This window comes from Bacteroides gallinaceum, from assembly GCF_030373775.1.
GTDB classification, from domain to species: domain Bacteria; phylum Bacteroidota; class Bacteroidia; order Bacteroidales; family Bacteroidaceae; genus Phocaeicola; species Phocaeicola excrementipullorum.
Genome location: NZ_JAUDEN010000002.1, coordinates 1 through 57,671, shown reverse-complemented (window position 1 = coordinate 57,671; position 57,671 = coordinate 1). Strand labels below are relative to the sequence as shown.

The 57,671-nt window shown below is 49.5% G+C and carries 37 protein-coding genes and 2 pseudogenes (1 of these 39 running past the window's edge); 18 read left to right on the top strand and 21 right to left on the bottom strand.

Translation table 11 applies throughout. The features are described 5' to 3' along the window. From QUW60_RS01540 to QUW60_RS01520, 5 genes and pseudogenes are all read left to right on the top strand, one after another. Positions 1–512: the final stretch of a BT_3987 domain-containing protein gene (locus QUW60_RS01540; RefSeq protein ID WP_289558201.1), read on the top strand. 928 nt of this gene lie to the left of the window's left edge; 512 of the gene's 1,440 nt are visible here — the last part of the coding sequence; its start codon lies off the left edge, out of view; the stop codon is at positions 510–512. A 147-nt stretch (positions 513–659) separates the two neighbouring features. Next, a complete protein-coding gene (locus QUW60_RS01535; protein ID WP_289558200.1) occupies positions 660–1,085 on the top strand; it encodes a hypothetical protein in 426 nt (141 codons plus the stop codon). 35 nt (positions 1,086–1,120) lie between these two features. Continuing rightward, entirely contained in the window at positions 1,121–1,954 is an 834-nt protein-coding gene (locus QUW60_RS01530) for a glycoside hydrolase family 16 protein (RefSeq protein WP_434736830.1), read from the top strand. Between the two features lie 192 nt (positions 1,955–2,146). Then, positions 2,147–3,256 (top strand): annotated as a pseudogene (locus QUW60_RS01525) (glycoside hydrolase family 43 protein); the annotation flags it as partial. Between the two features lie 33 nt (positions 3,257–3,289). Next, positions 3,290–4,195: pseudogene (locus QUW60_RS01520) on the top strand (glycoside hydrolase family 43 protein); the annotation flags it as partial. Positions 4,196–5,075: 880 nt separating this feature from the next. Here the strand turns inward: QUW60_RS01520 and QUW60_RS01515 are convergent. Next, positions 5,076–7,730: a valine--tRNA ligase gene (locus QUW60_RS01515; RefSeq protein ID WP_289558199.1), complete on the bottom strand. Its 2,655-nt coding sequence runs from the start codon at positions 7,728–7,730 to the stop codon at positions 5,076–5,078. Positions 7,731–8,115: 385 nt separating this feature from the next. Here QUW60_RS01515 and QUW60_RS01510 point away from each other — a divergent pair, with 385 nt between their 5' ends. From QUW60_RS01510 to QUW60_RS01470, 9 genes are all read left to right on the top strand, one after another. Next, entirely contained in the window at positions 8,116–8,631 is a 516-nt protein-coding gene (locus QUW60_RS01510; protein WP_289558198.1) for a sigma-70 family RNA polymerase sigma factor, read from the top strand. A 35-nt stretch (positions 8,632–8,666) separates the two neighbouring features. Beyond that, entirely contained in the window at positions 8,667–11,915 is a 3,249-nt protein-coding gene (locus QUW60_RS01505; RefSeq protein WP_289558197.1) for a SusC/RagA family TonB-linked outer membrane protein, read from the top strand. Positions 11,916–11,935: 20 nt separating this feature from the next. Then, positions 11,936–13,723, top strand: a complete 1,788-nt coding sequence (locus QUW60_RS01500; protein ID WP_258337569.1) for a RagB/SusD family nutrient uptake outer membrane protein — start codon at positions 11,936–11,938, stop codon at positions 13,721–13,723. Positions 13,724–13,757: 34 nt separating this feature from the next. Further along, positions 13,758–14,966 (top strand): IPT/TIG domain-containing protein, encoded by a 1,209-nt coding sequence (locus QUW60_RS01495; RefSeq protein ID WP_289558196.1) that lies wholly within the window; start codon positions 13,758–13,760, stop codon positions 14,964–14,966. A gap of 35 nt (positions 14,967–15,001) precedes the next feature. Beyond that, on the top strand, positions 15,002–17,047 hold the full coding sequence (locus QUW60_RS01490) for an IPT/TIG domain-containing protein (protein ID WP_289558195.1): 2,046 nt from the start codon (positions 15,002–15,004) through the stop codon (positions 17,045–17,047). Between the two features lie 11 nt (positions 17,048–17,058). Then, positions 17,059–18,357 carry an alginate lyase family protein gene (locus tag QUW60_RS01485; RefSeq protein ID WP_289558194.1) on the top strand — a complete coding sequence of 433 codons (1,299 nt, stop codon included), beginning with the start codon at positions 17,059–17,061 and terminating at the stop codon, positions 18,355–18,357. Between the two features lie 294 nt (positions 18,358–18,651). Further along, positions 18,652–20,685 carry a tetratricopeptide repeat-containing sensor histidine kinase gene (locus QUW60_RS01480; protein ID WP_289558193.1) on the top strand — a complete coding sequence of 678 codons (2,034 nt, stop codon included), beginning with the start codon at positions 18,652–18,654 and terminating at the stop codon, positions 20,683–20,685. Between the two features lies 1 nt (position 20,686). After that, complete coding sequence (locus tag QUW60_RS01475) at positions 20,687–21,463, top strand: LytR/AlgR family response regulator transcription factor (protein WP_258337574.1); 777 nt, start codon at positions 20,687–20,689, stop codon at positions 21,461–21,463. A gap of 148 nt (positions 21,464–21,611) precedes the next feature. After that, positions 21,612–23,054 carry a DUF5723 family protein gene (locus tag QUW60_RS01470; RefSeq protein WP_289558192.1) on the top strand — a complete coding sequence of 481 codons (1,443 nt, stop codon included), beginning with the start codon at positions 21,612–21,614 and terminating at the stop codon, positions 23,052–23,054. An 80-nt stretch (positions 23,055–23,134) separates the two neighbouring features. On the opposite strand, the gene yfcE is transcribed toward QUW60_RS01470, so the two are convergent. From yfcE to QUW60_RS01420, 11 genes are all read right to left on the bottom strand, one after another. Continuing rightward, positions 23,135–23,689 (bottom strand): phosphodiesterase, encoded by a 555-nt coding sequence (gene yfcE, locus QUW60_RS01465; protein WP_289558191.1) that lies wholly within the window; start codon positions 23,687–23,689, stop codon positions 23,135–23,137. A gap of 273 nt (positions 23,690–23,962) precedes the next feature. Then, positions 23,963–24,973 carry an acyltransferase family protein gene (locus tag QUW60_RS01460; RefSeq protein WP_353479587.1) on the bottom strand — a complete coding sequence of 337 codons (1,011 nt, stop codon included), beginning with the start codon at positions 24,971–24,973 and terminating at the stop codon, positions 23,963–23,965. 66 nt (positions 24,974–25,039) lie between these two features. Further along, positions 25,040–25,678, bottom strand: coding sequence for a hypothetical protein (locus QUW60_RS01455; protein ID WP_434736829.1), 639 nt, complete (start codon positions 25,676–25,678; stop codon positions 25,040–25,042). An 11-nt stretch (positions 25,679–25,689) separates the two neighbouring features. Beyond that, positions 25,690–25,845: a hypothetical protein gene (locus tag QUW60_RS15140; protein ID WP_434736828.1), complete on the bottom strand. Its 156-nt coding sequence runs from the start codon at positions 25,843–25,845 to the stop codon at positions 25,690–25,692. Between the two features lie 109 nt (positions 25,846–25,954). Then, a complete protein-coding gene (gene nifJ / locus QUW60_RS01450) occupies positions 25,955–29,512 on the bottom strand; it encodes a pyruvate:ferredoxin (flavodoxin) oxidoreductase (protein WP_258337577.1) in 3,558 nt (1,185 codons plus the stop codon). Between the two features lie 43 nt (positions 29,513–29,555). Beyond that, on the bottom strand, positions 29,556–30,734 hold the full coding sequence (locus QUW60_RS01445) for an ATP-binding protein (RefSeq protein ID WP_258337578.1): 1,179 nt from the start codon (positions 30,732–30,734) through the stop codon (positions 29,556–29,558). A gap of 661 nt (positions 30,735–31,395) precedes the next feature. Next, positions 31,396–32,235, bottom strand: a complete 840-nt coding sequence (gene nudC / locus QUW60_RS01440) for an NAD(+) diphosphatase (protein ID WP_289558310.1) — start codon at positions 32,233–32,235, stop codon at positions 31,396–31,398. A 12-nt stretch (positions 32,236–32,247) separates the two neighbouring features. Then, the gene (locus QUW60_RS01435) at positions 32,248–34,377 is read right to left on the bottom strand and encodes a Tex family protein (protein ID WP_289558190.1); all 2,130 of its coding nucleotides are present in this window, start codon (positions 34,375–34,377) and stop codon (positions 32,248–32,250) included. 238 nt (positions 34,378–34,615) lie between these two features. Further along, positions 34,616–34,807, bottom strand: a complete 192-nt coding sequence (locus QUW60_RS01430) for a DUF6722 family protein (protein WP_258337580.1) — start codon at positions 34,805–34,807, stop codon at positions 34,616–34,618. A 328-nt stretch (positions 34,808–35,135) separates the two neighbouring features. Further along, on the bottom strand, positions 35,136–35,423 hold the full coding sequence (locus QUW60_RS01425; RefSeq protein ID WP_258337581.1) for a chaperone modulator CbpM: 288 nt from the start codon (positions 35,421–35,423) through the stop codon (positions 35,136–35,138). A 19-nt stretch (positions 35,424–35,442) separates the two neighbouring features. After that, positions 35,443–36,396, bottom strand: a complete 954-nt coding sequence (locus QUW60_RS01420) for a DnaJ C-terminal domain-containing protein (RefSeq protein WP_289558189.1) — start codon at positions 36,394–36,396, stop codon at positions 35,443–35,445. A gap of 182 nt (positions 36,397–36,578) precedes the next feature. Here QUW60_RS01420 and QUW60_RS01415 point away from each other — a divergent pair, with 182 nt between their 5' ends. Beyond that, a complete protein-coding gene (locus QUW60_RS01415) occupies positions 36,579–38,306 on the top strand; it encodes a bifunctional metallophosphatase/5'-nucleotidase (RefSeq protein WP_289558188.1) in 1,728 nt (575 codons plus the stop codon). Between the two features lie 19 nt (positions 38,307–38,325). Further along, a complete protein-coding gene (gene mscL, locus QUW60_RS01410; protein WP_258337584.1) occupies positions 38,326–38,766 on the top strand; it encodes a large-conductance mechanosensitive channel protein MscL in 441 nt (146 codons plus the stop codon). A 99-nt stretch (positions 38,767–38,865) separates the two neighbouring features. Here mscL and QUW60_RS01405 read toward each other — a convergent pair whose 3' ends face one another. The 4 genes from QUW60_RS01405 to QUW60_RS01390 form a co-directional block, all read right to left on the bottom strand. After that, the gene (locus QUW60_RS01405) at positions 38,866–40,251 is read right to left on the bottom strand and encodes an efflux transporter outer membrane subunit (protein ID WP_289558187.1); all 1,386 of its coding nucleotides are present in this window, start codon (positions 40,249–40,251) and stop codon (positions 38,866–38,868) included. Between the two features lie 9 nt (positions 40,252–40,260). Beyond that, positions 40,261–43,371 (bottom strand): efflux RND transporter permease subunit, encoded by a 3,111-nt coding sequence (locus QUW60_RS01400; protein WP_258337586.1) that lies wholly within the window; start codon positions 43,369–43,371, stop codon positions 40,261–40,263. Between the two features lie 27 nt (positions 43,372–43,398). Beyond that, the gene (locus QUW60_RS01395) at positions 43,399–44,586 is read right to left on the bottom strand and encodes an efflux RND transporter periplasmic adaptor subunit (RefSeq protein WP_258337587.1); all 1,188 of its coding nucleotides are present in this window, start codon (positions 44,584–44,586) and stop codon (positions 43,399–43,401) included. Positions 44,587–44,731: 145 nt separating this feature from the next. After that, positions 44,732–45,043 (bottom strand): nitrous oxide-stimulated promoter family protein, encoded by a 312-nt coding sequence (locus QUW60_RS01390; RefSeq protein ID WP_258337588.1) that lies wholly within the window; start codon positions 45,041–45,043, stop codon positions 44,732–44,734. A gap of 299 nt (positions 45,044–45,342) precedes the next feature. Between QUW60_RS01390 and QUW60_RS01385 the strand changes: the two genes are divergently transcribed. Continuing rightward, complete coding sequence (locus QUW60_RS01385; protein ID WP_289558186.1) at positions 45,343–46,728, top strand: threonine/serine exporter family protein; 1,386 nt, start codon at positions 45,343–45,345, stop codon at positions 46,726–46,728. 24 nt (positions 46,729–46,752) lie between these two features. After that, complete coding sequence (locus QUW60_RS01380) at positions 46,753–47,028, top strand: putative quinol monooxygenase (RefSeq protein ID WP_258337590.1); 276 nt, start codon at positions 46,753–46,755, stop codon at positions 47,026–47,028. 200 nt (positions 47,029–47,228) lie between these two features. Here QUW60_RS01380 and QUW60_RS01375 read toward each other — a convergent pair whose 3' ends face one another. From QUW60_RS01375 to QUW60_RS01355, 5 genes are read right to left on the bottom strand one after another with little or no spacing between them, the layout of a single operon-like run. Next, positions 47,229–49,367: a glycoside hydrolase family 97 protein gene (locus QUW60_RS01375; RefSeq protein ID WP_258337591.1), complete on the bottom strand. Its 2,139-nt coding sequence runs from the start codon at positions 49,365–49,367 to the stop codon at positions 47,229–47,231. Positions 49,368–49,388: 21 nt separating this feature from the next. Then, entirely contained in the window at positions 49,389–51,191 is a 1,803-nt protein-coding gene (locus tag QUW60_RS01370) for an endo-dextranase (RefSeq protein WP_289558185.1), read from the bottom strand. A 14-nt stretch (positions 51,192–51,205) separates the two neighbouring features. Next, complete coding sequence (locus QUW60_RS01365; RefSeq protein WP_289558184.1) at positions 51,206–52,726, bottom strand: SusE domain-containing protein; 1,521 nt, start codon at positions 52,724–52,726, stop codon at positions 51,206–51,208. 60 nt (positions 52,727–52,786) lie between these two features. After that, positions 52,787–54,337 (bottom strand): RagB/SusD family nutrient uptake outer membrane protein, encoded by a 1,551-nt coding sequence (locus QUW60_RS01360; RefSeq protein WP_258337594.1) that lies wholly within the window; start codon positions 54,335–54,337, stop codon positions 52,787–52,789. Positions 54,338–54,358: 21 nt separating this feature from the next. Then, complete coding sequence (locus tag QUW60_RS01355; RefSeq protein ID WP_289558183.1) at positions 54,359–57,385, bottom strand: SusC/RagA family TonB-linked outer membrane protein; 3,027 nt, start codon at positions 57,383–57,385, stop codon at positions 54,359–54,361. Positions 57,386–57,671 lie beyond the last annotated feature (286 nt).

Sequence of the window (57,671 nt, the reverse complement as noted above, 5' to 3'; positions counted from 1 at the left end):
TCCGTGCCAAAATCCCGACCGATTTGGGTGCATGGCCGGCTATCTGGACTTGCGGTAACTGGTGGGAATGGCCGTTGAACGGTGAAATCGATCTTCTGGAATATTATCTTGTGGATGGAAAACCAAGTCTTCATGCCAATTTCTGCTGGGGATCTGACACACGTTGGAGCGGGAAGTGGCAGTCTTACAACCGTCCGTTGGAAGAATTTACAGCTAAAGATCCTCAATGGGCTGAAAAGTATCATATCTGGCGGATGGACTGGGACGAAGAGTATCTGCGCCTGTATATCGATGATGAGCTGATGAATGAGATTGCACTCAGTCAGACTATGAATGGAAGTGGAGGTGACGGCAGGCTGGAAGGAGCTTATCAGAATCCGTTCTCAAACGATTTCGAAGGTTTCGGTGCCTATGTTTGGCTGAATCTTGCTGTAGGTTCTAACGGCGGCGATCCTTCAGATTCAGAGTTCCCGATGAAGTATTATGTGGATTATGTCCGCGTTTATCAATAATAGGGGATAGATTTGCAGAAGCCCGTTCAGGTTTGTTCTGTGACATCCATTGTTTCTTCAATTGTTTGTTGTTGAAAAAGGGGCAGATGAATCTGGACGGGCTTTTTGTTTTCAGTCGGTTTTCTACTATAAAATAGCATTTTGAATATGAGTTATTGGAAAGTTTTTTTATTCTTGTTACTTTTTCCATTAGCGGCGTGTAACGATGACGACAGAATAGCTCTGCCGATAGCAGAAGAATACAACTGTTCTTTGAACAGCAGTCTGAATGTCGGCGATTTTCATACTATCCGTTCCCAGGAAGAACTGCTGGAGTTTGTGTCTGAGTCTGATGCATCGGTAAACGGGCTTCTTGACATCGATTTCTCTGCCTACACGCTTTTGTTGGGAAAAGAGAGTTCTCGTAATGTTCCGGAATGCAGCTATGCATTCTATCAGGAAGGAGGGACGTATCATCTGGATGTGGAGATTCGTCCAACCTTGGCTCCGGCCGCTACGGTCTTCGAGTACGGAGTACTGGTTGAAAAACTTCCGCAAAATGCGCAGGTGATTTGTTCCGTTACGAAGAAATGATTTACTTTGTCAGATATAGAAAAAAGAATATTTGCATGAAAAAATTAATGGGGCTGTTATTGTCTTTCTGTGCCGTTGCATCTTTTGCGCAGAAAGACTACAAACTGGTTTGGAGTGACGAGTTCAATGCCGACGGCAGGCTCGACACTTGTGTGTGGAACTATGAAAACGGCTTTGCCCGGAATCACGAACTGCAGTGGTACCAGCCGGACAACGCTTATTGCAGGGACGGGCTGCTGGTGATTGAAGCACGGAAGGAGAAGCGTCCCAATCCGTGGTACAGGAAGGGGAGTACGGACTGGCGCACGTCGCGCGACTCGATTGAATGCACTTCTTCTTCGGTCAACACCTCGGGGAAGAAAGAGTTTATGTACGGACGTTTTGTTGTGCGTGCCCGTATTCCTGTCGGAAAAGGCGCATGGCCGGCCATCTGGACATTGGGCAATGCGATGGAATGGCCGTCAAACGGTGAGATTGACATCATGGAGTTTTACCGCAAGCAGGGTGTCCCGCACATTCTGGCAAACGCTGCATGGGGAACGGATCGGCGTTATGTTGCTAAATGGAACAGCAAGGCGGTTCCTTTCGCCCATTTTCTGGAGAAGGATCCCGATTGGGCTTCAGAGTTCCATATCTGGAGAATGGACTGGGATGAGGAGGCCATCCGCCTTTATCTTGACGACGAGCTGCTCAATGAAATCTTGCTGAAGGATACGTTCAACGGGAAACTGGGCGAAGGTAAGAATCCGTTTATGCAGCCTCATTATGTGCTGCTGAATCTGGCGGTAGGCGGCGACAACGGCGGAGAAGTTTCGGATGAGGCTTATCCGATGCGTTATGAAATTGATTATGTGAGGGTGTATCAATAGACATTATTAAGTAAGCGTGCAAAATCAAATGATATTATCAGAAACACGGATTTTCGCAGATTAACGCAGATAATCAGTGCAATCATCTGCGAAAATCCGCGTTGATCTGCGTTTCAGAACAGACAGATCTTGTATAAACAAATTCTCAACATCTACTTAACCATGAAAAAGACAACTTTATTGGCGTGGGCAATGTGTCTTGTTGCCCTGGCGTTTTCTTCGTGTTCGGGACAGAAGGAAGCGGGAGAGATTCGTCCCGGAGAGATATGGCCGGATGATAAGGGCGTGCATGTAAACGCGCATGGAGGAGGAATCCTTTATCATGACGGCACTTTTTATTGGTATGGCGAAAACAAGTCGGACACGACAAGCGCGGCGATGGTAGGCATCATGTGTTATTCGTCGAAGAACCTGACCGACTGGAAAAATGAGGGAGCCGTGCTGCCTGTGGTCACCGGCGATGAAACCAGCGATATCGCCCAAGGGTGCGTGATGGAACGCCCGAAGGTGATTTATAACGAAAAGACCGGGAAATTTGTCATGTGGTTCCATCTGGAGCTGAAAGGGAAGGGGTATGCGGCCGCCCGTTCGGCTGTAGCTGTTGCCGACAGCCCGACAGGACCTTTCAAGTATCTCCGTTCGGGACGTATCAATCCGGGAAAACTTCCCTTCGACATGACGGAAGAGCAGCGCGCGGTATTCGATACGCTGGATGTGGAGAAATATAAGGCATGGTGGACTCCCACGTGGTACGATGCCATAGCCAAGGGACTTTTCGTGAAGCGTGACCTGGAGGGAGGACAGATGGCGCGCGACATGCAGCTGTTTGTGGATGATGACGGGAAAGGCTATCACATTTATTCTTCGGAAGACAACCTGACGCTGCAGATTGCCGAGCTGAGCGACGACTATTTGAGCCATACGGGAAAATATATACGCATCGCTCCCGCGGGGCATAATGAAGCTCCGGCAATATTTAAAAAAGACGGGACATATTGGATGATTACTTCCGGCTGTACGGGATGGGCGCCTAATGAAGCGCGCATGTTTTCCGCTCCGAGCATCTGGGGGCCTTGGACGCAGCATCCTAATCCATGTATGGGCGATGATGCGGACCTCACATTCCACGGACAGAGCACATACGTGCTTCCGATTCCCGGAAAGAAAGATGCTTTCATGTTTATGGCCGACAACTGGCGTCCGGAACATCCGAGCGATGCACGGTATATCTGGCTTCCGATTCTTTTCCGCGACGGAACGCCGGTAATCAAGTGGTTTGACAGCTGGACCTTGGATGATTTTTCTAATGGAAAGCTGGAGGAAAAGAATCTGATTCCGACGGATTCCATCCTGCTGAGCGACCCGTGCATTCTGCCCGACCGCAAGACGGCCACCTATTACATGACCGGTACGGGAGGCAAAATGTGGAAGAGCAAGGAACTGAAGCTGTGGGAAGGGCCGTTTGATGTGGTTCGGATTGATACTGCTTCGTGGATGGGGGCGGATCCGATGATCTGGGCTGCCGAACTTCACGCGTATAAAGGCAAGTATTATTATTTCGCCACTTTCACCAATCCTGCCATAAAGATTGATACGGTTGGAGGAACGCCGGTTGAACGCCGTGCAAGCCATGTGCTTGTGAGCGACCGTCCTTACGGGCCTTACGGGCCGATGGAGGATCCGGTTTATCTGCCTGCCGGAAAGTCTACGCTCGACGGAACATTCTGGGTGGACAAGGACGGAAAGCCTTATATGGTTTACTGCCACGAATGGTTGCAGAACAACAACGGAACCATTGAGAAAATCGAACTGAAGCCGGATCTGAGCGGATCGGTTGGCGAAGGCAAGCTTCTGTTCCGGGCAAGCGATTCGCCCTGGAGCCGTGAGGCGACCGCCGACGGCAGTGTCAGACCGAACCGGGTGACAGACGGGCCTTATCTGTTCCGCACCGATACCGGACGTCTGGGAATGATCTGGACAAGCTGGATACGTGACGTGTACACACAGGGAGTGGCCTATTCAAAGAGCGGTACGCTCGACGGGCCGTGGGTACAGGAAAAGGATCCGATAACTCCGCCGGATTTCGGTCATGGAATGCTGTTCAAGACATTTGGAGGCAAATGGCTGATGGCTGTGCATAGCCATTACAACGACAACGGAAACTACATCCGTGTGCCTCATCTGTTTGAAGTCGATCTCACCGGCGACAAACTGCTTGTGGGCAAGGAGTATAAGCCTTGATCCGCGACTTCCTTAAACGGAACGGAAAAAAGGTCCGGAAAGCCGATTCTTTATCGAATCATTGCTTTCCGGACCTTTTATATGTCAAGACCTTGACGGTCGCCGGATTCTTTTTTCAACGATGCTTTATCGGAAAGTTCCGCCTCGGCATCGGGTTACTTCGTGCGAGTGTTTTCACTCAGCATTACGTAACCCCAGATCATAGGATCTGCTTTTGAAATCTGCTTGAAAATACTTTTTACCTTTTTCATAATTGTTACCCTTTCATTTGCTTTAGTTAGTTACTTTGTGTATTCTATCTAATACCTAGTTTAGTATTTCTGGCGCTCCTCGCGGAGGACCTTTCTTTTTTGTTATCCTGTTTCTTGAACTTCTGTTCGTTTAATACGATGCAAAGATAATGCCTTTTTTGTACGTAAATATGTTTTATAGCATAAAAATGAGTTGAAACAGCAAATTATTGATGTAAATCAACTTTTCGGTCTGTAGGTATGGAAGGGGGAGGGCGGGATAATGTCTGTTTGTCAGTTTTCGTGAAAATGTGTCAGATTGCATGACAGACTGTCAAAAAAGAAGCGTGGGTCCGGTTGCTTGTCTGGACACACGCTTCTACCCGAGAGGGAGCTTATTAAGAAACTGTTTTGAATTTCTCCAAAAAGTTTTTCTTGGCTTGATGTGTTCGTTTTCGTGTGTGCTTTGGGCTATTTTTTGGTCTTTTCCGCTTCTGTTCTTCGTCAGATAGCCCGCTATCTTCCTCATCACACAAACGGAAATGCCTCAAAAACTCATCCCAAATCAGCACACGATAAATTCAAAACAGTTTCTAAGTCTGCTTCCCTGAAGCCTCCCTTTCGGGGGAGGTTTGGAGGGGCTTTTCTTTCTATTTTTTCAATGCAGCGATGCTTTCCTTCAGTGCGGCGATCTTTGTTTCTGCGTCAGCCTGCTTCTTGCGTTCCATTTCGATGACGTTTGCGGGAGCCTTGCTCACGAACTTCTCGTTGGCGAGCTTTTTCAGCACGCTCTGCAAGAATCCTTCCTGGTATTTCAGGTCGGCTTCCAGCTTCTTCAGCTCTTCTTCCACGTTGATCAGGTTGCCCAGCGGAACGGCATATTCGGTTGTTCCTACCATGAATGCTGCGGCTCCTTCTGATTTTGTTTCGACGGCCTTTATGCCAGACAGGTTGCAGAGTTTGGCGAGAGCCTCGCCCCATCCTTCTCCGTCAAGTCCTTTTGAAGATACGATCTGCAGTTCCAGCTGTTCTTTCTGTGCGAGGTTTTTCTGCTGGCGGATGGTGCGGATTCCGCTGACAATCTCCTTGAACTCTTCAAACCGTTTCAGCAATGCATCCTGAGCGTCTGAAGCTTCGGCCTGTAATGCGTTGAGAGGGCTGCACATGATGCTTTCGCCCGGCTTGCGGTCGTAGATGTGCTGCCACAGCTCTTCGGTGATGAACGGCATGAACGGGTGGAGCAGCTTCAGCAGCGTTTCGAAAAAGGCCAGTGTCTTTCCGTAAGTGATGCTGTCGATGGGCTGTCCGTAAGCCGGCTTCACCAGCTCCAGGTACCAGCTTGAGAATTCGTCCCAGAAGAGTTTGTAAACCAGCATCAGCGCTTCGCTCAGACGGTATTTGCCGAACAGGTCGTTCAGCTCTTCTGCTGTTCGGGCAAGCATCGCCTCAAACCAGTCGGTTGCCAGGCGTGCATATTCCGGCTGTTCCGTTTCAGCCACCTGCCATCCCTTGACGAGGCGGAAGGCGTTCCATATCTTGTTGTTGAAGTTGCGTCCCTGTTCGCAGAGGGCTTCATCGAAGAGAATGTCGTTTCCGGCAGGAGCGGCAAGCATCATTCCCATGCGCACGCCGTCGGCTCCGTACTTGTCGATCAGTTCCAGCGGGTCGGGCGAGTTTCCGAGCGATTTCGACATCTTGCGTCCGATCTTGTCACGCACGATGCCGGTGAAGTACACGTTCTTGAACGGCATGTCGCCCATGTATTCGTATCCCGCCATAATCATGCGCGCCACCCAGAAGAAGATGATGTCCGGTCCCGTCACCAGGTCGCTGGTAGGATAGTAGTAGTCTATTTCCTTGTTGTGCGGGTCAAGTATTCCGTTGAACAGCGAAATCGGCCACAGCCATGAAGAGAACCATGTGTCGAGGCAGTCTTCATCCTGGCGCAGATCTTCCGCTTTCAGATTCTGATTGCCCGACTTTGCTTTCGCCAGTTCAAGAGCCTGTTCCGGTGTTTCGGCAACGACGAATCCTCCTTGCGGCAAATACCAGGCCGGGATGCGGTGTCCCCACCAAAGCTGGCGGCTGATGCACCAGTCCTTGATGTTCTCCAGCCAGTTGCGGTAAGTGTTCTTGTATTTCGGCGGGTAGAATTTCAGTTCGTCGTTCATCACCGGAGGCAGAGCCATGTCGGCAAAATGCTTCATGCTCAGGAACCACTGCATGGAGAGTTTCGGCTCGATGGGCACGTTGGTACGTTCGGAGAAGCCCACCTTGTTTGTATAGGCTTCCACTTTTTCGAGCAGTCCGGCTGCTTCGAGGTCTTTTTCAATCTGTTCGCGCACGGCAAAGCGGTCCATGCCTACGTACAGTCCCGCGGCTTCGCTGATGGTTCCGTTGTCGTTGAAGATGTCGATGCTCTGCAGGTTGTGCTTTTCGCCCAGCATGTAGTCGTTCACATCGTGGGCCGGAGTCACCTTCAGACATCCTGTTCCGAACTCTGTATCCACGTATTCGTCTTCAATCACCGGGATTACGCGGTTTACCAGCGGAACGATCACTTTCTTGCCTTTCAGCCACTGGTTCTTCGGGTCGTTCGGATTGATGCACATGGCCGTATCTCCCATGATTGTTTCGGGACGGGTGGTGGCGACTACGGCGTAGGAAGCCCCCTCGGAGGGAGTTGAGGAGGCCACATAATATTTAAGGTAATACAGCTTGCTGTGCTCTTCCTTATATATAACCTCCTCGTCGCTCAGGGCGGTCAGTGCCTTCGGATCCCAGTTCACCATGCGTACGCCGCGGTAAATCAGTCCCTTGTTATACAGGTCTACGAAGACTTTGATTACGCTCTTGCTTCGGGTTTCGTCCATGGTGAATGCCGTGCGGTCCCAGTCGCACGAAGCTCCGAGCTTGCGGAGCTGTTTCAGGATGATGCCCCCGTGTTCTTCTGTCCACGCCCATGCGTGTTTCAGAAATTCCTCGCGTGTAAGGTCAGTCTTCTTGATGCCCTGCTGCGCCAGCTTGTTCACCACCTTGGCCTCGGTAGCGATCGAAGCATGGTCGGTTCCCGGCACCCAGCATGCGTTTTTCCCCATCATGCGGGCGCGGCGTACCAGAATGTCTTGAATGGTATTATTCAGCATGTGTCCCATATGGAGGACTCCCGTCACGTTAGGAGGCGGAATGACAATGGTGTAAGGTTCACGTCCGTCAGGTTTCGAACTGAAAAGTTTGTTGTCCAGCCAATACTGGTACCACTTTCCCTCCACATCGGCGGGATTGTACTTGCTTGCTAATTCCATTTGTATATGTTCTAATGATTATTTTCCGTTTGGGTTTCATGTAATCAGCCGCAAAATTAATAATTTAAATGGAAAGGAAGAACAGTAGGGGCGGAATTTTCCGGCTCCCGGATTTCCTTTGGAGAGAGGCTTCAAAAGATGAGCCGTTATTTTTATAAAATAAGCCGTCATCTTGACCAATCTTTCCCATCACGTTGAGCAACTTGTCCCGTCATGTTTTTGGGGGGCTCCGGTGGGCGGCGGAAACCTTTCCTGATGGCTTATACTCCCTTTTTGAGCGCGGATGTATTCATTTGTTACAAATGTTGCATCAATTGTTACTATAATACGGGGCGTTTTTGCTTGTTTGGCATACTTTTGCGTCAATAACAAGAACAAAGATATTATGAAAAGCTCATCTGACGCATCCTATTTGCTGGTTGACCGCACTTATCGCGAGTGTCGGGACAGCGTTTACCGGTACATCCTGAGAAAGGTGGAATGTGAGGACGATTCGAGAGATCTGACACACGATGCTTTCCTCCGCCTGCTGGAATATCGCAGAATGCTGAATGAAGAAACGGTGCGTCATTTCCTTTTTACCATAGCAAGAAACTTGGCGACCGACTGGCTGCGCCGTCATTGCAGACATCAGGAAATCTCAGCTTATTTGATGGAAGGACTTTCCGCTTCCGTACAGGATGCGGAAAGCGAAGTGATTGCCGGCGATCTGTTGCAGGTGGAGCTGAGAAAAGTGGAGTGTCTTCCCCGCAAGTGCCGTACCATTTACCGGATGTCCCGTTTCGGCGAAATGACGGCGGATGAGATTGCTGAAAGCCTGAACTTGTCGAAACGTACAGTCGAGGGCCATCTGCTGGCCGGCCGGCGGCAGGTGCGCGAGTTTCTCAGAAAATGTATATGATATGATGTATATAATGTGTTATTAAATTTAATTGTATGAAAAATGATTTGTTAGTCTTTTCGTCTAAGAAACTGCTTTTTTCTGCATTCATGGCTTCTGCCATTCTGGCGGGAGGAGTTTTGCCGGCTGATGCCGAAACTTTCCATGCACAGACGGCCATGCAGAAAATAACGGTGAAAGGCCAGGTGTTTGACCCTTCGGGGCAAACTGTGATTGGAGCCAATGTGGTTGAGAAGGGAACCACGAATGCCGTGATAACAGATATTGACGGCAATTTTGTGCTGAACGTTTCATCGCGGAATGCGGTTATTGAAATTTCGTATATCGGTTATCAGACGGCCTCTTTTCCGGCTTCCAGCAAAGAGTTGAACCGGATTGTCCTGAAAGAAGACAATAAGGTGCTTGATGAAGTGGTTGTGGTTGGTTATGGCGTGCAGAAGAAGACCACGCTGACCGGCGCTATTGACCAGGTGGATGAAAAAGTGTTTGAGAGCCGTGCCGTTACCAATGTCGGTCTGGCCTTGCAGGGACAGACTCCGGGTTTGACCGTTACGCGCGCCTCGTCCCGTCCGGGTAACGAAGGCATTGCTTTCCAGATCCGTGGCGCAACGTCCGTAAATGGAGGTTCTCCGCTGATCGTGATTGACGGTGTTCCGGCCTTGAACGGCGTTTCTTTCCAGAACATGAACCCCGATGATATAGAAACGATAAGCGTGCTGAAAGACGGTTCGGCTTCTATCTATGGAGCGAAGGCTGCAAACGGTGTCATACTTGTCACCACCAAAAAAGGTAAAGGAAAAGTCAATGTCAACTATGACTTCAACATGCGTTTCACCACAGACGGCATCACTGCGTTCTCTCCGACGATGCAGGAATATGCCACCGTATGGCTGGAGGCGAACAAGGAAGAAACCATCAAGAACTGGTGGGGATGGCTGAACGAAGAGAATCTGCTTCTGATGCAGTCGGGGTATGAAGGAATCTATACCATAAACCATACCGATTGGGGGGAAAAGATCTTTCTTGCCAACTCGCGCCGCCAGGACGAAATGTTCCGCACGCGTTATTCTTACCAGCATAACTTGAGCATCTCGGGATCAACCGACAAGAGCGACTATCGTATTTCGGCCTTGTATGCCGACAACCAGGGTAATCTTGCCACGGCATACGACGGACAGAAACAGATCAACCTCCGTTTGAACTATGGCATCAAGCTGACCGACTGGTTCAAGCTGGAAACGGCGGCCAGTATGGTCCGGACGAACACTTCTTCTCCGTCTGCGGGTCTTGACAATACGCTTTACGGTTACGAACCGCCGCTTTTCCCGGCCAAGAATCCTTACGGCCAGTGGTATGCCAATTACGGAAAAGTGGGCGACCGTCAGCCTGCTGCGGCAACATCTGACGGCGGACGAGATGAAAACACCAACCTGACCACCCGTGTTGACTTGAAAGCGATAGTGGATATATGGAAGGGCATCAGTTTTGAGGGTATGATGTCGTTTCAGAACGAAGAATACCGGCGGGAGCGTTACGTGATTCCTGTGCAGACTTATGACTGGTGGGGAAATCCGGCAACGGAAATCGTGAACAACACGCAGCAGTCGCTCACTTATCCTACGGATGTGCTGAACATCAAGGATTCTCATAACCCCGGATATCTGACGCAGGCCAACAATATGCTGTACCAGTATTATTCTGCTTTGCTGAAGTATAAGAATACGTTTGCCGGTTCACACAACATATCGGCCATGATTGGCATCAACGCCGAAAAGTATGTGACAAAGAAGCTGGTGGCTGCCCGTGAGAACTTTGAAGACTCGGGCGTCTATGATTTGAATCTGGCATCCGGCACACAGGGAAACGGCGGGGGAAAAACGCAGAACGGCACTTATTCGTATATCGCGCGCGTGAATTATGACTATCAGGAGAAATACCTGCTCGAGCTTCTGGGACGTAGGGACGGTAACTCGAAGTTCGCTCCGGGGCATAAGTTCCAGAACTTCGGCTCTGTATCTGTGGGATGGGCTTTTACCAAAGAAAAATTCATGGAATTTGTCACTCCCGTGGTAAGCTTCGGCAAGATCCGCTTCAATTACGGCAGTTCGGGCAACGATGCCGGATTGGGTGATTTCGACTATGTGGGCACCATCGGACTGGGGCAGACTTATCTGGGCAGTCCCGTCATTTCACACGTGTCAAGCGGATATAGCGGCCTGGTCAGCTACGACCGTACATGGGAACGGGTTATTCAGAAGAACTTCGGTATTGACATCAATTTCTTTGATAACCGCCTTACCGCTACGTTCGACTACTTCATCAAGGACAATAAGGGAATGCTGTCGCAAGTCACTTATCCTTCTTTGCTGGGAGGAACTCCTCCGAAAACAAACAGCGGCCATCTGAACGTGAAAGGATGGGAACTGAGCGTAGGATGGCGTGACAACTGGAAGGATCTGTCTTACTTTGTGAATTTCAACGTGGGTGATACGAAAAGCATGCTGAAAGAGCTGGAAGGGGCTGACATCTATGGAGCCGGAAAGAACAATGTGAACGGTTATCCGCTCAATGCGTTCTTCCTCTATCGTACAGACGGTTATTTCAAGGACCAGGCTGAGGTGGACCGTTATTATGCACTTTACGGCAATGGCGGTGCGGCTTTGTCGAATGTGATGCAAGGTTCGTCCGACGCGCTCCGTCCGGGTGATACCAAACGTCTGGACTTGAACGGTGACGGGAAGATTACGGCAGACGGAAGCAAGGACAGCGACCTTCAGTATGTGGGCGATGCCAATCCGCATTATGTGTTCGGCATCAATGCCGGGCTGAACTGGAAGGGGTTTGATGTAAGCGCAATGTTCCAGGGTGTGGGCAAGCAGTATATTATGCGTACCGGCTGGATGGCTTATCCGTTCTATGCGCAATATACCAACCAGAATCCTACCTTCCTCGGACAGACGTGGACGGAAGACAATCCTGATGCCAAATATCCTCGTCTGACATCCCATCAGAATCGTGCCCACTGGAACTATGAAAACAACGACTTCATGTTGCAGAACAGCCGTTACATTCGCCTGAAGACACTGATTGTGGGCTATACGCTGCCGCAGGTGTGGACCCGGAAGGCCAAACTGGAAAAGGTGCGCATCTATTTCTCTGGAAATGACCTTTGGGAGGCTACCAGCATTGCCGACGGGTTTGACCCGGAAATGGGAGAAACATCCAACAACAACGGTTATCCGTTCAGCCGCACCTGGTCGTTCGGCGTGAATATCACTTTGTAACTAATAAACTTTAATTGAGTATGAAAAAATTGATATATATAGCAGCTTGTGCCGGTGCTGTCGCATTTTCTTCCTGCGCAGACAATTTCCTTGATCTGGAGCCGCTGGACGCAAAGACGGATCTGGTTTATTTCCAGACGGCAGAGCAGTTCAACGAGTATGCTCTCGGCCTTTATAACCAGCTTATCGGATGGCAGTGCCGTTATGACGGGATTTTTGACCACATGGACTGTGCGTCAGACCTTTCCACTTATTTCAGCAACAACAATGATGTGGGGACGGGAACCATCCAGGTTGCGGCCAACAGCGGATGGTGGGACAACTGTTACGGAAATATCCGTGCCACGAACATGCTGTTTCAGAAGGCCGCCGCTTATCCGGGCAGCCAGCAAGACATTGAACAGCCGCTGGGCGAAGGGTATTTCTTCCGCGCTTACACTTATTTTTATCTGCTGCAGCATTTCGGCGGGGTGCCTATCGTAACCGCGGTGCTGGATGTAGATTCTCCGGAGCTGTACGGATCGCGCAGCAGCCGTTATGACGTTGTCGAATTCATCCTTTCCGATCTGGACAAGGCGATCGAATATCTTCCAAACGAAGCGAGCATTCCTTCTTCCGATAAAGGGCGTATCAGCAAAGGAGGTGCAAAAGCCTTTAAGGCGCGTGTGCTGCTTTATGAAGCTACGTGGCGGAAATACAACGGCACGTCAACCGATTTTCAGGGGTCGGGCGGACCTGCTTCCGACCAGGTGAACGATTTCCTTGATGAGGCCGTTTCCTTGTGCGAGGATGTGATGGGCGACTCGTCATACAGCCTTTGGAACTTCAATGCCAGCGGCGAGCCGGCTGATGAGGCTGATGCCGCTGAGATGGAAAACTACATGAGCAGCCGCTACCTGTTCAACATCGAAGACGAAAGCAGCAATCCGTTCGGAAAAGGAAAAGACACGAACCATGAGTTTGTCATCTATTCAACTTATGATACGCAGCGTATCGCCGGACAGGAAATCACGCAGACTATCTGGAAGCTGACGGCAAGCCGCAAGCTGGTTGACATGTTCTTGTGCCGTGACGGTCTGCCCGTCGAAAAAAGTCCGCTTTTCAAAGGGTATGAACACCGCGGGGAGGAGTTTGACAACCGTGACTATCGTCTGGCGTCGTATATCGGGCGCACAGACAACGTTGCGCTGACCGGAGGAAATTCCGGATACACTTCTTATAAGTTTGCCATTACAAGCCGCACCGTAGCCAACAAGGATGAGCATCATAATTATCCGGTGCTTCGTCTGGCGGAAGTGTATCTGATCTATGCAGAGGCTCTGTTCGAACGTAACGGACGCATCGAAGACGGGCAGCTCGACCGTTCGATCAATCTGCTGCGTGACCGTGGAGGGGTGGCTCATCTGAGCAATGCTTTCGTTCAAAGCAACGGCCTGGACATGCTGACCGAAATCCGTCGTGAACGCACGATCGAACTTTATATGGAGGGCTTCCGGTATGATGACTTGAAGCGCTGGGGACAGATGGAAGCGGAACTGAATGAATCGCGTTGCGGAATGGTAGTGGGTGATGCAGACTTTAAGACTGATTTCGTGGATTATGACGGGAATGCCATTGCCAATCTCTATTCGCCCAACAACTATGTGTGGGGAACTGAAAAAGTGCAGGCAGGTGAGGATGTTCCGGTAACTTGTGTCGTATGTTTGGGAAGCTCGGAAATTTCGGTTGACAAGACTGACTATCTGTGGCCGTTGCCGTCACGTCAGATCGAAATGAATCCGAATCTGGTGCAGAATCCGGGCTATTGAAAAAACTGATTAATCCGTTTATAGAATTACAGATATGAAAAATATATTTAACCTTTTGTCAAGTTTGTCTTTGTGGGCAGTCTTTGCCGCGCTGATGGCAGGTTGCGAGAAAGATGCCAACTTCAAGATGTACGAGTATCCTATGCCGAAACCGACCGGAATCTCGCCGAGCGAGGGATATATCCAGTCGCGTGTCCTCATAACGGGAACCGATTTCGGCGATCAGGTGGAGGCTGTGAAAGTTTTCTTCGGCGGAGTGGAGGCCGACAGTGTGCTGATGTGCAAGAATAACCGCATCGTGGTGAAGGTGCCGGATGCAGCCGTCACCGGAGCTGTGTCGCTCGAAGTATGGGGCAAGTCGGTTGATAGTGTCGCTACTTTTACTGTTCTGCCGACACCGACAATCGTTTCTGTCCGTTCCGACAACGGACTGGGAGAAGGAGTGGCTGCTGCCGGTGATCTGGTGACCATCACGGGAACGAACTTCGGTACGGATGCAAGCGTAATTTCCGTAAGCTTCAACGGCACTTCTGCTGACTTTGAACTGGTTGACGAGGAGCACATCGTTGCCACTGCACCTGCGGGTTACGCTTCGGGAAGCGTATACGTCACTATTAACGGGATGAGGCTGACGGGAGATGCGATGATGAATCCTGAGTCGAAAGGAGATGTTACCATCTTCTATCTGGAGAACTATGCAAGACCGTTCCAGCAGATTCCTTACATAAGCGGACAGGAAGGGGACCGGAATATGGCGGTTCCGCAAGGGTGGACTGTCAATGATGCGGCCAAGTCGTTCGTAAACAAGAATGCTGACCAGAGTGCAGGGAAAGTGGGCGGCATGTTTACGGGCAACGGAACTTCGCTCGGCATGCAGGCCGGATGGGGCGGAAGCGGTTCGGCTTCTTCCATAACAAACGGAAAGATGTATCAGAGCACGGTCATTCCTGCCGGAACCTATTCGATGGAAATCAGTTATGTGGAATGTAATGTGGCGAACAAGGCCTGCATTGTGCTGATGAAAGGTAATGCTGAACTGCCCGACCTGGAAGGCATCGCTTCTGCGTCCGGCATAATCGCTTCGGCATATTTCACGAGCAACAGCGTGTCCAACGATAATCCGGGAGTTGAAACGCTTCATTTTACGCTGGATGAAGATACGGAGGTGACTTTTGGCTTCGTTGCGACATTCGGCAACAACAGCTATTTCAAGGTGAGCGACATCAAGCTGATTCTGGAATAGGCTAAGAATAAATTCATAAACTTAAACAAAACATCATGAAAAGAATATACTATTATTTATTGCCGCTGTTGTTTGCTGCTCCGGTGATGGTTGCTTGTGATGACGAAGGGCAGACGGTGGTGATGTTGCAGAATCAGGATCCCGTGGTGACTGTAACGGGCATTTCGCCTGCTTCCGGATATACGGGATCGGAGTTCACCATCAATGGCACGGAGTTCGGAATCATGGCGGATGCCGTTAAGGTGACGATGGGCGGAACAGAACTTGAAGTGGTTTCTGTAAGTGAGAATGCGATTGTGGTGAAGGTTCCGGAAGGGGCAACTGCAGGAAAAATTACGGTGGATGTGTATGGACAGACTGTGGCTACGGAATACATGTTTGATGTGTTGGGAGAGCCGGGCGTGACGAATGTGAATCCGGTTTACGGATTTGTGGGTGATGAGATTGTGTTCTCCGGACATGATTTGGGCGTATCCGAAGCGTTCTATACGGTGCTGTTTAGCGGTACATCAGAAGCTGCTGCGCTGACAAGCGCTCCTTCGGCCGAATCGTTCGCGGTGAAGGTTCCTGAAGGAGCCGTGAGCGGTCCGATAGCCCTGACCATTTCTGACCGTAATGTGAATGTGCCTCTGACGAACGGATTTACGGTATTGCAACATGCAGCCGTCACCGGACTGTCTGTAACATCAGGTTATGCCGGAAGTGAAGTCACTGTCAACGGAACGGATCTGAAGCCGGATTTGCTGGAAGAGAATGTGGAACTTCAGCCGATCAGAGTGACACTGGCTCAAGGGACAAATGTTGCGGAGGCAGTTGTAGATATTGAAAGAACTACTAACGAGGCCATCGTGGCTGTCTTGCCTGCTGACCTTGCTGTAGGCGAATATACGGTGTCTGTAGCTACCTCGTTTGAAACGGTTGCAACGGGAAATCCGCTTGTTTATACGGTGATGGCTACTCCAGTCGTTGACAAGGTTTCTGTTTCTCAGGCTCATGCCGGAAGTGATGTGACGTTTGTCTGTTCGAATCTGGCGGGGGTTACGACCGATGATGTGAAGGTCATGTTCGGAGAAACTGAGGCGGAGGTGACTTCGGTGGATGCCGAATCCGGAAATATCACAGTCAAAGTCCCGGTAACGCTGGATGCCGGATCTGTGGCATTGTCTTTGACAGTCAAAGGGAAATCGATTGATTTGGGCGAGAATGCTTTGTTTACGGTATTGGCCACTCCGAAGATTACGGCGATTAATGCGGACAGCTTCCTGCATGATGAAACCACGGCTTTGGTCAAGGAAGGTGACGAAATCGTAATTTCCGGCGAAGGTTTCGGAACAGATTCAGACAATGTAGTGCTGAGGTTCGGTGAAACTGAGGTTCGCATCGTTGCTATTTCTGATACGGAAATCAGGGCATTTGTTCCTTCCGGATCTGTTGATGGCGCCATTTCTCTGACATTTGCAGGAATAGAAACTCCGGTTATGGGGATGAACTTGAAACCGCTGGTTGATGGCATGGATGTAACGGCGTATGTATTGAAGAATTACAGCCATCCGTTTGTCTCGTTGGCGCAGGGCAACGGAGATTTTGAAAGACAAGGCGAATGGTCAAGGCCCGCAGATTGGATTGTAGTGAACAATTCAGGATCAAATATGGAAGGCTTTGGACTGCAGCATAATCCTAAATATGATTTGAATGCAGGAAATTCTCTTGGATTGCAGACAGACTGGGGATTCCCGAATTCTTTGACAAATGGACGGATTTACCAGTGCACTGCTGTTCCGGCTGGAAATTACAGACTGACGGGTACTGTTGCAGAATATGCTCCAAAAGGTCAGGGAAACAGAGGAACGGGGTCGGCCTGTCTGGTTGTTGATGACGCATCGTTTGAGGTAACTGCGGAGGGTAGCAATGATTGTATAGCTAAAACGGCAGTGGATGGTGTAAAGGACATTGTCGTGGACTTCGCTTTGCCCGGCAGACAGGAAATAGCTATCGGTTTTGTCGGATCATTTACCAACCGGCAGTCTTATGTGAAGTTTAATTCGTTTAGAGTTGAATATATGGGAAATAGTCAAAATTAAAAACTGAAAAAATGAGAAGGATGTATTATATAGCAGCAATGTTCGCTCTCAGCCTGGCAATGCCGGGCTGCGGCGACGGAGTAAATTTGCCGGATCTTCCGGCAGGCGTGGAAACGGATCTGTACAAGATTCCGCTGGCAAGCGACTCGCTGGTCATTCCGCTGAAGGCGGAAACCGAGCCTATGATCCATAACGGGGGCTTGCACACGCCGGAAGATTTCCAGCGCATCAAGGACAATCTCACACGTTCGCCATGGGCGGAAGGTTATGAAAAGCTGGTCAACAATTCGCATGCGCAGACAAGCTATGTGCCGAATCCGCAGACAAGCATCACACGTGGCAGCGGGACTGCCGAAAACTACAGGTATGCATACAACGATGTGGCGGCAGCCTATCAGCTGGCTCTCCGCTGGAAAATTTCGGGCGATAATGCCTTTGCCGACAAGGCCGTGGAAATCCTGAACGGCTGGGCTTCTACCTGTACGGTTATCAATGGAACGACCGATATGTCGTTGGCGGCAGGAATCTATGGCTATCAGTTTGCTGTGGCAGGAGAATTGATGCGTGGCTATGAAGGATGGGCGGATGCAGACTTCAAGGCTTATCAGGACTGGATGGTCAATGTGTTCTATCCGATGAATAAGGATTTTCTCGACAGGCATCATGATACTCCGGCCGGACATTATTGGGCTAACTGGGGATTGTGCAACATCGCTTCAATGGTGGGGATCGGCATTCTGGCCGACCGCCGCGACATCTATAATGAAGCCGTCGAGCATTTCCAAGTGGGAGAAACCAACGGTTGCATCACAAAGGCCATTTATCATGTGTTTGACGGCGAAAACTCTAACCTTGCGCAGTGGCAGGAAAGCAACCGTGATGCCGGACATACTTACATGTGCCAGGGGCTGATGGGAGTAATCTGCCAGTTGTGCTGGAATCAAGGGGATGACTTCTTCAGTTATGGAGGGCAGAATCTGTTTTTGAAAGGATGCGAATATACGGCAAAGTATGACTATGCCGGGCTTGATGTGCCCAATGTTCCTTACACGCGCGAATATAAGGGCCCGTGGGGAACGGCTACGGAGGAATATCCTTCGATTCATGCGCGTGCGATAATCAGCCGTCCGATCTGGGCTTTGCCGTATTATCACTATGCCAAGATAAAGAATGTCGACGAAAGTGCCATCCAATACACGAAATTTGCGATGGAGTATGAAGCTCCGGAAGGCGGTGGAGGTGATTACGGCGCGAACAGCGGTGAATTCGACAATTTGGGGTTCGGTACGTTGATGTATGCTCGTGACTAAACTGGACTGACTGTTGCTTTTTTTCGTCGGGAATGTGTCATGGTGCAGAAACGGGTTTTCTGTCTTGGCACATTCCCTTTTTGCCATTTGCAGGAGAGGCTCTCCGGCGGACCGTCGGGAAAATTCATCGCCTTTTCTTGTGTCTTTCCGTTTGCTTTTCGTCGCTTTGAGCTTCCGGATTTTGCGGTTGTCTATTTGTAAAAATCGTTTGACGGTTGTAAAAAAGGGATGTTAATTTTTGTTCTTCATTTTCTTTTGCCTATTTTTGCCGACGAAGAAATATGTCAGAGTTTAATGGAGAAATTGAATGTTTTCCTTTTTTTATGTATTTCTTTCTTCATGCTTTCTTTGCTGCCGGGATGTTTGGTCCGCGGCACGGAAGGCAGGCATGAACCGTATGCGAATTTAATGGCGGGGTTGGAAAGTAATACGTCTGAAAGGCCGGGCGAGGTATGTGCTGCTGTCGACAGTCTGCTTCCTTCGGTTAAAGACAGTGTGTCGTATTATAGTCTGTTGGTTCTGAAGGCAAAGTCAAAGCTTTTTCTCGCCGAGTTCGATTCGTCGGAGGTTTTGCTTCGGATGGCCGGATCATTTTGCTCCCGCGATTCGTCGGATGCGCGTGTAAGGGATCTGTATGCGAATGTCTATAATATGCAGGGAAATCTTTACGGGCGTTTTGCCGTTTACGATTCGGCTGTGTGGGCTTTTGAAAAAGCTTATCGGTGCGCTTCCCACGCAGGCGCGTCGGAGCCGTTGCTGAATATCTCCTTGAATCTTGCAGACGCTTATATCCGTACGGGGCGTTTGGATCTCGGCTCTTACTGGTATAATTACGCGCTCTCGATGGCGGATTCCATACGGATGGAAGAAAAAAAGCGTTTCCCTATCTATTATGGTCTGGCTCAGGTGAATATGGAGCTGCGCGATTTCGGGACATGCGACTACTATTATGATCTGGCGGCCGCTTATTTTGATGAAATGCAGCCTTACGAGAAGCACGTGTACCTGAACAACAGGGGAAACTCGTATTATTACCGTCAGGACTATCCGAAGGCGCTCGAGTATTTCCGGCGTTCGCTGGCTCTGACCAATTCGCATCCTGAGATGGAGTTTGAGCGGAATCTTACAATGGTCAATCTGGGCGAGGTGTTCATGCTGATGAACCAGACGGATTCGGCTTCCTGCTACCTCGACAGATGCCGGCGTTTTTTCATGGAGAACAAAAACCTCAGCGCTCTTTACTATATTGATACGCAGATGATTGAACTGGCCCTCAAGCAGGGAAACACATCGCGGGCGAGGCATCTGTTGAGCTTGACAAAGGATACGGAGGGGGTGGAGCTGAACATGATCCGCATCCGCAACCGTTATTTGCAGCATTATTTTGAGGCTGTGGGAAACTGGCGCAACGCATACGAGTATCAGAAACTCAATTGGGAAATAGATGATTCTGTCAGAAACGAGCGGATCAAGATGCGTTCGGCTGAGATTGCGTTGAAATACAAGCGCGACAGCACGCTGATGAAACAGGAGCTCTTTATCGAGCAGAAAGAGAATCAGGTGCTGAGCCTCTACCAGTGGCTTTGGGGAATTATTGTAGGGGTGCTTCTGTTGGGATGCGGGGCCTTGGCTCTCGTTTTCCATCGCAAAAGGCAGCGGGAAATGGAGCAGACGAGGCTTCATACGGCCATAACCTCGTTGAGGCTTGAGAACATACGCAACCGCATATCTCCGCACTTTATCTTTAACCTGCTTAACAGGGAGATGAACCTTCGCGGCGATGAGTCGAAAAACAGGAACCTGATGAACCTGACCAAGCTGCTCCGCAGGAATCTGGAACTGACCGATAAACTGGCTGTAACGTTGGCCGACGAACTGGATTTCGTGAATACGTACGTGGCTTTGGAACGTTCTGCCTTGGGAAGCGATTTTGAGTTCGTTCAGGAGGTTGACAGTAAAATCTTGCCGGATAAAGTGCTTTTGCCGGCAATGATGCTCCAGATTCCTGTTGAAAATGCCATCAAACACGGGTTGCGGATGAAAGAGGGGAAGAAATGGCTGAAGATTTCGCTGAAACGGCGGGATGACGTCATTGTCATGAAAGTGTGCGATAACGGAGGGGGATACCGGAACAGAAGCGCAAACCGCGGAACGGGTACAGGCATGAAGGTAATAACACAGACTATCCAACTGCTGAATTTTTATAACCGCCGTCCGATTGTGATGGGAATTACTAATTTGCAGGTGGATGACGACGGCACAATGGGGTGTGAAGTAAAATATGAAGTGCCGTTGGATTATTCATATACGTTGAAAAAAATGGAATGACATGAACGACAACATTTTGAAAATCGTGATTGTGGATGACGAAGAGGCGGCTATCGACAATCTGTGTTTTGAATTGAGACGTTTCAGCAGGCTGAATGTCGTGGGGATAGCTCATAATGGGAGCGCAGGCATCCGTCTGGTGGAAAAGGAGCGTCCGGATCTGCTGTTTCTGGATGTGGAGCTTCCGGATATGCTGGGGATGGATGCGGCGGTCAGGCTGCGCCGTGTGACGGACTGGAATATGCACATCGTGTTTTATACGGCTTATGACAAGTATTTGATTGATGCGTTGAGGAATTTCGCTTTCGATTTTCTGCTGAAGCCGGTGGATTCGGCCGAGCTGGATATCGTTGTCGACCGCATACTTTCCGCTTCTCAAAGCGAGGATGCCGAACGCCAGTTGCCGGTCAAGGGGAATGAATGCAGATTGCCGGCAAGCGAAAAGTCGTTTATGGTGGTGACGCCCACCGGAGATCTCCGTATTCTCCGTGTTTCCGACATCGGCTATTTCCGTTATCTGTCCGGACGCAAGATCTGGGAGGCTGCTCTTGCCAGCGGTGTGTTTATTCCGCTGAAAAGAAACACAACGGCCGAAAGTCTGTGCGGGTATGACGACTCGTTTGTGCAGGTGCACCAGTCGTATATCATTAACATGAATTATCTGCTTATGGTGCAGGGAAACCGCTGCATCATGTATCCTCCCTTCAACTCGGTTGAGGAATTGCAGGTTTCTAAAAAATACCGGAAAATAATGATGGAGCGCTTCTACCAGCTTTAAAACTGGTCGCTGATTTGATACGGATAGTCGCTTTTTTCGACCGCTTATTCTCAAATGGTGGCTTTTGGCTTTTGTTTTGGCTTTGTTCTATTTGGCATTTGGAAACTAATGTTTAATTTTGCAAAAAAGTTAATCAATACAAAGCGGTATGAAAAAATGTAAGAGAGTTTTATTGGCGGCAGGGCTTGTGTGCGCTGCGTCTGCTGCACAGGCACAGTATCTTCGTACTTCTTATTTCATGGAGGGTACAAGTACCCGTATTCAGATGAATCCGGGATTGCAGCCGACACGAGGCTATTTCAATTTTCCGATTATCGGTTCGTTGAATGTTAGTGCATCTTCTAATGTATTGGGGACAGGTGATATCATTGACGTGCTTGACGGAGGGGAAGATCTGTTTTCGAACAACAAACTGTTTGACAGGCTGAAAGGGGAAAACAACTTGAACGTGAACTTCAATACGGATATTCTTTCGTTCGGCTGGTATCGCGGCAAAGGTTTCTGGAGCGTAAACGTAGGCCTGCGCATGGATGTCGGCGCATCATTGTCGGGTGATATGTTTAGCATGATGCGTAACATGAACGGTTTTGCCATTGAAGATCTCGCCGGTACGCGCCAGCAGTATAATATTGCGAACCAGAAGCTGAACGTCAGCGCTTATGCTGAAGTAGGCTTGGGATATTCTCGTCAGGTAACGGATAAGCTGACTGTCGGCGGACGTGTGAAGGTACTTTTGGGATTGGCCAGAGCGGAGATGAATATCAAGCAGTTCGATGTAGACTTGGAGATTCCGAACCTTCCGGCAGGAGTTGATCCGGGAGAGATTTCCGGAAACTACAGTGACTATGTTTCAAGAGCCGGAGAATTCAGTCCTGAAGACTGGTATGGAAGCCATTACAGTTATGAGGCTGACGGAAGCATCACGACTACCCTGAAAGGTGGCGGCATGACATTCGATCAGAATGGAATGATTGATGACTTCGACATTGAGGCCGGCGATTTGGGCATTTCTGGAACCGGTTTCGGTATCGACCTGGGTGCAAGCTATAAGGTGTGGGATAACCTGACGGTTTCTGCTGCTGTGCTTGATTTGGGATTCTTGAAGTGGAAAGAAAGCGCGACTACAATTGCCACTGTCAGCGGATATGGAGATGAAACCATTGACAGCGACAACTATGACAAGTATATCGGAGGTGATTTCCTTTCTTTGGAACGTTTTGACTTTGCGGAAGGAGATCCTAAGGAAGCCGATTTGAAGACTCGTCTTGCTTCTACCATCCTGCTTGCCGGTGAATACGGTCTGCTCAACAACAAACTGAGTGTAGGCGCCATGTACACTTGCCGTTTTGTTCAGCCGAAAGCGCTGAACGAGCTGACTTTCTCGGCTACGTTCCGTCCGAAGAACTGGTTTAATGCGGCTGTGAGCTATTCACCGATTCAGGCTGCCGGCAAGTCGATAGGTCTTGCTCTGAAGTTCGGTCCTCTGTTTGTCGGTACAGACTATATGTATTTCGGAAACAACTCGAAGAGTGTGAACGGATTCTTTGGATTCTCTTTCCCGTTGGGAGCTTCAAGAGCCAGTAATAACTGATAGTAGAACGACAAATCACGGTAGGTGTTGCCGTTGCAGATAGTTATTAAGGTGTGCGCATTGAACCGGCACACCTTTTTTTATTTGCTTTTTGCCGGCAGTGCCAGCTCTTTCAGCTTTTCGCCGTCCAGCCGGTAAACGGTTGTGACATTGTTTTCGTATGTAGCGAAGGTAGGCGGGTTTCCTCCTTTTGGGAAAGTTACCGATCCCGTATTGCAGATTATCCTTCCGTCTGTTTCTTCCAGTTTCCACAGATGTGTATGTCCGTAGAAGAATGCTTCATGCTTTCCTCTCGGCATTTTTTCTTCGTTGTAGACGTGCCCGTGAGTGAGGAAGAGCCGTTGCCCGTTGTCCGCTATCAGCGTATAGTCGGACAGAATGGGAAAATCGAGCAGCATTTGGTCCACTTCCGAATCGCAGTTGCCGCGGACGGCGACGATTTCATTGTTCATGGCGTTGAGCCTTTCTGCAATGCCTTTCGGGTCCAGTCCCTCCGGAAGTCCGTTCCGTGGACCATAGTTCAGGATATCGCCTAAAATGCAGAGCATGTCGCACTTCCTTTGCCGGTAAAACTCCAGCACCTTTTCCAGTGCCGGGAGCGATCCGTGTATGTCAGATACAATCAGGTATTTCATAATGCTTGTCTTTTTGTTTGGATTTCCGCAAAGTTACGCAATCTCGCTGGAATAACCGAACGGGATCGGCAGATTAATGCGGCGGAAATGGATCGTCTGATAATTGTTCAGGTTGTTTCTTTTCTTGCGGAATCAAGGTGCCGATACCATTTCGTACGGCTCTTCCTATCGGTTGGCTTATGAGAAAGGGGACAATGGTATTGCACAGCCTCTTCCTTTTTGTGCAGATCAAGCCTGCCGGCACGGTTGCCGGCTCATGGTCCGGAAACAAAGTTATATCTGTTTGTGGGCAGGCTTGAAAAGTTTGTTTTTCAGCCATTCGCGGACAGGTATGTCATAGAGCCGGTATGCGGCGTAGGCGATGAAGACTGCAAGCAGAAATGTAGCGGCAGCGACAAAGACATGTGTGCCGAGAGGTGCATCCTTGTGGTTTTCCACCCATGCCATCTGCATGTAGACCAGCGGATAATGGGTGATGTAGAGCGGAAAGGATATGTCGCCGAGAAACTTGTTGATGCTTTCCGAGGTGCTTCCCTTTACACTGCTTCCGGCACCGATGGACACAATGAGCGGGAAAAAGATCAGGATGCAGACTGCTTCGTAAAGTCCGTTCGTCCATCGTGCGCCGCCTTCTGCTCCCATTCCCATCCAGGGCATGCCAAGCAGTACGACAATCATTGCCGAACACCACCAGAATCCTCCTTTTACTTTGATGAGCCTGCCGGTGTGCGACAGCAGCAGTCCGCAGAAGAAGGGGTAGAGCAGGCGGGTCAGCCCTATCTGAAGCTGGTCGGGCGTCAGGCTCCATCCGCCTACTACTGTGTAGGCAGCATAATCGCGTGCGGCAAGGAAGCCGAATACATCGACGTTCAGACAAAGCACAAGGGTCATGATGCCGAAAACTGCTACGCAGGCAGTCAGTGTCTTCCGTGAAAAGTGCCGGAACAGGACAGCATACAGAAAATTGGCGAGGTATTCCCATTGCAGCGACCAGGCCGGACCGTTCAGGGGATTGGTTTCTGACCATCCGCGGATGTCCATCGATTTGGGTATGGGAATCATCGTGAATGCCCACAGCATGATCAGCGCAGTCTTATACCAGGGCGTGTTTCCGATGAGCGGGAAACTGGAGCAGTCGCCGAAATAGAACAGGGCGGCTCCGAAGAGCGAACCGAATATCACCATTGGGTGCAGGCGGATGAGCCGGCGTTTCACGAATCCCCACATCGACATCTGGTTCCAGCGGTCATCATAGGCATATCCGATGACAAATCCCGACAACACGAAAAAGAAGTCTACGGCAAGATAGCCGTGGTTGATGGGTTGGTCAGTCCTCCGTGATAGTAAGTTTCAAGCAGGTGGTAGCACACGACCAGCATGGATTGCCGAACACCACCAGAATCCTCCTTTTACTTTGATGAGCCTGCCGGTGTGCGACAGCAGCAGTCCGCAGAAGAAGGGGTAGAGCAGGCGGGTCAGCCCTATCTGAAGCTGGTCGGGCGTCAGGCTCCATCCGCCTACTACTGTGTAGGCAGCATAATCGCGTGCGGCAAGGAAGCCGAATACATCGACGTTCAGACAAAGCACAAGGGTCATGATGCCGAAAACTGCTACGCAGGCAGTCAGTGTCTTCCGTGAAAAGTGCCGGAACAGGACAGCATACAGAAAATTGGCGAGGTATTCCCATTGCAGCGACCAGGCCGGACCGTTCAGGGGATTGGTTTCTGACCATCCGCGGATGTCCATCGATTTGGGTATGGGAATCATCGTGAATGCCCACAGCATGATCAGCGCAGTCTTATACCAGGGCGTGTTTCCGATGAGCGGGAAACTGGAGCAGTCGCCGAAATAGAACAGGGCGGCTCCGAAGAGCGAACCGAATATCACCATTGGGTGCAGGCGGATGAGCCGGCGTTTCACGAATCCCCACATCGACATCTGGTTCCAGCGGTCATCATAGGCATATCCGATGACAAATCCCGACAACACGAAAAAGAAGTCTACGGCAAGATAGCCGTGGTTGATGGGTTGGTCAGTCCTCCGTGATAGTAAGTTTCAAGCAGGTGGTAGCACACGACCAGCATGGCAGCCACTCCGCGCAGGCCGTCCAATATTTCATAGCGGGGCTTGGAGGCAAGATAGATGTTGTGTTTCATATAGCAGTTGTTGCTTGTCGGTTGATAACGAGGCAATGTGCGGCTGGCAAAAAGACAGCCGGTCCGTTGGTACGAACCGGCTGTCCAAGTTATGTTTCAGCCAGAAAAATTATTCAGCTTTTTCTTCGCTCCAGTCCATTGCGGCCATACGTTTGTATGAGTCGTAACGTTTCTTAGCCATCTTTTCGCAAGCGTCGAACAAGGCGGCAGCTTCTGTCGGATACTGTTTCATTACAGAAGCGAAGCGAACTTCACCTTTCAGGTAATCCTGGAAGTTAGCCCAGTTCGGTTCTTTCGAGTCGAGCGAGAACGGATTCTTGCCTTCGTCTTCCAGAGCCGGGTTGAAGCGCCACAGATGCCAGTAACCGCATTCAACGGCCTTAGCCTCTTCTGCCTGGCTCTTGCCCATGCCTGCTTTCAGACCGTGGTTGATACACGGGGCATAAGCGATGACCAGTGACGGTCCGGGATATGCTTCGGCTTCGCGGATTGCTTTCAGCGTCTGAGCCTGGTCGGCGCCCATTGCAATCTGAGCTACGTAAACGTAACCGTAAGTAGTGGCGATCAGACCGAGGTCTTTCTTGCGTACGCGCTTTCCGGAAGCGGCGAACTTGGCGATTGCGCCCAGCGGAGTAGCCTTGGATGACTGGCCTCCGGTGTTCGAGTAAACTTCGGTATCCAGAACGAGGATGTTCACGTCTTCGCCCGAAGCGATTACATGGTCAAGACCTCCGTAGCCGATATCGTAAGATGCACCGTCACCGCCGATGATCCACTGTGAACGTTTGATGAGGTAATCCTTGAATTCGTTGATTGTAGCGCAGTATTCGCACTTGTCCTTGGCAGCTTCTACCATCGGGATGATCTTTTCGGCAGCAGCTTTGCTCTTGTCGGCATCGTTGCGTCCGTCGATCCATTCCTGGAATGCTTCCTTGTATTCAGCCGGAGTGCCTTCTGCAGCGATGGCAGCCTTCATGGCGTCTTCGATGCGGTTGCGCAGCTTCTTGTTGGCAAGTTCCATACCCAGACCGAATTCGCAGAAGTCTTCGAACAGGGAGTTAGCCCAAGCCGGACCCTGGCCTTTTTCGTTGGTAGTGTACGGAGTAGAAGGAACTGATCCGGAGTAGATAGAAGAACATCCGGTAGCGTTTGAAACCATTTCACGGTCGCCGAACAGCTGAGAAATCAGTTTTACATACGGAGTTTCTCCACAGCCGGAGCAAGCGCCCGAGAACTCGAAGAGCGGAGTAGCGAACTGAGAGTTCTTCACGTTCGACTTGATGTCTACCAGGTGTTGCTTGCTCTTCACGTTTTCTGCGCAGTAAGTCCAGTTGTCTGCTTCTGCCAGCTGGCTTTCCAGATGCTTCATGGTCAGTGCCTTGCCGCCCTTCTTCGGGTTGCCCGGACAAACGTCGGCACAGTTGCCGCAGCCCAAGCAGTCGAGAACGTCTACCTGTATGCGGAATGTCATGCCGTCGAACTGTTTGCCGACTGCTTTCAGCATCGGGAAGCTTGCACCCTTCTGTTCTTCAGCGTCGAGCACGAACGGACGGATGGAAGCGTGAGGACAAACGTAAGCACACTTGTTGCACTGGATACAGTTGTCGGGGTTCCATTCCGGTACGAATGCAGCTACGCCGCGTTTTTCGTATTTGGCTGTTCCCTGATGCCATGTACCGTCTTCGATGCCCTTGAATGCAGATACCGGAAGCAGGTCGCCGTCTTGAGCGTTGATCGGACGAACCACTTCGTTGATGAATGCCGGATCGTTGTTGGCAGCAGCCGGTTCAACTTCCAGGCTTGCCCAAGCCGGGTCAACGGTCAGTTGTTTGTATTCGCCTCCGCGGTCAACGGCTGCATAGTTCTTGTTCACCACGTCTTCACCCTTCTTGCCGTAAGACTTCACGATGAACTTCTTCATCTGTTCTACTGCAAGGTCAACAGGGATAACGCCTGTGATGCGGAAGAATGCTGACTGCAGGATGGTGTTGGTGCGGTTGCCCAAACCGATTTCCTGAGCAATCTGCGTAGCGTTGATATAGTATACGCTGATGTTGTTTTCTGCAAAGTATTTCTTCACCTTGTTCGGCAGGTTCTTGGCAAGTTCTTCGCCTTCCCAGATTGTGTTCAGCAGGAAGGTGCCGTTCTTGCGCAGACCGCGGGTCACGTCGTACATGTGCAGGTAAGCCTGAACGTGGCAAGCCACGAAGTTCGGAGTGGTTACCAGGTAAGTAGAGTGGATCGGATGATCGCCGAAGCGCAGGTGGGAGCAGGTGAAACCTCCCGACTTCTTGGAGTCGTACGAGAAGTAAGCCTGGCAGTATTTGTCGGTGTTGTCACCGATGATCTTCACGGAGTTCTTGTTGGCACCTACCGTACCGTCGGCTCCCAGACCGTAGAATTTGGCTTCGAACACGCCTTCTGCGCCGAGAGCGATTTCTTCTTTCTGAGGCAGTGAAGTGAATGTAACGTCATCCACGATACCGATGGTGAAGTGGTCTTTCGGCATCGGGAGTTCCAAGTTTTCGTATACCGACAGAATCTGGGCCGGAGTGGTGTCCTTAGATCCCAGACCGTAGCGTCCGCCAACGATCAGCGGGGCATTTTCCTGTCCGTAGAATACGTCCTTCACATCCAGATACAGCGGTTCGCCGTTTGATCCCGGTTCTTTTGTGCGGTCGAGCACAGCGATGCGTTTCACAGTCTTGGGCACTTTGGCGAGGAAGTGCTTGGCCGAGAACGGACGGTACAGATGAACAGCCACCAGGCCGACCTTCTTGCCCTGGGCAGTCAGGTAGTCGATAGCCTCGCGGGTAGCTTCTGTTACAGAACCCATGGCGATGATGATGTTTTCAGCGTCTTCGGCTCCGTAGTAGTCGAACAGACCGTAGTTGCGTCCGGTGATCTTGTTGATTTCGTTCATGTATTCTTCTACGATAGCCGGAACAGCGTCATAGAACGGATTGCATGATTCTCTGTGCTGGAAGAAGTGGTCGGGGTTTTCAGCCATACCGCGTGCCACCGGCTTGTTCGGAGTGAGCGCACGGTTGCGGAAGTCGGCCAGCGCTTCGCGGTCGATCAGCGGAGCGAGGTCTTCGTTGTCCAGCTTCTCGATCTTCTGGATTTCGTGAGATGTGCGGAAACCGTCGAAGAAGTTCACGAACGGAACACGTGACTTGATGGTTGCCAGGTGAGCTACGCCTGCCAGATCCATTACTTCCTGTACGGATCCTTCGCACAGCATGGCGAATCCGGTCTGGCGTGCAGACATAACGTCCTGATGGTCGCCGAAGATACACAGCGCATGAGAAGCCAGTGTACGTGCCGATACGTGGAATACGCACGGCAGAAGTTCGCCTGCGATTTTGTACATATTCGGGATCATCAGCAGCAGACCTTGAGAAGCGGTATAAGTAGTAGTCAATGCACCAGCCTGAAGAGAGCCGTGAACTGCACCGGCAGCACCTCCTTCAGATTGCATTTCCTGTACCAGAACAGTTTCGCCGAAGATGTTCTTGCGACCTGCGGCAGCCCATTCGTCTACGTGCTCAGCCATGGTAGACGACGGAGTGATGGGGTAGATGGCTGCTACTTCCGTAAACATGTACGAGATGTGAGCGGCAGCTTCGTTGCCATCACAAGTGATGAATTTTTTTTGTTTAGTCATACAATTACTAAATTAGGTATTAAGTAATAATAAAAATTTCCTGTCAATACAAAAAGCCGAAAAGCCAGAGCGGAATCTGGTTGCCGTGCCCCATTTCCATCTTGTGCATGGCATAATAGGTGTTCGGGTTGCTTTTCTGCCTGTAGTGTTCCGTGCACACGCGGAACCGCAGCTCTCCGTCCACGAGGAACGAGATGCCCTTGTCGCCCTTATTCACTTTATGGTCTTTCCACATCGTGTTCACGAAGAAAGTTTCCAGCACGTCCTGCTCTTCCACCTTGATCGGATAGATGCTGTACATCAGGTTCGTGTTGTGCATCATGATCTTTGCCGGCTTTTTCGGAAACATCTCTCCTTTGGGATAAATCATGTTGATGAGTCTGGAGTCGGCCAGATACTTGATGTAGTTCATCACGGTTGCGCGCGATGTCTGGATGTCGGCGGCCAGTTGGCTGACGTTGGGGGCGACCGGCCCGTCTACAGCCAACAAATATAGTAATTTTTTTATTTTCGACAGATATTTCAGCTCAATTTGTTGGATTAAAAGTATGTCGACTTCGATCATCATGTTCATGGTTTTCAGCAGATTTTCCGAAAAGTTGCGCTTCTCCAGAAAAAAAGGGTAAAAGCCGTGATGGATGTAGTCCTGAAAATAATTGAGCGGGTTGATGTAGGGCAATATGGTCTTTGCGATATGCTCGTGGTTGTGCAGGATCTCGTCGAGCGTATAGGGCGAGAAGTGGTTTCCGGTCTGCAGGTTCAGAAACTCGCGGAAGGAGAATCCTCTCAGGTTGTATGATTTTACGATGCCGTTCAGCTCGGGGTTCTCTTCTTTCAGGCGCATGACGGACGAACCGGTAAACACGATCTTCAGCTGGGGGTACCGTTCGTAGCACGTGCGCAGGTCGTGGCTCCAGTTGGGGAGCTTGAACACCTGGTCTACAAGCAGCACCTTTCCCCCGCGTTTCACGAACTCTCCTGCAAAGTCAACCAGACTGTATTGAGAGAAGTAGAAGTTGTTCATGTTCACATACAGGCAGGAGCGGTCGTAGCCGAACTTCTCTTTTGCGTATTGCAGCAAAAAAGTGGTCTTCCCGACTCCCCGGGTTCCTTTTACTCCGATGAGGCGGTCGCTCCAGTCGATTTCATCCATCAGGTCGCGTCGTACAGGAGCATTTGTATGTTCAACCAGATAGCTGTGCGTTCTGTAAAATGCTTCCATTCCTTTCTCAATTCTGCGTTGCAAATATACGAATACTTCATTAGATTGCAAACTGGAGTTGTCAAATTTTGAAAAAATGGGAAGAATTTTTTTGAGTGAGGGAGGGCGGGAGGGACAAGTCCGGAGGGCGGCGTTTTTGCGGGAAACCGATCCGCGCTTCAGTGTCTGTGCGCGCTTGAAAAGATGACGGGACATTTTTTTAATCTTTCCCGTCATCTTGATTAAAATGAGCCGTTAAGTGACTTGGGCTGACGGCTTGTCTTTTGCAGCATTCTTGTAAGCTTATTTAATTAAATTAGTGTGTCATTTAACTTAAAAACATATAGGGAACCACGAAAGTCACAGTTAAAGTATTGATGTTCAATGTTTTGTAGAGGCAAGGGAACCACGAACGAGTACGCGAAACCCATTTTATTATATATAAAGAAAAGATAAAGAAAGAAACCCCTACCCCTTGATTTTTTGATTTGGCAGTAAACTTGGAGCGGCGGATATGTTAATCGGGATGTACCGGTCGGGATGTTTGTCGGGTATGGGATGAAGCGCATATGGAAAAGCAACGAAGGCTTTGGGATTCTTTGTTATGCGCCAGGAAAAAGGCCGTCCGTTATGACGGGGAAAGTCCGCAGCATCTTGTTGCGAAAGCTGCGGACTTTGTGAATTATACTTTTCCTTCGAGCCACGCGTCGATCATCCGGCGGGCGATGCTGAGTTTCTGAGGAAGTTCCGGCAAGTGGTTCCGGTCGTAAAACGCTCCGGTATTGAGCTCTTCATCCTGCAGCCTGATGGTTCCGCTTTCGTATTCGGCGACATAGCCTATCATGATTCCGCTTGGATATGGCCAAGGCTGGCTTCCGAAATACTTCAGATTCTTTATCCGCAATCGGGTTTCTTCCATCACTTCGCGGCATACGCATTCTTCCAGCGTTTCGCCCGGTTCGAGGAAGCCGGCTACCAGTCCTTTGAATGTTCCGCGGAAATTGCGTGCATGAACCAGCAGCACGCTGTCGCTTCCTTTCTTGATGAGCACAATGATGGCGGGAGAAATGCGCGGATAGATTTCCTGATGGCATTGCGGGCATTGTTTTGCGATGGGGCCTGTTTGAACCGTCCGCACGCCACATGCCGGACAAAACTGGCTGTTTCTGTCCCATGTCAGGATTTGTGATGCCTTGCCTGCCATCTTGTACTCTTCCAGAGGGAGTACATTGAATGACGCCCGCAGGTCTTTCATCATTTGCGGAGAGTTCTCGTCACCGTCAACCGGCGATGTGATGGCGAAAGCCTTTGCCGTCATTCCTTCAACGGTACCGATGACATGCACCGTTTTTCCTTCGGGAACTTCTGCAGGCGGTTCTGCCGAATAGGGGATATGATAGCCTCCGTTTTCTTTTTTTATCAGCAGCTGGTTGCCGCAGAATACGAACCAGCCGCACATTCCGTTTTCTTTTTGCTTCATCGTATTTTGTAGATTAGTGTTTTCTGATTGATGTTTCGGCAGCCTTCTTCAGGGTCAGCTTGTTTTCATTGTCAGCTGGATGCGCTTGCGTTCGCGGTCGATGCCCAGCACCTTGACATGCACATGCTGATGGATGCTTACTACTGTCGTCGGGTCGCTCACAAAGTGGTCGGCGAGCTGGGAAATATGCACCAGACCGTTTTCTTTGATGCCGATGTCTACAAAACATCCGAAGTTAGTGATGTTTGTCACAATGCCCGGCAGCTCCATCCCTTCTGTCAGGTCATCGATCGTGCGTACATTCCTGTCGAATTCGAAGGCTTGGATTTTTTGCCGCGGGTCACGCCCTGGCTTGTCGAGTTCCTGCATGATGTCGTTTAACGTAGGGAGTCCTACAGTGTCGGAAATGTAGTTTTCCACTTTTATCCGGCTGCGCAGCGTCTTGTCTTTTATGAGGTCGGTTACAGAACAGTTCATATCCTTGGCCATCTGCTCTACAATCGGATAGCTCTCGGGATGAACGGCAGAATTGTCCAGCGGGTTCTTTGCGTGCGGAATCCGCAGGAATCCAGCGCATTGTTCAAAGGCTTTTGCTCCCATGCGGGGCACTTTCAGCAGTTCCTTGCGCGACTGGAACGGTCCGTTCTCCGTGCGGTAGTCCACGATGTTTTTGGCGAGTGCCGGTCCCAGTCCCGAAACGTATGTCAGCAGGTGCTTGCTTGCGGTGTTCACGTTTACGCCTACCAGATTGACGCAGCTTTCCACAGTCTGGTCGAGCGATGCTTTCAGTTTGGTCTGGTCGACATCGTGCTGGTATTGCCCTACGCCGATGGATTTCGGGTCGATCTTCACCAGCTCCGCCAGCGGATCCATCAGTCTGCGTCCGATAGACACCGCTCCGCGCACGGTAACGTCGTAGTCGGGAAATTCTTCGCGGGCAAGCTTGGATGCGGAATAGATGGAAGCCCCGTCTTCGCTGACCACAAACACCTGGATTTCCCGGTCGAAACGCAGGGATGTAACGAACTGTTCCGTTTCCCGGCTTGCCGTTCCGTTTCCGATGGCGATGGCTTCGATTTTGTATTGTTCTACAAGCTTTGTCAGTTTGCGTGCCGCCTGCTGGTATTCTGATTTGGGCGGATGGGGATAAATGGCCTCGTTGTGAAGAAGTGTGCCCTGCGCGTCAAGGCAAACCACTTTGCATCCAGTTCTGTATCCCGGGTCGATTCCCAGCACCCGTTTCTGCCCCAGCGGAGGAGCCAGAAGCAGCTGGCGAAGGTTTCCGGCAAAAACATGGATGGCTTCTTCGTCGGCTTTCTCTTTGCTTGCGGCGGCGAATTCGGTTTCGATGCCCGGCTTTATCAGGCGTTTGTATGCGTCTGCCACAGCTTCCGCTACCTGACGGGCGCATTCATTGTTTCCCTTTACATATTTCCGTTCCAGTTTTTCGGTGCAGCCGGTGTCGTCCGGAGAAATGGATACTTTCAGAATACCTTCCGACTCTCCCCGCCGGATGGCCAGCAGGCGGTGTGAAGTGCATTTTTTCAGTGGCTCGCTGAAGTCAAAGTAATCTCTGTATTTGGCTGCGTTTTCTTCGGTTTCCTTGCCTTTCACCACCTTTGCCGTGATGACGGCTTCGCGCGCGAAGGCATTTCTTACCGTGTTGCGCGCCCCCTCGTTTTCGCTTACCTGCTCGGCGATGATATCGCGCGCCCCTTTCAGCGCTTCTTCTTCATTTTCCACTTCGCCTTTGACAAAACTGCGCACTTTGGCCGTCAGATTGTTTTCGCGCTGGAGCATGATCAGCATGGCCAGCGGTTCCAGTCCTTTTTGCCGGGCAGCCTCTGCGCGTGTTTTGCGTTTCGGCTTATAGGGAAGATAGATATCCTCCAGTTCGGTCGGGTTCCAGCATCCCGAGATCCGGGAGCGCAGCTCATCGGTCAGTTTGCCCTGTTCTCCGATGGTTGAAAGAATGGTTTCTTTCCGTTTCGCCAGTTCGGTCAGTTTGTCATAATTGGCTTGTATCTCACCTATCTGCACTTCGTCCAGTCCGCCGGTGGCTTCTTTCCGGTATCGGCTGATAAAAGGAATGGTTGCACCTCCCAGCAGCAGTTTCAAGGTATTGCTGACACGGTGTTCCGGCAGCTTGAGGGCTGCCGCGATCATTCGGCTGAATTCTTCCATATAAATCGTTTTCGTTTTTACACAGAATCACGCGGACTCTTGCAGAAAGTTGCATCTGAAAAGTCCGCGCGATTCTGTTTCTTATGTCGTTTTTTTTAATGCTTTTTTGAATGCGGTCTGAAAGCTTCTCAAATCATGTGATTGTCTTTGAGCCATTTTTTCCCTTTGGGAGTAAGGCACCATAACAGAAATATGACGCATGGTAATCCTATTGCTGATAAAACAAAAATTGATTCCATTATTTATCCTCCTTTTTCTTATTTGACAGAATCAGACCCGCTATTAATGTTGCCATTGCGACTAATAATCCAAGTGTATAGATTAAAAATCTTTTGTCTTCTACATCCTTAAACAAGGATGCGATGACAATTCCCGTCAAGACATATTTGGAAATGTCTATCAGATAATTTCCTAATTTTTCTTTCCACATAGTGCAAATATACACTTTTCTTTTGGATTGGCAACACCAGGATTTAAAATTATGAACTTCGGAAAAACGCTGCCTTCAGGCTGGAGATATGCACCTCTGGGCTGGATATAAGCGGATGTTGAGAATTCGTTTATACAAAATCTGTCTGTTCGGAAACGCAGATTAACGCGGATTTCCGCAGATGATAGTGCTGATTGTCTGCTTTTAATCTGCGAAAATCTGTGTTTCTGATGATCTCATTTTTACTTAAAGATTCTGCCCTGCTGTACGGGACTCGAAGTTCGGGCCCTGTGCTTCTGTGTTCTCGTTGTTCTGCGCCAGCCGAACGTCATTTGTAGAAGCGCAATTCGTTCTGCAGCCGGCGGATTTCATTCTGCATCTCTTCCATGCGGTTGAGCAAGTGGCGGATGGCATCGATGCCGGCTATGTTGATCGAAAGGTCGTAATACAGGTGGGTGTATCTTTCAAGTTCAGCCAGCTGGTCGGCGGGAAAGTAGCTTATGTTGTCTTTTACCTCCACGTCAATCAGTCCGTCTTCTCCCAGCATCATCACAAAGTCTGGCTCGATGTGGCAGTGGCTGCAATAGTCGTCTATAATGATCAAATTGTTTTGCATAATCTGTCGTTTTTAAAGGTTATCCTTGCTGAAGCTGCCGGAACAGGTCTTTCTGCTTATCCGTCAGGTTGGTCGGTATAGAAACATGGTAAGTCACTATCAGGTCGCCGAAAGCGCCTTCTTCCTTATAGACAGGAAATCCCTTGCCCTTGAGCCGGACTTTCGCGCCGTTCTGGGTTCCGGGGCGTACTTTCAGCTTTACCTGCCCGTCGAGCGTGTGAATTGTCACTTCGCCGCCCAGGACCGCCGTATACAGGTCAATGTTTATGTCTGTATACAGGTCGTTGCCTTTCCGTTTGAAGTCCGGGTCGTCGGCAACGGTGAATGTGATGTACAGATCTCCGTCAGGTCCTCCGTTCATACCTTTTCCGCCATGCCCTTTCAGCTTGATGACCTGTCCGTCTGCGACGCCCGCCGGAACGGTGATGCGCAATGTTTCGCCGTTGATTGTGAATGTCTGCTTGTGAGTGGTTGCAGCCTCGCGCAGCGTAAGCGGGAGTTCTCCTTCGATGTCTTGTCCCCGGTATCCGCCTCGGCCTCTTCCTCCGTTTGCAGCTCCTCGGTGTCCGAAAAGTTCTTCGAAGAAATCGGAGAAACCGCTTGCGTTTCCTCCGAATCCATGCATTCCTCCGCTTCCGAATCCTCCGGTAAAGTGTTGTCCGTCGGCAGAATACCAGTATTCTGCGTGTCCTCCCGGCCCTCCGCCTTGTGCTTCGTATGCTTTCCGCTGCGCTTCAAACTCATCCGCATGTTTCCACTGCTCTCCATATTCATCATACTTCTTGCGCTTTTCCGGATCACTCAAAACCTCGTTGGCCTCATTGATGGCCTGGAATTTGTCTTTGGCCGTCGGGTCATTGGGATTCAAGTCCGGATGATATTTTCGCGCCAGCTTGCGGAAAGCCTTCTTGATGTCATCCTGAGTTGCATTTTTGTCAACCCCAAGTACTTTGTAATAGTCTATAAAAGCCATATTGTCTGTTTGTTTTGTTAACCGGAGTGCTGCAAAATTTATGCCAGCAGGCGGCCATGAGAGCCGTATTGTCATTCCTCTTCAATAATTTATGCGTGATGGATTTTTATGGTGTGACAAGTTTTGTATCTTTGCAGAAGTTCTGACATATTGTCGTTCGTTTTTTTATTTAATTTTTACATATGAAATATTTGATTTGTTTGATGACTTTGTTGGGTATGATGCGTGTGCAACTGTTGGCGTCGGATGTCCATACGGTAACGTTGAAACTGGTAGAAACAAGTGACGTTCATGGCTGTTATTTTCCGTATGACTTCATCAATCGCAAGCCGATGAAGGGAAGTCTGGCGCGTGTGTCTGATTATGTGAAGAGGCTCCGTAAGGAATACGGGGAGAATGTGATTCTGATGGATAACGGTGATATCCTTCAGGGACAGCCTACAGCCTATTATTATAACTACATTGATACGGCTTCGCTGCATTTGAATGCGGAAATGCTGAACTATATGCGCTATGATGTCGGCAATATGGGAAACCATGATATAGAAACCGGACATGCCGTGTACGACCGGTGGATCCGTGACTGCGGCTTTCCGGTGCTTGGAGCCAATGTCACCGACGTGAAAACCGGCAAGCCTTACCTTCCTCCTTACCGGGTGTTTGAAAAGGAGGGAGTGCGGATTGCCGTGTTAGGCATGATTACTCCGTCGATACCTTCGTGGCTGCCCGAAAGATTGTGGAGCGGACTCCGCTTTGAAGATATGGAGCAGGCTGCACGGAAATGGGTGGACATTATCCGCGAGAAAGAGCGTCCGGACGTGCTGGTCGGACTGTTCCATTCCGGGCCGGAAGGTAACAAACTCGACAATGTGGTGGAGAACGCTTCGGCTCTGGTTGCAAGGAATGTTCCGGGTTTCGATGTGGTGTTTATGGGACATGACCATGTGCGGGCGTGCGAAAAGACAGTCAATGCGGCGGGCGATTCTGTCTTGCTGGTCAATCCGGCAAACATGGCGCGGACAGTGGCGGAGGTGACTCTGGAGATTCGGAAGGATAAGATGGGAAAGGTAGCAGGGAAGTCTGTTTCCGGCAAGCTGGTCAGCATGGATGATTATGAGGTGGACGAGGATTTCATGAAGACCTTTCACTCCCAGTATGATGCGGTGAGCCGTTTTGTCGCGCGCAAGATCGGGAGCATAGACAGAACCATTTCTTCGAAAGACGCCTTTTTCGGCCCTTCTGCCTTTGTCGACCTGATTCACCGCCTCCAGCTGAAGATTACCGGTGCCGACATTTCGTTCTGCGCGCCGCTTTCCGCCACAGCCGAAATCAGGAAAGGCGACATCTATATGAGTGACATGTTCAATCTGTATAAGTATGAAAACCTGCTGTATGTGATGGAACTGAGCGGACGTGAGATCAAGGACTTTCTGGAGATGTCGTATGCGCTGTGGACCGGCAGAATGCAGCAGGCCGATGATCACCTGATTCTGCTTAATGAAAAGGACAACGGCTTCGGCCGCTTCAAGAATCCGAGTTTCAACTTTGATTCGGCTGCGGGAATCATTTATACGGTGGATGTGACAAAGCCTGAAGGAAAAAAGATAACTGTCAGGAGTATGGCCGACGGAACGCCTTTTGATATGGACAAGATTTACAAGGTGGCCGTAAATTCGTATCGTGGCAATGGGGGAGGAGATTTGCTGACCAAAGGCGCGGGAATACCAAAGGCTGAGCTGGCGGAACGCATCATCTTCTCGACCGACAAGGACCTGCGCTTTTATTTGATGCAGGAAATCGAGAAGGCTGGCGTGTTGAGTCCGGAGCCGTTGAACCAGTGGCGTTTTGTTCCGGAAGAGTGGACTGTTCCTGCGGCAAAGCGTGACTGTCAGTTGTTGTTTGGAAAATGAACATTTATTTTTTTAGCTTATGGGAAAAATTTTACAAGAATTCAAGACGTTTGCCATGCGCGGTAATGTTATCGACATGGCTGTGGGTGTGATTATCGGCGGTGCTTTCGGAAAGATTGTTTCATCGCTGGTAGCTGATGTGATAATGCCGCTTGTCGGTCTGTTGGTTGGAGGAATTAATTTTTCCCAATTGAAGTGGACCATCAAGCCGGCTGTAATGGACGGCGATGCGGTGGTTTCTCCGGAAGTTTCGCTGAATTACGGAAACTTTATTCAGGTGACTTTTGACTTTCTGATCATAGCTGTTTCCGTTTTCCTGATGGTAAAGGCCATTAACACGCTGAGCAAGAAAAAGAAGGAAGAAGCGGCAAAGCCGGTTCCGCCTCCACCGTCGGATGAAGTGAAGCTGCTGGCGGAAATTCGTGATCTGCTGAAAAAGGAGAAAGACGGCGCACGCTGAAAGCGAGCGGAAGCATAGAAACTGAAGGAGGCAAAGGGTATCGGCCTGAAGCACAAGGCTGCCAACGATACGCTTTGCCTCCTTTGTTTTTCTATGTGTCTATTCTTTCCATCCTCCGCCGAGTGCCTTGTACAGATGAACCATCGTAATCTGTTTGTCACGGATGGCGTTGCTGAGGCTGATCTGGGCTTCAAGATATCCACGCTGGGCATCCAGCAAGTCCATGTATGCGATGACACCGTTCATATATTGCAGCTGCGCCAGGTCGAGCGCACTCTTTGATGATTGTTCCAGCCGCAGGCGCGTTTCATAGATTTCCTTGATCTTGTTGAATTCTGCGATGGCATTGTATGCTTCCTTGAAAGCGTTCAAGACAACCTTCTCATACTGGTGGGTTGCTCCTTCAAGTGCCGCTTTCTGTGCTTTCAGCCGTGCGCGGTTCTTGCCCCATGTAAAGACCGGCTGCAGCAGATTGGCGCTCAGCAGATGCCAGGGAGATTTCAGCAGTTCGCTCAGCAGGTCGCTTTCGCCTCCGTAGCTGGCGTTCAGCGTAAGCGAGGGGAACAGGCTGGTGAAAGCAATCCCTACGTCTGCATTGGCGGCGATAAGTGCCTGCTCTGCCTGGCGCACATCCGGGCGGCGTTCCAGCAGGCTGGAGGGCAGTCCGACTGGCAGGCTGACCGGGAACATCACGTCTTCCGGAAGCACGGAGCGATTGATATGGTGGGGATATTCTCCGGTAAGGAATGCGATTTCGTTTTCTTTCAGTGTGATCTGCCGTTCCAGATCAGGCACAAGGGTAGCGGTGCGTGCCAATTCCACCTGAGCCTGTCTGAAAGCTGTTTCTGACGTCAGTCCTCCTTCATAACGGATGCGGGCCAAGTGGAGGCTTTCACGGCGTGCGTCCACCGTTTGCTTTACGATAGACAGTTCGTTGTCGAGTGCTACCAGTTCAAAATAAGATTGGGCTACTTCAGCGATCAGGCTCATTTTCAAGGCCCGCTGGTTTTCGATGGATCCGAGAAATTCGGCCACGCTCTTGTCTTTCGCCCAGCGGAGCTTTCCCCAGAGGTCTATTTCCCAGCTTACGGTTCCTTTCAGATCAAACTCGTCGTCCATCGAATAATGGTTGCCCCCATAGTTTTCTCTTTCACGTTCAGCATAGACTCTCAGACCTACCTGAGGCAGCATGTTGGCCACCTGAATCCGCTTGCTCGCCGCGAGTTCCTTTACTCTTGCCGCGGCAATCAGCATGTCCTTGTTGTAGGTCAGTGTCTTTCTGATAAGTGCTTGCAGCGTGGTGTCTGTATACAATTCTTCCCATGCGTAGTCGCCGATTGAAGCGGTGTCAACGCTGAGGCTGTCGAGCGTTTCAGGCAGTTTCAGATCCGGACGTGTATAATGCTTTCCCAATTGGCAGCTTCCCAGCAGGAAGGTTGCCAATGCTACGGTCAGGAGCCGGTATGTTGTTTTCGAATATTTCATATTGAATGATTATTTTGCATGTTTCGGTTTAATCTTGTTTTTCGCTTTGTAGATCATGACAAAGAAGAAAGGAACCAGGAAGATGCCGACTGTTACAGCCACAATCATGCCAAAGAATACGCCTGTGCCGATGGCCTGGCGGCTGGCCGCTCCCGGACCCGATGCGATGACCAGCGGAACCATGCCGAGAATGAATGCCAATGAAGTCATCAGAATCGGACGGAACCGCAGGTGGGATGCGTGCAGGGCCGCATCAATCACATTCTTTCCCGCATCTACTTCGTCTTTGGCAAATTCGACGATCAGAATGGCATTCTTCGCAGCCAGTCCGACCAGCATGACAAGGCCAATCTGGAAATACGTGTCGTTTTCCAGCCCGCACAGTGCGACGCCGGCGTATGCGCCCAGTGCGGCGACAGGAAGCGAAAGCAGGACGGCTATCGGGACGCTCCAGCTTTCATACAGTGCAGCAAGGAACAGGAACACGAACAGGAATACCAGCGTAAGAATCATGCCTGTCTGTCCTCCTGCCTGTTTCTCCTGATAGGAAAGTCCGCTCCATTCTACGCCTATATTGTCGGGCAAGTGTTCTTCGGCCAGTTGCTCTATCAGTTCCATAGCCTGTCCGGAACTGTAGCCGTGTGCGGCCGTTCCGCGGATGATTGCCGTGTTGAACATGTTGAACCGTTTGATGCTTCCCGGACCGGTTGTGTATTCAGTGTTTCCGAGTGCGGTGAGCGGAATCATGTTGCCCGAGCTGCCGCGCACGAAAAACAGGTTGATGTTGTCGCGGTGTTCGCGATAGGGCGCTTCCGCCTGTATGTATACGCGGTAGATACGGTTGAACATGTTGAAGTCGTTTACATAGAGCGAACCGGTGTATGCTTTCATCGTGGTGAATACGTCTGCCATGGGAACGCCCGAAAGCTTTACCTTGTCGCGGTCTACATCGAAGTAGAGCTGCGGTATTTCGGCCTGCAATGAGGATGAAAGTCCGCTCAGCTCCTTTCGTTGCGAGGCGTAATACATCAATGTGTCGGCCGCTTGCACGAGGTTTTCATAAGTAGCGTCGCCGCGTGCCTCCAGCTGCATTTCGAAACCTCCGGAAGTACCCAGTCCCGGAATTACGGGCGGTGTGGAGAGATAGACTTTGCATTCCGGATATTTTTCAAACTCGTTCTGGACATCTGCCATCACCTCTTCGATTGTTGTATCGTCGCGTTCTTTCCATTCTTTCAGAATGACGGTCAGTGTGCTTCTGGCCTGGCTTGTGCCGACACGAGGACTGGTTCCGGTTACGTTCTGCACATATTCTACGGCGGGATTCTTCATCAGGTAGCTGACGGCCCGGTTGGTTATGATGCGTGTGCGTTCGAGTGTCGTGCCTTCAGGCATTTCCAGCTCGACGGTGAAATAGCCCTGGTCTTCCGTGGGAAGGAAGCTGGTTGGAATCAGCCGGTAGAGCACGAAGATGAACACGAGCACCATGCCGAATCCTGCCGTGATCCGTTTGGGGTGCTTGATGATTCTGCTGATTCCGGAAACATATTTGCGGTTGCCGAGGTCCAGCCATCGGTTGATGGCCCGGAATACGCGGTTTTTAGGCTTGTTCGGATCTTGCGGCTTGAGAATCAACGAACACATGACAGGACTCAGGGTGAGCGCCACTACGGTTGACAGCAGCACCGAAACTGCAATGGTGATACTGAACTGGCGATATAGCTGTCCGGTGATTCCCGACAAGAAACTTACCGGAACGAATACGGCGGCCAGCACCATCGAAGTGGCGATCAGTGCGCCTGTCAGTCCGTCCATCGCTTTTTTCGTTGCCTCATACGGGCTCAGATGCTCTTCTTCCATGATGCGTTCCACGTTTTCAACAACCACAATGGCGTCGTCCACAACCAGACCGATGGCAAGAACCAGTCCGAGCAATGTCAGAATGTTCAGCGAGAAGCCGAAGATAAGCATGAAACCGAATGTTCCGATCAATGAAATCGGCACGGCTATGGTAGGAATCAGGGTGGCGCGCCAGCTCTGGAGAGAGAGGAATACCACAACGATCACCAGAAACAACGCTTCGAACAGTGTCTTGTATACTTCATGGATTGACTCGGAAATGTAAGTCGTCATGTCGAACGGCACTTCATATTTCATTCCTTCCGGGAAGTTCTGGCTGATTTCGTCCATGGTGGCCTTTACCCGTTCGGCTACGTCCATCGCGTTGGCTCCGGGCAGCATGTAAACTCCCAGAACGGCAGCGTTTCCTCCGTTGATACCGCTTTCTGTATTGTATGACTGCGCTTCGAGCGATACGCGTGCCACGTCGCGCATACGGATCAGCGAGCCGTCGGAATTGGCGCGCAGCACGATCTCTTCGAATTGGGCCACCGATGACAGACGTCCCTGGGCCGTGATTGGAATGGTGATGTCGAGTCCGTTTACGGGCTGCTGTCCGAGCACTCCGGCAGCCGATTCACGGTTCTGGTCCTTCAGCGCGTTCTGCACGTCTTGTACGGTCAGGCCGAAATTAGCCAGGCGAGCCGGGTCAAGCCAGATTTGCATGGCGTAATAGCGGCTGCCTATGTTTGATACGCGGCCTACGCCCGGAATACGGCGGAGAAGGTCGAGCACGTTCAGCGTGGCGAAATTGCTCAGATAGATTTCATCGAACTTCGGATCGTTCGAAGTCAGACAGATGGTCATAAGCTGGCTTGCCGCCTGCTTTTCGATTTCGATACCGTTTTGCACCACTTCGGCGGGCAAGCGCGATTCGGCCAGCTTGATGCGGTTCTGGATTTCGACGGCCGCCAAATCCGGGTTGGCGGATATGTCGAACGTTACCGTTGCCGAAAATCCTCCGGAGTTGGAACTGTTCGATTCCATATAGAGCATGCCCGGCGTACCGTTCAGTTCCTGCTCGATGGGGGTGGCTACGGCCTGCGATACGGTCAAAGCACTTGCACCCGGATAAGACGCGCTGATTTTCACCACCGGAGGAGTGATCTGAGGGTATTGGTCGATAGGCAGCATGGTAAGTCCGATGATACCGATGATGACTATCAATATGGAGATGACGATCGAGAATACGGGCCGATCGATAAAGAAACTCACTTTCATGGATTGCTACGTTTAGAATTATGTGGTTTATTCGTCCTTGTTTTCTTCTTCTTTGGGGGCTTCTCCCAAACGCATTTTGACTCCCGGGGTCAGCTTGTGGTAGCCTTCGTCCACAATCATTTCTCCTGGTATCAGTCCCCGTTCGATTACGATGTTGTTTCCGAATTCGGGGCCCAGTTCGACAAAACGCTTTTCAGCAGTGGAGTCTTTGCGCATCACATAAATGTAGGAGCCTCCTTTTTCGATGATGATAGCCTTTTGGGGGACAACCGTCGCATTCTCACGCACATCGAGAAGCAGCCTGACTTTTGTGAACTGTCCCGGAAGAAGCACGTGCTCGGGGTTGTTCATTTCTGCGCGCACAGAGAATGTTCCGGTTTTGGGATCAACCTGCGGTTCGGCAAAGTCCACCAGTCCTTTATACGGATAAATGCTGTTGTCCGGCAATGTGATGGTTACGGTCGGTTGCCAGGAGCGGGTAGAATCCTTCTGGCCTATGATGATGTTGCGTTCTTTGCTTTTGAGGTAATCAAGCGCCGTCATGCTGAAGTCGATCAGCACGGTGTCGCTCTTTACGATGGTTGCGAGCAGCGACTTGCCCGATGTGCCTACCAGCGTACCGAGGTCGACATGGCGTTCGCTGATCTGTCCGGAAATCGGGGAGCGCACCACGGTGTATCCAAGTTCCTGCTCTGCCTGGTCCAAATCGGCCTGGCTCATGCCGACGCTGGCCACAGCCGTTTCATAGGCGGCTGTCGCATTGTCCAGGTCGAGCTGGCTGGCCGCATTCTGTTCGTAAAGCGGGCGGATACGGTTCAGGTCGCGTTCGGCCTTCCGCGCCGTAGCCTCGTCTTTTTTCAGCTGGGCGCGCGCCTTGTCTACTTTTGCCTGATACTGGTCCTGGTTGATAATGAACAGAACCTGGTTCCGTTTCACCTGTGTGCCTTCTTCAAACAGCATCTGTTCGAGAAAGCCTTCCACACGGGCGCGCACTTCGACGAACTGCTGCGCTCTTACTCTTCCTACATAATCGCCGTATATTTCCACATCCTGTTTGAGGGCAGGCGTGGCATGTACGATCGGAAGCTCGGGAGCCGGCTTGGGCTTGTGGGTCAGAATCAGATAAGCCGCGATGATTACTGCTATGCATATTGCCGCATAGATGGTTTGTTTCCTTCTAATCTTTAAATCCTTTACAGACAAAAAACGTTTCATATCTATTATTCTATTTGTTGTTTATAGAAACCTTGTAGCAAAAGCAATATATATGCCAAAGATAAGAAATTATTCTATTGGTTGATATTCAAATCCATAAATAGATCCGGGCTAAATGCTTGTGTGGAAGAACTGTGGATTTATTCTACACAAACTGTTCTCTCCACATGTGCTTGAGGGCTGAAACGGGGTGATGCAGCAGCATTCTCGGCCCTGCATATTTCATGACCTCCCCAATTCTCCGCTTCATATCGGGCTTGTAGCAGTGAACCGGACATTTCCGGCAGGTTTTCTTCTTTTCCCCGAACGGACAGCGGGAGAGCCTTGCGTGCGCATATTCCAGAAGCTGCCTGCACGAACCGCACAGCTCTTCGTTGCCTTCCCTGTGCCGGCAATAAAGCCGGATCATCTGTTCTACCGTCCTTTTTTCTTCTTCTATTCTTGAATGTCTGCGCATGTTTTCTGATGACTTCGTGTGTGCAAAGGTAAGACAAAAATCGGACGTCCGCAATCATCTTCCCGAAACTCCGGGTCATCCCGATAAAATCTATGGTTTGAAGGCAGGACTGTATAGTTCGAGCGTGGAACGTAAAGTCTGGTCCGTTGTATGCCGGGAATTTCCGGTATGTCCGCCCGTCTGTTCTTTGTTCCCTTCGTGTCCGGCCACGGAAAGATTTGAGTCAGTTTTCAGGCGGAGATATGATTTCCGTTCATATATTTTCGTAATTTTGCACCCGGAAAAAATCTTTAAACAACATGGAATTAGAGGAACATTTAGAAACGACTGTAAAGGCCCACGACCAGCTGCTGCATCGTAGGGTCGATCTTTTGCTGCGCACGGGGAAAGTATTGGTGGAAAGTCTGGCAGACACAAACCGTATTGTACGTAACATGAAGCGTACGGCTGCTTATCTGGGTATTCCGGAAGAGAAACTCCACATCAACGTCAGCTTCACGATGCTGATGGTGAATGTGAGCGACGGTGACTATTCTTTCACCAAGTTCCAGCGGATTGAGGGGCATGGCGTGAATATGACGGCCATTTCGGAAATCAGCAAGCTTTCCTGGCGGGCCATCGAGAATGACTATTCGCTTGACAAGTATGAGGAAGAGCTGGAAAAGATTCGTACCAAGAAGCGCAATTACACTCCTTGGCAGGTGGCCGTTGGAGCGGGTTTTGCATGCGGCGGATTTTGCGTTCAGTTCGGCTGCGACTGGATGGCCTTTCTGTATGCTTCAATCGCTGCCATTCTGGGAATGCGTCTTCGTCAGATCTGCAACGAGTCCGGTCTGAACCATTATATGGGCATTGCCATTTCTGCCTTTGTTGCCACCGTTGTTGCATGGGCTACAACCTTGCTTCCTGGCGATTGGACTTCTACACCGTGGCATCCGCTGCTGGCCTGTGCCCTGTTTATTGTTCCGGGTGTTCCTTTGATAAACTTTGTGGATGATATGCTTGACAATTACATTCAGGTCGGCATCGTGCGTGCCGTCAATACGCTGCTGATGGTTTCGGCCATGGCGTTCGGCATCGCTTTTGCCGTGAAGCTCTGTCAGGTAGACAACTTTTTCCCGACCATCAGCATGGTTCCGCACCACAATTATCTGGAGTATGCGATTGCCGCTGCCATTTCGGCCATGGGATTCTCCATGATTTTCAATATCCAGCGCCGCCTGCTTTGGGTGGTTGCCATCGGCGGCATCATTGCCGTTTGCACGCGCAATTTTGTCAATCTGGGTCCCAGCACCGACAATATCGGTCTGGATATGGGATTGGTTATCGGTTCGTTTACCGGCGCTGTTGTGGTCAGCCTGATTGCCATCAAGGCGGTCCACTGGTTTCATGTGCCGAATCACGTGCTGACCATTCCTTCGGTGATTCCGATGATTCCGGGAGTACTTATGTATCGTATGCTGTTCGGACTGATCAACATGAATGTCCAGACAGCCGAGCAGGTGACCCCGTTGGTGAAAGCAATCGAGAGCGGCGTAAATTCCGGCCTCATAATCATGTGCATTTCATTGGGAGTAGCCATCCCTAATATTTTCGGCCGCCGGTTTATCGCTCACTCGAAGAATGCCCGTCTGCACGAGCTGCTGAAAGAGCGCAAGGAACGCGGCAAGTTTATCGAATGGTAATTTTCATTTTTAATTTCAAGAAATATGATTAGACTTAATGTTTTTATTCAGGCGGACGAGAAGAATCACGCCGCTGTAGTTGAAGCCGCAAAGGAACTTGTTGCCGCTTCGTTGAAAGACAACGGTTGCATAGCTTATGATCTGTTTCAGAGCGCAACCCGTCCGGATGTGCTGATGATTTGTGAAACGTGGAAAGACGCTGAAAGCCTGAGTGCACACGAACAGTCGGCTCATTTCACTGCATTGGTTCCGAAAATCCAGAGTCTGGCTGAAATGAAGCTGGAGAAATTTCAGTTCTGATTTTTCGGGAGAAATATAAAGAAAAAGAAGGTGTGTCGAAATATAATTAGCTTTCATTTTGTCATCCTGAACGAAGCGAAGGATCTCGGAAATATAAGCATGATACATGCTAGATGTTTACTTCATTCAATATGATATTACTTTTTGATAGCCCAATTTGTTTTGGCACGCCTTCTTTCTTTTAGTCAGTTGCTCTTTGTTCAGAGCTTTTTCAGGCCTTTTAATTCAGATGTATCTTTTGCCTCTATGATGCTGATGGCATATCCTCCGGCAGCGACAGCTCTTAAATTCAGTTTGGTTTTGTTCGTAACGATTCCTTTTTTGATTGTATACGATTGAGGGTTGGTCTTGTAGTCGGCATCCTTTCCATCTGCATAGACTGTTGCGATATATTTCTTGTCGGCATCCAGAAAATCCAATGTAATTTTTGACGTGTGTTCGGCATCGCCCGCTACACACCCCACAAACCAGTTACCAGTGTCTTTTGCTTTGCGTGCAACGGTGATAAATTTGCCCGGTTCTGCTTCCAGGTATTTGCTGTCATCCCAATCCACAGCTACATCTTTGATAAACTGAAATGCGTCCATAAATCTTTCATAGTTTTCGGGGATGTCTGCTGCCATCTGCAGTGGACTGTACATTGTTACGTACAGAGCCAGTTGGTTGGCTATGGTTGCGTTTACATGCGAATGGTTGTTCGGATTGATCTTTTCAATGTCCATTTCGAATATTCCCGGCGTATAGTCCATCGGTCCCCCCTGTAAACGGGTAAACGGGAGTATTGTTGTATGAAAAGGTTTGCTTCCGCCGAAAGCTTGGTATTCGGTTCCTCTTGCAGATTCATTGCCTATCAGATTCGGATATGTGCGGCACAAACCTGTTGGGCGTACAGCTTCGTGCGCATTTACCATAATCTTATGTTTGGCAGCTTCTTTTACACAATGCAGGTAATGGTCGTTCATCCACTGGCCGTAGTGATGTTCCCCATAAGGAAGCATGTTGCCTACATATCCGCTTTTTACGGAATTGTATCCGTATTTGTTCATCAGTTGGTAGGCTGCTTCGAGGTGCCGTTCGTAGTTGACGGAAGAGCCTGAAGTTTCATGATGCATCATCAGCCGGACACCTTTAGAGTGCGCATATTCGTTCAGTGCTTTGATGTCAAAGTCAGGGTAGGGAGTTACGAAGTCGAATACATAATTTTTTTGATTGCCAAACCAGTCTTCCCATCCAATGTTCCATCCTTCCACCAATACTTGGTCGAATCCGTGTTCTGCCGCAAAATCGATGTAGCGTTTCACATTATCGTTGTTGGCAGAATGTGTTCCATTCTTTGGGAGTTTGCTGTAGTCGCAGTTTTCTAACTTGACAGACGGCAAGGCATTTGTGTATGACCATGTTCCTTTTCCGGTAATCATTTCCCACCATACACCTACATATTTTACGGGTTTTATCCAAGAAGTGTCTTCCAGTTTGCAAGGTTCGTTCAGATTCAGAATGAGATGTGATGCGAGAATGTCGCATGCATTATCTGAAACGATAATCGTACGCCAAGGTGAATGGCAAGGCGTTTGAAGCCGGCCCTTGTAACCTTCTGCATCTGGAGTCAGCCAGGATTCGAAGATCATGTTTTTGTCGTCCAGATTGAGATGCATGCATGAATAGTCTGTCAGTGCGGCTTCATGCAGGTTGATGTACAGTCCTTCTGCCGTTTTCATTTGCAGAGAAGTTTGTACTCCTGTTTCTGAGAAAACAGTCTGCGAGGCATTCGACGTGACTGCGTTCCGGAGAAGTCCGCGTATCTCAGACAGTTTGGATTGTGTATAATCATATTCTTGCGTGTCATAATCGCCGGGAATCCACCAGGCTGTATGGTCACCTGTCAGCGCAAATTGGGTATGTTCTTCCTTTATGGTAAAATAGACCAGATTCTTCTGTTGCGGGAACTCATAGCGGAATCCTACTCCGTCGTCGTAAACACGGAAGCGAATGTTCATGTAGCGGTTGGTTGCAGGCTGTTTCAGCTCGGCCACCATTTCGTTGTAATGGTTTCGGATTTCTTTCACTTCTCCCCATACAGGTTGCCAGGTTTCGTCGAAAGAAGATGTCGAGATGTTGACTTGTTCAAACCCGTCCATGAGGTTGTTCCCTTCACGCAGTTCCACTCCCAGTTTGCTTTCTTTGATGACCGGTATCTCTTTGTAATTAACCTTATAAGTCGGTATTCCGTTTTTCAGCCGGAAATCTATTGATATTTGTCCGTTAGGTGATTGGATAACTTTTGCATGAGATGTGATGGCTCCCAGCAAGAGAACGGCAAGTGTAAGTTTGATTTTCATGGTGTCAATAATATTATGAGGTTATTTATATTCAATAATCAGCATGTCCCAGTATTTTAATGAGGGGAGTTTCATTTCCAGTCGGTCGCCGTTTGTTTTGAATCCGATAGGGCACAACGCTCCTCCCGCAAAGTCCGGCGAAGCCATCCAGATTCCTTTGACTGGGCGTGAAGGACGGAAACTGAACTTGGGGTTTTCCGTAAGAATAGGTTCCGGCATGGTTCCGTCGTCGTCACGCCATTCGTCGCTGTTTGCCTGCGAGAAGTTCAGTAGATGGATGATATCTTTGTCTTTCAGATTGCGAGCGATGACGCATAGCGTTTCTGTTTGTGGAGGCCATTGGCTGACGGTAAACTTTCCGTCGGCCGATTCAAGGTCAACTGATGTGTTTAGGGTGCCTTCATCACGCAGGACATTCTGATAAGCGGTGAGAAAGTCGTAGTAGTGTACAATAGCTTGCTTTAATTCTTCGCTCATGGTCAGGTTGTTGTTCGGGAAGTATTCTTTGCACAGCATGTGCGGTCCGAGTTCTAAATGCGACCCTCCCAAAGCGAACATTACAGCATCAGTGAGCAGTACGCCCGGAGTGTTGAACTGTCCTTTGTTGTCGGCAAGCCTATAGTTCATGTAGGCTGCGAATACCGTATTCAGTCGGTTGCCACTGTAGTTTGCATTTTCGTCGATGATTTGTTTGAGGTGGCTGAATTTCGCTTCAGTGCGGTCGGCATCTTTTCCCCAGACTTCATTGTACAGAAAGTCTACAGCTCCGCTTTGCGCGATATTTTTACTTCCATATCTGCTTACGGCATTCATGACCAGACGTTTGTCAGGATGTGCTTCTTTCATTGCTTTGATGAATGACGCGTATCCTTCCGGAAGATCCACTTCTTTACCGTATACGTTGAATACCGTTCCGCGATCGCCTAACTGATCAATCTGATACCCGTCGAAATCAAACTGATTATATACGTCTGCATTCCGTTCTGCCAGATACTTTTGCCAGGCAAGGTTTCCCGGGTCTGTCAGGTAAATGTCGCTTTTCCATCCGTCAGGCAGATCATGGGAGTCGCGAGTCTTGGCTGCATAGTCTTTATAGAGTCCCCATGAATCGCTGACCCCATCTTCGCGTGCATCTGCGAGGGCTCCGAAGCAGAGGTTGTAGAAAATTGATTTCATGCCATATGTATGTTGTATGTTGATGTATTTTTCGATGGTTTCAGCATATACGTCCCGATTGGCAATATCTTTGTATATGTTGAGAACCTGTCCGTCGTGCGTGCTTCCAAGCGGCCAGTGGTGTTTGTTGTGCCAATCCTGAAACTGCACGCCGTTGATATGGCAACGCTTCAGGAAGTTCATTTCGTCTTGAATGGTTTCATCGGTCTTTTTTCCAAAATCCGCTACAAAGCCGTATCTGGGGAAACGTTTCCAGTCGCTCGAAGCATCTATGGCAATGGTTCCGTAGATGGTTTCTATACCGTTTGATGACGAATAGATTTCGGCCATATAGCCGGTAAAGTCTTGTTCCGGAAGAGCCCAGTTCCATGAGTTTCCGGTATAGTCCTGTTCTGCAATCACTTCCTCTAATTGACGGTAACGGATTTTTGTTCCGGCAGGGATTTGTCCTTCTGCAGTGAACTGGACGTTTTCTCCCGGGGCGTAGCAGGCTTTGTCTGTGGTGAGCCGGATTTTTGGACCGGCTGTAATGCTGACAGACACATCTCCTCCCGAATGGTCTGACGGATTGATTCCCGTTGTTGCGTTTTCATCTTTGCATGAGGCAAAAAGCATGAAGCATGATACTAAATAAAATATCTTTTTCATGGTGTACGTATGTTTTAGTTTTTAATGATGGTAAGCGTTTCTGTTGCTTGATTTAAAGTGATGGTGTAGCTTCCGGATTCTGTGACCTTCCATTTGTTGTCAAGTGCACCATATCCATAATCGGGGTTTGTCTTGTCTATTAGATACATGACATGTTCTCCCGGTGTGAGCTCTTCTCCGGCTTTTTCTGCCATGAACCATGCGCCCATCCAGTCTTCTTGGTTGTCGCAGCTGAATTTGATTTCTCCAGCATTGAGGTTTCCTGTCCACTGCAAGGTGTGGCTGTCGTCTTGCAAGGTCATTGATGTGCTTGACGGCATATCCCATCCGTTTGGTGTGGCATCTCCTACCAAATAGATTGTTGTATAAGGGGTAAACGGGTTCATAATCATTTTTTCCTTTCCGTCAGTAATGTCAAGGCGTATTTTATAGATTTTTCCACATTCATTTTCGTTTAAAACCCATTTTTGGTCGCTTCCTCCCAGTTTTACATTTTGGTCGGTATAAGGAGCTTTGTCTTGTGTGGACATGTACATATTGTCCCAGCTTCCCGCCATTGTCCCGAATTTGAATTCTCCCTCTGCTTTCCATTCGAAGTAACGGCTGTAAAGGAAGACGAACGGATTGACAGGATCCTTTTTGAGTGGATCAAAGCTCCAGTCGTTGAAGCTTCCTACAAAATAGATCATATCATATGCTGGAGCAAGAGGTTCCGATTTTTGCAGGCTTAGCGTATTGTCCAGCAGGTTAACTGTCAGTTTGTAGAGGTTGGTTTCGCTGACGGTGAATTTCAGATCCTCCACACTGTTGTCTGTTTTCTTGACAATCGGGCATACGGAGCCGTCAGTCAGTTCTGTTCCGTTGTCGGCAGTCCGGACATAAGCCGTAGACAGAAGATCTTTTTCTGTGAAAAACTTGAATTCCTTGTCGGCTGTCAGTTGGGCAACAACGCTGAATATGCCGGGTTGCTGGTTGTTTTCGAGAGCCAGAGCTTGCATCTGGCTTGCATCCCATCCGCCATCGGTTGCGTCGCCGCACAGGTAGAGTGTTTCAGCTACAGGTTCATAAGTGGCTATTTTCAATGTGACAGAAGCCGTTTGGGTATATTCTTCATATCCGGAAACTTCTGCTGTAAGTTTGGCTTGTACGTTGAGTGTTTCTCCGTAATTGAGGCTGATGTTTGCATTGTGCAGGTAGTCATTCAGTTCTCGTACGGTGAATGTGTACGAAAGCTCCTGGTCGTTGAAAGATTTATCAAACAGAGGTGCTGTTTCCGTATCGTTGGCGGTGTTATTCAGTTCCAGTTTGTAATTCATTCGGGCACTGGTGCCATAATTTGTACCGCTGGTCCACTTCAGAGTGACCGCAGTCTGCGTGGCATCTGATTCTTTCAGGTTGATTTCCTGTTTGTCGGCAGTCAGGACTAATGTATTGTTTCCTTTGTTAAGTTCGGCCAGCTCTTCAGCGCATGACGTGAGCAGGCAAATTACGCTTAACAGTATTCCCGTTTGTGCGAATATATGTTTAAGTTTCATAATCTGTATGTTAAATGATTTATAAACGGTTTGTTCTGTTTCGGGCAACAAGTTGTCTTTTTAATATCCCGGGTTTTGTTCCATCAGTTTGTTTGCGTCCATTTCCACTTGCGGAATGGGAAGCAGCAGGCGGTCTTTGGTTGCGTTTGTCTTTCCGATTGACTGGAAGAACTTCAGCGCATAGTCACCTCCGTCAATGCGAATAAGGTCGAACCAGCGGTGGCCTTCGAAAGCCAGTTCCATGCGGCGTTCATGGATGATCTTTTCTTTCATTTCCTCTTTATCCGTACCTGTATAGTTGTTCAGTCCCGCGCGTTTCCGGACGATATTCAACGGCTCTTGGGCCTTTGCGGTTTCTCCCAACTCGTTCAATGCTTCTGCTTTCATCAGCAATACATCCGCATACCGGTATACGATGAAGTTTTGTGGGCTGGTTTCTGCATCTTGATACAGGTTCAACGACATTGGGATAAGAAATTTGCGTACATTCCTTCCTGTCATGAAAGCATAGCTGGCTTTATATTCTTTTCCGTCAAAGTTGGGGCAGCCTTCATAAAGAACGGTAATGTCCTTGCGGATGTCGCCTGGTTCGTAGGCATTGAAAAATTCATCGGTGGGCTGGTTCCATCCGTATGATCCGTATGTGAATCCGGAATTTCGGGGTCCCATGTAGGTAGAACACCATGACGCTTGTCCGTCGTTAGCCCAGAATCCTCCTGTTCCTGCGTTTTCGCCTGAATATTGAACCTCGAAGATTGATTCGGCACTGTTCTTGTTGTTGATAAGATTTTCGTTCCAAAGGTCAGCGTAAGCGTAATGGCTCAAGTCGTATCCCATATCCTTTATCTGATCGCAGAGATTAACGACAGCTTGGAAGAATCCTTCTTCGGGGGCAAGCAGCTGATAAGTATCTCCGTATGATGCCAGTGTCAGATACACTTTCGCCAGTTGGGTGTATGCCGCATCCTTTGTGGCGCGTCCTAAATCAGCCGGAGCCAGTTCGTTTTTCTGGGGAAGTCGACTGATAGCTTCTTTGCAGTCTTTGATGATCAGGTCATAAACTTCTGTAATGCTGTTGCGGGCTATATCCTTGGGATCGTCCACTTCGGCAGGAACAGTACGTATGGGAACACCTCCGAAACAGCGTACAAGAATGAAATAATAGTGTGCCCGCAAGAAGTAGGCTTCTCCCAGACAGCGTTCCAATATGTCGGGAGCGATGTTTCCCGTATTTTCTGAAAGCGTTTGGAGCGTTGTGTTGCAATTGCCGATGCCTGTATACCCCCCTCTCCATACGCCTATGGCAAGATTGTTGGTTGGAGTGGCATAGAAGTTTGCGATTTCTTTGGTTTCTACGCCGTCGGTTCCGGTAGAAGGGTCGCCGCCTACCTCACTGTTTCCGGCACAGATGTCGAGTGTCCAGATACGTTGGTTGTAGAGGTTCATTGATTGGAGCGACTGATAGCATCCGTTGGTCATGGCAATGGCAAGTTCGTCGCTGACAGGCATATTTACGTTAGGCGAATCTTGCGGATATTTTTCTAGAAAATCGCTGCAAGATGAGCATGTCAGCAGTGTGGCTGAAATAAAGATATAAAATAGACGTTTCATAATCGGCATTACATTTGGAGGTTAGAAATTGAAGTTAAGGCCAAGGTTGAATGTCCTTGAAATAGGGTAGCGGTTGTTGTCGATGCCGTTGACATCCACTTCCGGATCGAATCCGGAATAACTGGTGATGGTGGCCACATTTTCGCAGGAAATGAATATGCGGGCATTTTCCAAAGTCAGTTTGCTGGTCCATTTTTTCGGGAAGTTATAGCCCAGTGTGATGTTTTTTATACGGAGATAGGAACCGTTTTCTACCCATCTGTCGGAGTTTCTGTTGTTCTTGGCCGGGTCATTTAAGATGGCTCTCGGCATAGAATAGCTTGTGCCTTCTCCTGTCCATCGGTCGAGTACGGCAGTTGTCTGGTTGGCAGCTCCTGCCATGCCTTCATTGCTGATATTGTTGGCATTGAAGATGTCATTTCCGCTCACCCCTTGCAGGTAGATAGACAGGTCGAATCCTTTGTAACTTAGATTATTCATCATAGAGAATATCCATTTCGGATTCGGGTCGCCGATAGTGGTGCGGTCTTCCTCGTTGATCTTTCCGTCGTTGTTTAAGTCTTTGAAGCGGATATCTCCCGGACGGGTTTCAGTGCTTTGAAAGGCATGGGCATCTATTTCTTCCTGATTTTGGAAAATTCCGTCAGTCACATATCCGTAAAACGTATTGATGGGGAATCCGTTGGCGAGCCGGGTGACGTGTTCGCCTCCCAGCTCGTTCCGCATCATCGGAATATCGCTGTTCAGGTCGATAATTTCATTCTTGTTGTAGGTGACGTTCAGGCTTGTATCCCAGTTGAATTCTCCTCCGGTAAAGTTGTAGGTGTGCAATGCCAGTTCAAACCCTTTGTTTCTTACTTTCCCAGCATTGGTCTTGCAGCTTGAAACGGTTTCATCGAATCCGGCTGTGATGGGTACGGATGCTTCTACAAGCATATCTTTCGTGCTTTTTATGTAGCCGTCTACCGACAAGTTGATGCGTGAATTGAACAGGCTCAGATCGATGCCGATATTTGCCTGATGAATAGCCTCCCAGCGTATGTCGGGATTATACAAGCTGGTTGTTGTCAGTGCATCCACCACTTTTCCTCCGAAAGCATATTTGCGTATGTCGAACAGTGCGGCAAAGTCGTAGTTTCCGATGGAAGCCTGGTTACCAGTCACGCCATATCCGGCGCGCAGCTTGAGGTCTGAAACGATGTTGTTTTGCGGAAACCATGATTCTTTTGATATGCGCCATGCCAGTGATGCGGAAGGGAATGTTCCCCATCGGTTGTTTTTTCCGAAGCGCGAAGAACCGTCGCGGCGGACTGTGGCTGTGACGAAATATTTGTCGTCGAAATTATAGTTGGCACGTGCCATGTATGAAAGCAATGCCCATTCGTTCATGCTTCCCGTGAGGCTTGTTATATTTTTGGCGTTGGAGAGTTGGTTGAACTCATCGAAGAGAAATTCGGCAACGTTTCCATTCATGTAGTCGTACTTGTTCCACTGTGCGGAGCTTCCCAGCATGGCATCTACATGATGTTTCCCGAAATCCTTGTTGAATGTGAAATAGTTGTCCCACAAATAGGTGAATGATTTGTCGCTGCTTTGATACTTGCTGCTTTCTCCTGTTTCGCCGGAAGCTGTCCAGTCGTATTTGGGGAAAAAGTTATTGCTGTACCAGAATTTAGCATCGTATCCGAAGGTGCTTTTGAATTGCAGCCATTCGCAGAATTTGATTTCGGCAGAGATGTTTGCCAGAAAATTGTATCCGTCTGTTTCGCTGCTGTCGTTGTACATTGGTCCTATGGGGTTGCGCATTGTTCCGTACCAGTTGGCTTGCGAGCGGTTGTCGTAGTCTGGATATCCCGGATAGCTCCAGCCTCCGTCTTCTGTTTTTACCGGCTGTGTGGGCAGTGCCTTCATGGCATCGGCAATGCTGTAAGTTCCCTGTTTCTTCCGGTCGGTCGAGAAAGTGAGGTTGTTTGAGAATTTCAGCCAGCTCAACACTTGTGAGTCGGTGTTGGCCTGAAAAGTGAAGCGACGGTAGCTGACCGTTTCTACGGTACCGGTCTGGTTGATGAAACCTCCTGAGATATAATAGTGCGACTTTTCGTTTCCGCCCGAATAACTGAGCGTATAGTTTTGCGTGACACCGCTATGGAACATTTCGTCTAGCCAGTCCGTGCTTTGTGTCAGGCTGTTCGGATCAGTCCATAACGGGTTGGTAGCTTGTCCCGCAGCAGAGAGCATATCGTTGCTGTATGCTGCATATTGTTGTGCGTTCAGCATTTCGGGTTGGTTGGTGATTTGCTGTATCGCCCAATTGCCGCTGAATGAAAGTTTTCCTTTTCCGCTTTCTCCTCTGCGAGTGGTAATCATGACTACTCCGTTTGCTCCTCGTGAACCGTAAATGGCGGTTGCTGATGCGTCTTTCAAGACATCTACACGATCTACGTCTGCCATGTTGATGGCGTTTAAACCCAAATCAGTCGGTACCCCGTCAATTACGACCAGTGGGTTGCTGTCGTTGATCGAACCTACGCCGCGTACCCGGATGGTTACATTGTCGCCAGGTTTTCCGCTGTCTACGATTTGGAGTCCGGCTACTTTTCCCTGCAGGGCTTGTCCGATATTGCTTGCCGGTGAGTTACGGATGTCTTTTGATCCGACAGATCCGACAGCTCCGGTCAAGTCGCTTTTTTTCATGGTTCCGTAACCGATCACCACAACTTCGTCAAGCAACTCTGTGTTGTCTTTCAATGTAATGATGATGGGTTGGTTTCCGCTGACTGTTACGTTTTGGTCGGTGTACCCGATGTAGGAAACTAAAAGTATACTCCCTTTGGGAACATTCAGAGAGAATTTTCCGTTGAGATCGGTAACGGCTCCGTTGGTTGTGCCTTGCTGTACAACGTTTGCTCCAATGACCGGTTCGCCGGCGGAATCAAGTACGGTGCCCGAAATTGTTAGTTCTTGGCTGAATGCGCTGGCGGTTACCAGCAGACATCCAAGCAGGGCAGGCATTCGTTTCTTCAGAGAAATAAAAGCATTGTTTTGCATAAAATTAGACTTTAAAATGATGATAAAAAGGATTTTACCTGATGTTTGAATCAGGTGTCACAAAGGTATCTTATAAAAGATGACACATCAGGCTTGTGTATAAAAAAAGTAGTGTTTATGACTATGGCGTAATTGATAAAATATTGGTTTATAGCCTATTGCTGTTTGTGCGTAAAAATAAAAAAGTAGTTCCTTTGTAGCATTTTCTCAAACATTTCTGAGAAATCTTTTCTCAGTCTGATTCTGTGGGCTAGAAAAAAGAGAAAGTTTAAGCATTGGAAATTTT

Bases quoted from the DNA above. Each gene is read 5' to 3' on its own strand.
- QUW60_RS01390 (WP_258337588.1), bottom strand. From the start codon at position 45,043: ATGCGCAGACATTCAAGAATAGAAGAAGAAAAAAGGACGGTAGAACAG.
- QUW60_RS01395 (WP_258337587.1), bottom strand. From the start codon at position 44,586: ATGAAACGTTTTTTGTCTGTAAAGGATTTAAAGATTAGAAGGAAACAA.
- QUW60_RS01355 (WP_289558183.1), bottom strand. From the start codon at position 57,385: ATGCAAAACAATGCTTTTATTTCTCTGAAGAAACGAATGCCTGCCCTG.
- QUW60_RS01515 (WP_289558199.1), bottom strand. From the start codon at position 7,730: ATGGAATTAGCAAGCAAGTACAATCCCGCCGATGTGGAGGGAAAGTGG.
- QUW60_RS01425 (WP_258337581.1), bottom strand. From the start codon at position 35,423: ATGCAAAACAATTTGATCATTATAGACGACTATTGCAGCCACTGCCAC.
- QUW60_RS01445 (WP_258337578.1), bottom strand. From the start codon at position 30,734: ATGGAAGCATTTTACAGAACGCACAGCTATCTGGTTGAACATACAAAT.
- QUW60_RS01480 (WP_289558193.1), top strand. From the start codon at position 18,652: ATGGAGAAATTGAATGTTTTCCTTTTTTTATGTATTTCTTTCTTCATG.
- nifJ (WP_258337577.1), bottom strand. From the start codon at position 29,512: ATGACTAAACAAAAAAAATTCATCACTTGTGATGGCAACGAAGCTGCC.
- QUW60_RS01380 (WP_258337590.1), top strand. From the start codon at position 46,753: ATGATTAGACTTAATGTTTTTATTCAGGCGGACGAGAAGAATCACGCC.
- QUW60_RS01485 (WP_289558194.1), top strand. From the start codon at position 17,059: ATGAGAAGGATGTATTATATAGCAGCAATGTTCGCTCTCAGCCTGGCA.
- QUW60_RS01370 (WP_289558185.1), bottom strand. From the start codon at position 51,191: ATGAAAAAGATATTTTATTTAGTATCATGCTTCATGCTTTTTGCCTCA.
- QUW60_RS15140 (WP_434736828.1), bottom strand. From the start codon at position 25,845: ATGAAACACAACATCTATCTTGCCTCCAAGCCCCGCTATGAAATATTG.
- QUW60_RS01475 (WP_258337574.1), top strand. From the start codon at position 20,687: ATGAACGACAACATTTTGAAAATCGTGATTGTGGATGACGAAGAGGCG.
- QUW60_RS01510 (WP_289558198.1), top strand. From the start codon at position 8,116: ATGAAAAGCTCATCTGACGCATCCTATTTGCTGGTTGACCGCACTTAT.
- QUW60_RS01535 (WP_289558200.1), top strand. From the start codon at position 660: ATGAGTTATTGGAAAGTTTTTTTATTCTTGTTACTTTTTCCATTAGCG.
- QUW60_RS01505 (WP_289558197.1), top strand. From the start codon at position 8,667: ATGAAAAATGATTTGTTAGTCTTTTCGTCTAAGAAACTGCTTTTTTCT.
- QUW60_RS01500 (WP_258337569.1), top strand. From the start codon at position 11,936: ATGAAAAAATTGATATATATAGCAGCTTGTGCCGGTGCTGTCGCATTT.
- QUW60_RS01360 (WP_258337594.1), bottom strand. From the start codon at position 54,337: ATGAAACGTCTATTTTATATCTTTATTTCAGCCACACTGCTGACATGC.
- yfcE (WP_289558191.1), bottom strand. From the start codon at position 23,689: ATGAAATACCTGATTGTATCTGACATACACGGATCGCTCCCGGCACTG.
- QUW60_RS01435 (WP_289558190.1), bottom strand. From the start codon at position 34,377: ATGGAAGAATTCAGCCGAATGATCGCGGCAGCCCTCAAGCTGCCGGAA.
- QUW60_RS01365 (WP_289558184.1), bottom strand. From the start codon at position 52,726: ATGAAACTTAAACATATATTCGCACAAACGGGAATACTGTTAAGCGTA.
- QUW60_RS01385 (WP_289558186.1), top strand. From the start codon at position 45,343: ATGGAATTAGAGGAACATTTAGAAACGACTGTAAAGGCCCACGACCAG.
- QUW60_RS01405 (WP_289558187.1), bottom strand. From the start codon at position 40,251: ATGAAATATTCGAAAACAACATACCGGCTCCTGACCGTAGCATTGGCA.
- QUW60_RS01415 (WP_289558188.1), top strand. From the start codon at position 36,579: ATGAAATATTTGATTTGTTTGATGACTTTGTTGGGTATGATGCGTGTG.
- mscL (WP_258337584.1), top strand. From the start codon at position 38,326: ATGGGAAAAATTTTACAAGAATTCAAGACGTTTGCCATGCGCGGTAAT.
- QUW60_RS01530 (WP_434736830.1), top strand. From the start codon at position 1,121: ATGAAAAAATTAATGGGGCTGTTATTGTCTTTCTGTGCCGTTGCATCT.
- QUW60_RS01400 (WP_258337586.1), bottom strand. From the start codon at position 43,371: ATGAAAGTGAGTTTCTTTATCGATCGGCCCGTATTCTCGATCGTCATC.
- QUW60_RS01495 (WP_289558196.1), top strand. From the start codon at position 13,758: ATGAAAAATATATTTAACCTTTTGTCAAGTTTGTCTTTGTGGGCAGTC.
- QUW60_RS01375 (WP_258337591.1), bottom strand. From the start codon at position 49,367: ATGAAAATCAAACTTACACTTGCCGTTCTCTTGCTGGGAGCCATCACA.
- QUW60_RS01470 (WP_289558192.1), top strand. From the start codon at position 21,612: ATGAAAAAATGTAAGAGAGTTTTATTGGCGGCAGGGCTTGTGTGCGCT.
- QUW60_RS01420 (WP_289558189.1), bottom strand. From the start codon at position 36,396: ATGGCTTTTATAGACTATTACAAAGTACTTGGGGTTGACAAAAATGCA.
- QUW60_RS01430 (WP_258337580.1), bottom strand. From the start codon at position 34,807: ATGTGGAAAGAAAAATTAGGAAATTATCTGATAGACATTTCCAAATAT.
- QUW60_RS01490 (WP_289558195.1), top strand. From the start codon at position 15,002: ATGAAAAGAATATACTATTATTTATTGCCGCTGTTGTTTGCTGCTCCG.